The sequence below is a fragment of the Veronia nyctiphanis genome, assembly GCF_004116385.1.
GTDB classification, from domain to species: Bacteria; Pseudomonadota; Gammaproteobacteria; order Enterobacterales; family Vibrionaceae; genus Veronia; species Veronia nyctiphanis.
Window position 1 is genome coordinate 346,029 of the sequence record NZ_PEIB01000001.1, and the last position, 57,671, is coordinate 403,699.

The following is a 57,671-nucleotide window of genomic DNA, read 5'->3' on the forward strand; positions in this document are numbered from 1 at the left end:
GTCAGGACAGTTGGCGGTATTTGGCAATGACACTGACTCTTTCGCACCCGAGCCTGTTGTCGAAGTAAACAATGCACAAACACAGCATATCGAAATTCAACTTGGGGGTTTTTGCGACCTTTCAACCCTGCTGCCTGCCAGTATTTGTGGCCAACACTCAGTTGAAGTGCTTCGAGACTATGTGCGACCGGAAATCACAGATACAGGGATCATTCTGCATGTCTCTTCTTCTGCAGGTGGTGAAACAATGAGTAACGTTGCGTTGGATAATATTACGCTGGCTGAGCTTGGGTTAGATGACACCGCAACGGGTGCGGATATTCTTCAAAGCCTGTTGGCGAGAAACGCATTGGTACTCGAACCGCAGGCGTGATTGCTCTTCTTGACCATGAGGCGTCAAGCAGGCAATCTGCATGCATTATGTGTCTTGGAAATGAATAAATGAAAACGCTTTTCGCACATCGCGGAATGTCAGCACTCGCCCCTGAAAATACGCTCTCCGCTTTTGCGGAAGTAAAAGAATACGGGCTTGGTTGGGTAGAGTGTGATGTGGATGTTCTTGCCGATGGTACTGTGGTCATTTCCCATGATGACACCTTAGATCGTTGCACCAACCGGACTGGCTCCCTCTATGCACTCACCAAAAACGATTTGCCCGGCATTGATGCTGGCAGTTGGTTCGGTGACAATTTTGAGGATGAACCTTTACCTACATTCAGCCAGTTTATTGATCTCGTCAATGAACATCAGCTCAACATAAATGTTGAAATAAAATCATGTGCCGCAGGCTGGCCGATGACTCTTACATTACTCGACGGAGTCATTGAGGGGCTGAATAAACTGTCACCCGACCTCAAGTTATTAGTCTCCAGTTTTAACCACCTGGCCCTGGCCGAGTTTAAGCGGCGATCACCCAAGACTGACGTTGCTTGTCTGTTTGAAGATGATTATACCGATGACGATTGGCGTTCAACCGCGGAAGCGTGTGAAGCAACTGCGATTCACCTGAGCAACCAAGCTTGAGCCAGCAAATGGTGGCTGATATCAAAGAAGCGGGTTATCAGCTGAATGTTTACACAGTGAATGATCTCGCCAGAGCAAACCAACTATTTAACTGGGGTGTGGACGGCATTTTTACCGACGTGGGACACTTGTTTCCTTCCCGTTATCGACAATTCTAAATATTGGGGTCTTTTGACCCCATTTATCTGTCCAAATTAGCTTTTCTTTCTGGCTGAAGATAAATCAACATCAAGTACGTGATGTGTTAAGTGCCTTGGTATTTAAGCTACCAATAAGGGAGTGCAGCTCAGGCACTATCCGTTCAATAAGATGAAGCTGCCGGAGGATAAACTCGGCAGAATCCGAGACATCATCCAATTCTCGCCATGTTGTTTTATTCTCCCTCCACGCAATGTCATCGGGCGCTACATCAGGAAAATCAATCTCGCAATCAGCCGATTCAAGCCGTCGATAACATGCTGATGGGCAATATCGATAGTGTCTAGTAGTGCCTCACTTTCTATCGATTGTCTATGCGCGCCAATCGCCGAAATGTAACCCAGCATCGCGTTGGTCAAACACAGGAAGCGGAAGCCTTCATCTGTTGCCGTCCGGTAGCGACCGGGTTCGGCCAACATGTTACTCATCGCCGTTGTCAGTTGAGCATCTTTGTTATGGGCATTGCGCCGGATAATGCGATATTCCATGCTGTCCTGCTTACCGCCCTGATACTGGCTGATCACTTTTCGTAGGTATTCACAGTTGGCGTTGAGGGTGTCCGACATAATGCCTCTGAGCCTGTGTGCCTGCCAATCAGGTAATATATAACGCACGGCAATGGCTGCGATAATGCAGCCAGCCAGTGTGTCTGTCATCCTTGGCAGCATCACCGCAAAGCCATGTCCGAGCTGATTAAATGACATCAGAACAAATAAGGTAATGCAGGTCGTCGACAAGGTGTAATGGGTGATCCTGAAGGCGAAAAATAGCATACCGAAAACCACCATCAGCACCAGTTGCCCTTCTGGGTCTGGAAACAACGCCATGAGCGGCAATCCGGCGGCGAGACCAGATACGGTGCCAAATATCCTGTCGGTCAGTTTGCTTCGCGTCGCAGCATAGTTAGGTTGGCAGACAAACAAGGTTGTGAGCATTAACCAATATCCTTGCTCAAGTTGAAAACCTTGGATAACGCCATATCCGACCGTTAATGCCAGCGCAAGCCGAACACCATGCCGGAATAAAAGTGCTTTGGGCGTCAGTTGTGCCCTGATGCGATAGAACTTTTCTTTCAGACCGTGTGCTTCAAAGTCAGCCAACTGTTTGTCATCGTTGTTCTCAGGAGAGACAAAGTGTGCATTGGTAACGTTGTTAAGTTGACTCTCTACGGTCTCAAGGTTCTTAAAAAGGTAATCAACTTGAGCAAGTAATGCTTTGTCTGTGTTTTTGTTATTGGCCTTAATATGTTCGATGGCAATCGCCAGCTCATTCAGCAAGCGCTGATTCGTTTTGGGGTGTTCATAAGGCACAGCCAGCTTAACCGACTCAGCAATGGCCAAGCAGGCTTTGGCTTGCTCTTGCATCAGTAAACGGACACGGAACAGTAGGTCACTGTGGAAAAACGCCTCATACAGGTCAGCATATAAATAATGCGATGAACTGATGCGTTCATGAATGTCCTGCGCAATAAAGTAGGCCTGAAGTAGCGTTGATGTGCTGTTGTTTGAGGCTGAACGGCGGGTGCGGCTCAGCAAGGCTGATTTTGCGAGATTGAGTGCCTTAACAACATTGCTGTTCTGGTTTGCCAGTTTCAAACGTGTGTGTTGAGGGTTGGGTTCACTGGTTGGCAGAAACAAATCAGATTTGTGGTTAAAGTATTTTCCGAGCTCAAGAAATATGCTCGATAGATGATGCTGTACCGGCTGGAGAGGCCAGATCGCCAGCCAGATTAATGAGATCAGCCCGTACCAGCTGGCGCCAGCCATCAAAAGCGTGGGTTGCAGCAGTGTTTCGCCATCTTCCACACTTAACATGGTGTAAACCGCGATCATCAATGATGCGAAAGCGATCGTTGCATAGCGGCTACCAATAGCGCCAAGCATAATGAACACAAAGGTCGAGCAAAATAAACCGACGGCAAAAATCAGCGGATAAGGGAAGAGCACTGACACTGATAGCGTTGCAACGGTAAAACACACAAGCGTCACGGCCAGAGACTTAAATCGGCCTGACAGGCTGTCATCCGTTTCTGCTAGTGCCGAAGCAATAACACCGAGCACCAGCGGGTTTATCGCTTCGATAGCGTCTTGCCACCAACAAGCAAGAACAATCGAGCTTAGAGCGATAAAAACACGGACACTGTAGTTAATTCTGCTGTTTGACCAATAATGACGAAATTTGTGCTGCTTCTGTTGCGGATTCATTAGGGTTCCGAACGATTTCTTTTATTGCCTTAAGTTACCAGAAACCGTTAATTTGTGTGCCACATATCAATAAAAAATCGATAATTCATTCAGATACCATGAGAAAAGCCTTAAATACTGCTATTCTCGCAGCAAACCAAGCAGTTGCAGTATTCCTATGAAACTAGCGGCCAGTCGGCTTGCGCAGTGGTTTGTGCAAGGTGAACATTTCAGTATCACCCTTGATAAACATTGCCTGAAACTCGAATCAAAAGACATGTTTGAGACTGTCCCGTTTGCTCTCTGGGATGGGCAGTGTCGCATTGAGCGCGGTATTTTCTGGGGAAGAATGACGTTGATGGTTGCTCCTATGGATGAGCCTGCAAGAGGCATAACCATCTATGGCTTAAGCTGGTGGAAGCTGAAAGGGTTTGCAGAAACACTGGCAGCTGCGCATCAGGCATGGCTTTCTAATCAGACAACTCTGCTCAAGCCTATCGAGCCTCTCTTAAACAACCTTGTTGATGAGTTGAATGACTTCTCGGGCTACATGCGAGCAGATGTTGTCCGTCAGTGGCAAGACAAATTCCATAAAACCCTTAACGACTATCAGGTCAGTCTCGCAGTGATCTCTGCAATCTTGCCTGCCGTGTATCAAAAAGTTCGGCCGTGGCTTGAAGTGCCGGATGATGCAAGAGAAGCCCGAAATCACCGCTGGATGGAAGGAACACTTCAGACATGGCAATCATTTTTTGACACTGTAGAGTCTTCGCCGCTTAACCCCTCCCAGCGACGCGCGGTATTGCAGGATGAGAGTCACAACCTTCTTCTGGCTGGGGCAGGTTCAGGAAAAACCAGTGTGTTAGTGGCACGCGCACGTTATCTCGTTGAGAGCCAACAATGTGAACCTTCTGAGATTCTCCTGTTGGCGTTTGGCAGAAAAGCGGCCGATGAGCTTAAAGAGAGACTCAATCAGCCAGAGATGGCCGGGGTTCGCGTGGCGACCTTTCATGGTTTTGCTATTGAAATTATCAAGACCTTGTCCGGTAACGCGCCATCTATTTCACCATTGGCGACAGAAGATGCCAGTCGCTCAGCCTTCCTAACACAAGCGCTGGCTGAAATGTGGGGAATTAAGGCCCAACTTAATCGATGGAATAAATATCTCGCCGAAAATCCAATATCTGGTGTGGTGACTGAAGGCGAGCTGGCAGAACAAGCGCACTCAGAGAAACTGCATCAGTGGGTATGGCGCAGAGCCAGCCTGATCTTACAGCAGTCCGAGAGTCTGACAAAGCTCAAACAGAAGATTTCTGACGACGATAAAAAAGCGCTCACAGAGCTGGCGATGGTCTCTCCGGTGGTGAAAGCGTATCACACAAGCCTCAAAGCCGACTCAGCGACGGATTTCGATATGTTGATCACCGAGGCCACCAAGATACTTCGTCGTAAACAGGGCGGAGACGCGTTAGGCCTTAGGTTTGTGATGGTGGATGAATATCAGGATATTTCTCCGGCGAGATTGTCGATGTTGGAAGCATTGTGTACCAGCAATAAATCGTCTCCACCTTCATTGTTTGCAGTGGGGGATGACTGGCAGGCTATTTATCGTTTCACAGGCGCAGACGTCAACCTGACCACAGGATTTGTAGAGCGGTTTTCAGATGGCAAGGTAACCAGCCTAGATACCACCTATCGCTTTAACAACATGATAGGTGAAGTGGCAAATCGCTTCATTCAGCAAAACCCTGCGCAACTGGAGAAGTCTTTACAGAGTGTAAAAATACAAAAGAAAAAGGCGGTGACGATTTCACCTTCAGGATCAGGGCAAACAATATTGGCGGATATTGCAGCAAAACATCAAGGTGCCAGCGTACTGGTCATCGGGCGTAATCATCATCACAAGCCGGACGATTTTGCGCAATGGCAGTCGGCGTTTCCGGCGATCTCGATCAGTTATCAGACTGTTCATGCCAGTAAAGGGCGTGAGGCAGATTTTGTCCTCATTTGTCAGGTAAATAATGGAAGTTTTCCCACTTCAGTGAGACAGGAGGCGCTTGTCGACGCATTACTCACCGACGAGTCTGGTATTGAGTATGCAGAAGAGCGGCGTCTTTTCTATGTTGCTCTGACTCGGTCTAAACAGTCTGTTTGGATACTTTCTGATAGCCAAAACCCATCTCCTTTTGTGCATGAACTGATAGAAGGGGAATATCCGGTGTTCAATAAACTCGGCAGGAAAGTCGCGCGTAACCCCGTCAACGAACCAGTGGTGATAGAGCAGGATAATGCAAAACACCAAGAGGATGGCTGAGGGTTGATACTTGCGAGTTCGCTTTTGGTGCGTCAAAAGCCAAATATTTCGTAAAGCCTTCTTCCTATCTATGTGGTGTCAGTGTATCCGGCTGACTTACGCAGGCTTAAAGCAAGATTTGTGGCACATATTTCAATGAGATTTCAATTTTAGTATCGACCTATGTAATGATAATAATTATCATTACAGTTTTGTTGCTGTTGGAATAGAAAATGCTTGTGCCAGACAGAGTAAAACGTAAAGACAACTACCTCGCTGCATTTCAAAAAGCGAATACAGCACTGACGTTAAAGTTGTCTGCTCTGAAAGATGGAAAACCCGGGATTTGTAAACTCAAAGAGCTGATTTCTGCTAGTGACGATCTGGCAGATGTGTGTAGTCATTTTGATGACGAATTGAAACACTATGAACTGCTCATTTGGTTACATCATCAGATTTCGCTGTATTATCGCAGCGAAGGAATTGGCCCTGGTTTGCAGTTAATCTGCCGCGTCGAAGCTCAGCAAATTGCGGAAAGAATTCGGATGCACGGTATCTACCTTTCTGGCGACATCATCCCATTCATTGAAGTGCTAAAACCGATACCTATCAAAAAAACCAAGCCGTAAAAGAGACGACGCATAAGGTTAATCGACGAGGTTTATCCCGAGGCTCGTTAGCATGTTCACGGCTTCAAATCGTGAGAATGTCGAGCCCTCTAATCGGTTATTTTTTACATCAATCGTAATGTTTTCTGAGTGCGAGAGGTCACAGCCTTCAAGGTTTGTTTGACTAAATATCGCGCCGCTTAAATCGCATCCTGTGAGTTTAGCCTCTGACAGACTGCACCCGGTTAAATCTACATGATGCATTCGGCAGTCAGTGAATGTTGCGCCGTCCATGTCAAGCTCGAAGAATGAACTGTCGTTAAGAACGCATGTATTGAATGTGATCTGAGAGCCCGAGTCGAAGAGGGTCCATTTGGGTCTTGTCCAGTCGACGCCAACTAATTTACAGTCAGCAAATACAACATTGTTCAGGCGCGTATGTGAAAATGCGGCAAGGCTGAGATTACAGCGTTCAAAGTGACAGTCTATAAATCTGCAATGATCGAAATCGCACTCAGAAAAATCGCACTCAGTGAAAGTACAAGCCTCAAACTCAACGTTGCGATAACAGCCATAAGCAACAGCTAATTGCCCGAATTGCTTCTCGACGTATTCCTTGTTGTTTTTGATTTTTGGCATCGTTTCCTCTCTCAACGGACCTAAACGTTACGGCGCGTATCTTCTTGATCTACAACGACACACTAAAACACCAATATGATGCAAATAAGTCACTGCCAGTATTAACAGTAAGCTCATTTGGCTATATTCGACGAACGTTAGTGGCGCGAATTCTTTGGATGTGGAGCATACAGCAATATGCTCACACGATGCAGCTAAGTGTGCTGGTGATGCGATTCAGGTGGGTAATCGGATGGAAAATGTTGCTGACCTTCTCTGAGTGAAAGAAGGCCAGCGAGGGCATTAATAGACGTCGCGAACGTATCGTTTTTGCTTTTTCAACGCGTTGACGTAGTCTTCAGCATCCTCTTTACTCATTTTCCCGTGTTGTTCAATGACAGCGTGCAGCGCTTTATCCACATCTTTTGCCATGCGATAGGCGTCTCCACAAATGAAGAAATACCCGCCGCGCTCAAGCCATGAAAATAATGCCTCTCCATGCTCCAGCATTCTGTCTTGAACATAGATTTTCTTCTTCTGATCGCGCGAAAATGCTAAATCGAGTCGGGTCAGTAACCCATCCTGTTGCATCTGTTCAATTTCATCACGATAGATGAAGTCGGTATCGCGATTCCTGTCGCCAAAAAACAGCCAGTTTTCTCCTGATGCACCCGACGCTTTGCGTTCTTCAAGGAATGCCCGAAAAGGCGCAATACCTGTTCCGGGGCCGACCATTATCATTGGGGCATCGTCAGACTCTGGTACCGAGAAGTGCTTATTCGGCGCGAAGTAACAGCGGACTTTGTCTCCTTCTTCGGCAACATCTGATAAAAAGGTCGAACAGACACCGTTGTGGTCGCGATCGTTGCTGTTGTAGCGCACGTTACCAATGGTGAGATGCACTTCTTCTGGGTGGAAGTTGACGCTGGATGATATTGAGTAAGCTCTTGGTGCAAGGGCCTTGCTCAATTCGATGAATTCATCGGCACTCAACGCGGTATCCGGGAACAGCTTGATCAAGTCGACAATATCTTTACCCCAAAGGAAATCGTTGAGTTTTTCAGTATCGTCGATGATGGCAGCGAGCGTTTTGTCGGCGCTGTGGCCAGCAAGGTGTGCGATAAACTCTTTGCTCGGCGTTCGTATTTCCAAGTGATCAGTCAAAACCGTTTGCAACGTCATGGATTGCCCGTTGTAGGTTACTTCCGTATCTGACTGGCTGTTAAGGCTATTGATGACTTCCTGGACTAAATCATCCCGATTAACGGGAATGACATTCAATGCATCACCTGCTTCGTAGGTTTCACCACTGCCTGCCAGAGAGAACTCATAGTGGAAGGTTTCTTTGCTTGAACCTTCCTCCGTCAGACGCTTTTTAGTGATGAGCTCGGCATGCAGCGGGTTTTGTTTGTTGAACTTGGGTTTGTTCTTTTTGGCTGCTGAAGGCGCTGATGACGTCGATGCGGCTGCTTCACCTGCACTGCCGCGTTGAGCAATTTCTGGCATGGTCGCTTCTATCCAGTCATTGGCTGGACCTTCAAAGTCGACATCACAGTCAACACGTGCTACGACGCGTTGGCCTCCAAGTTCTTGCAGCCTCTCATCCCAATGGATACCGGCTAAGCAGAAATCATCATAATTGGTATCGCCCAACGCCAGCACAGAGTAATGAGTATTGGCAAAGCTTGGCGCATCCTCTGCGCTTATTGCATCCCAAAGGCTTTGTGCATTATCAGGCATTTCACCTTCGCCGTAGGTGCTGGTAACGACCAGGAGACGCTCAGCCTGAGCTAACTGCGGCAGCTCCACATCATCCATGTCAACAACGCTTGGCAGAAGTCCTGCTGTTTTGGCCTGTTCTGCCGCATCTTCGGCAACAGCCTCGGCGTTACCTGTCTGTGAACCATAAATGATGGTAATCGGTCTTACGGCAGCCTGTTGTGCCTGTGCAGGGGCTTGGTTACTTTCCTGTACGAGTAATTTGGTATGCAGACCTGCTAAAAAACCACCAAGCCACTGAGTTTGTTCACTGTTAAAAGGGATATCCTCGGGCAAATATGGCACTTTTTGTGTGTTGTCTAATTTCATGTAATCCATTCTCCTGATAATTAGGCAGCGTCACGCATGACCTGACTGAGGACTTGGCAATAATGGCTTGCCAACAGTTGTTCAAATGACGGGTATTGATCGAGTTGATGACGAATTTCCCTGTCTCTCTCAATAATCCATACGCTAGTTCCCCATGCCCTTGAATCCCAGACTTCGCGTTTGGCCATTGCGGCTTTGTAATCATCAACCCGTTTTTTTGCCAGTAAACAGGCAAGGGCTTGTTCGTCATAGGTGCCGAGGGAGGCTTTCGCATCTTTTACCAGTACGTCTATTAATCGCTTGTCCTCGGTATCAAACAAGTAACGACACGTCTGACTCTCTGTTGCACCACGTTTCAGCACTTCATCCGCTTGTTTTGCCACTTCCAACCCACGACGAAGCACGCCAGAGGCATTGACATATTGGTAGATCAAGTCTGTATCGCGATCACCGTATTCAGGGACTTTGCCGTCAAATAGTGGCTGACCTGATGATGCGTGACTATCGTAAGCTTCTTTGACCAACTGGATATTCTGGCGAGCAAAAAACTGGCTAAGTTCCTCTACCATATCTTTCTTGTTCATCGCTGCTGCGATGGCGTCGCTAGTGTGGTAGTTGAAAAGAGAAAGCGGAATCAAGACAAAAAAGTCAGCGCTGGCTAGTGCCAGTTGTGTAAAATCGCGCGAGTCTTTTCAGAGCCAGTTGCCTGATAGTGGGCGGTAAGGTGATAGTGAAGGGCCTGTCGTTGGCCTTCAACCAGAGTATCGCCACCGCTGAGGCGAATAGCTCTTACAGAATCATTGCTGCATGAGGTTACAATGTCTCCGGTCGGGTCGTACTGGAAAGCAGTACCACCGCTCATGCCATTACCGAAGCCTTTACCATAGCCACCAAGATTCACGATGGTACCATTGGTCATGTATTCGCAGCAGAAGTCACCGACACCTTCAACAACAGCGACGGCACCGGAATTTCTGACACCAAAGCGGTCGCCAGCTTCACCTTCAACGAACAGCTCGCCGCCAGTGGCGCCGAAAAGAGCGAAGTTACCCACCAGTACATTGTCTCCGCAGCTCACTGACTTGCCACCTGGGTATTGCACTATGATGCTGCCGCCGCTGGCACCTTTTCCGACACCATCGTTACAGGTTCCGATGTGACGCAGTGTTATGCCTGAGTTGTTAAACGCAGCAAAACTTTGACCTGCTGAGTTTCTTGAGGTGATTTCGATACTGCCTGCAGACAACACTTTTCGTCCATTGGAAAGCGTGTTGACTGCTGGGTGGGCGGAGATATCGGCATCGCTCAGGCGATAGTTAAGTATTCTTTCGATATCGATAGCAAGCTGACCGCCGACTGTTTTGTTGCAGTTACACAATGTTTCCCCTTCAAAGGATAACGATGCACGTTTGGCCTCGATAAATTCACGTTCGACCGTTTCGATATACTTGTCGTCAGGTGCAAAACAGGCTTCAAGACAGATGGGGTCTTCGATATGTTTTTTCTGAACCTTGCCGAGAAGTCCTGTCATATCCAGCTCTCCGATCATCTCGGGGTGTCGGATAAGATGAAGCAGGTGTGTCTCGCCACAGATTGCTTTGAGCGATGGATAGCCGAGCTCAGCAAGAATTTCGCGCACGTCATGGGCGACGTTCATGAAATATTGCGCCAAGGCCTTGGATCGCCTTTATACAGCTCGGGGTTGGTGGTGAGACCTGCTGGGCACTTGAGGTTACAGTTTTTCGCCATCACACATTTCAGCATCATCAACGCTGTTGTGCCGAACTCAAAAGAATCACCGCCCAATATCGCTGATTTAACCACATCAACACCCGTTTGGTGGGCATTTGAGCAACGGAGAACAACTTTGTCTCTGAGGCCGTTTTCAGACAGAGCCTGATGAACCTCAGCAATGCCGATATCTGCTGCGCGTCCGGTGTTCTTGAGGCTGGTAACCTGTGCCGCGCCCGTGCCGCCAGTGTTACCCGCGACATTAATCACATCAGCGCCTGCTTTCGCAACGCCGACAGCGATTGTGCCAATCCCTTCAGATGACACCAGCTTGACGATAACCCGCACTCTGGCCGCTTTCGCATCGTGGATCAGCTGGCCCAAGTCTTCAATCGAATAGGTGTCATGATGAGGTGGGGGAGACACTAGTTCAACACCAGGTGTACCGCCCCTCGCTGCAGCAATTTCGACGTTAACTTTCGGTGAGGGTAATTGACCACCTTCACCGGGTTTCGCACCCTGCGCAATTTTGATTTCGATTTCTTCCAGCGATGGGTCGGCAAGATAGCCCGCCCACACACCAAATCGGCCAGATGCAAACTGTTTAATTTTGCTCGCTTTTACTGAGTTGTAGCGTCGTGAGTTTTCGCCGCCTTCACCAGAGTTACTCATCGCACCCGCGATATTTGTACCTTGTGCAACTGCCTCGTGCGCCTTGGCGACCAGTGCGCCGTGACTCATCGCACCAGAGGCGAATGCCGCAGTAATTTCATTGGCGGGTTGCACATCTTTCAGCGATATCGCTGTTGGCGGAGATAGGGTGTTGGAGAGAAATTTCTTTGCCAACCCATGCGCGTTCAGTTGGATTCCGCGGGTTCCTACATCAACGCCGACAAGATCATCGCCAAATACTGTCTCCAGCGCTTCGGCGAACATTGGATGGCGTTTTAGAGGTTGTTGGTCTAGCTTGAGAAGCCACTTGTTGCCACCTGTCGATTCGATAGATAGCCCACTTACCGAGGTATTTGGCGACCCTCGAAACGATATATGAGAGAGTACGTCGATGAAATCATCTGTACTCTCACAGCTTGATAGGCCGACGGGCAGAGACAGAACATCACGCAGTGTTGCTGGTCGATTTTTTCTTTCTTCGGCAATTCGCTCGGTAAACTCGCGATAAACCTGTGTCATCTCGAACGAGTTAATCTGCTCCGGGGTGCGGGCCTCAAAACCTAAATCTTTATATCCATCGTCCTCCGGCAGTAAGAACCGGCTTTCGTCCCATTCAGATGCATCTTCGGCGGCATACTGAATAGACTCTTCTGTCAGCGCAATGAATTCTCTCGTGGCTAAATTTCCGTAGCCATGAGCGCCGCCCTCGATTCTTTCTTTGAAGAGGCCAAGAACCGGGATCTGATTTTCAGATTGAATCTCGAAGACTTTGCGATGCCATTCAATAGCATTATCGACCAAATCAACAAACTGCGCGCCACCGACGGGCGAGTGGATATTAGGGAAAAGCGCAGCGAGCGGCGGATCATTGGTATCAATGAAGTTAGCTTCAAAAAACTCCCCGCCAATATAGCTTTCCGCCGTACACAAGCCGAACTTACCCATGGTTTTCATCAAGGCTTTTTCGACTGCTTTTTGGTAAGCCTTCAAGCCCTTCTTAACGCCCTCAATATTACCGAATAACTCCCATGCTCGGTTGAACACAGAGAGCGGACAAACCGCAGATGCGCCAAAGCCCAATAAGCTGGCGATATCGTGCGTACTGGCGGCCTGCCCTGTGAGGTAGATGATACTGGTCGAAAAGCGCAGACCTTTTTTGATTAGACGCTGATTGACTGCTGCGATAACCAACATAGCTGGGGCAGCAGCTTGGTCATGCGTGACGTTCTGATCAGACATTATGATAATGTCATGCTGGGTACTGGCGAGCTTTTCTGCTTGATCAGCGATGCTGTCGAGGGCTTGCTGCAGGCAAGCCACATTCGATTTGTCGCCCTTTTGTTTTTCAAGGTTAGGAGTGAAAAGCGTATCAATCACACCGATTTTCAACTGATCTTGCTTTTGAATTTTAAGAACGTCTTGCGGTTGCAAAATAGGTGATGGGATCACCAACTGGATGTTTGTCGTCGGGCTGATGTTGGGTTTGGCACCCAAGGCAACCCGCAATGTCATGCCATCCGCCTCGCGGATACTGTCGAGTGGCGGGTTTGTCACTTGCGCGAAGCGTTGGCTGAAGTATTTTGATACGCCGCCTTCAATCCCAGACATTGCATTCGGTGCTAAGCCGTAACCCATTGCCGAAATCTTCTCCATGCCCGTTTGTAGCATGGGGTCTAGCATGAATTTAAAACTTTCCTGATTCATGCTGTATGCAACATGCCTTGCCGTTGGTACCAGCGGTGAGCTGTTATCAAACTCCGAGATATCAGCCTCAGGCAAGTCTGAAAGCTGCATGCGCGCTTCACTGAGAATGGCAGAGTAATCATGCTCGGCGGCTAATCGCTCAAGAATCTGGTTTGTATATAAAGTCTCTTTGGTCGCGTGATCGAAAACAACCATCCCGCCAGCTTCGATCCGCCCTCTTCGAATGACGTCATCGTGCGGAAAGTCGATTTGTCCCGCCTCACTCATCACTGCCAAGTAATCATCGGTTTCAACCGTTCTGAGGGGTCTGAGCCCGAGTCTGTCGAGCCTTGCGCCTACTTTTACACCGTCGCCAAAAATAAATGCTGCGGGGCCGTCATTCTTTTCTTCATACAGAGAAAAATACTCCAGCATATCTCTGACGTTGTCAGGCAGTGACTGATCGTTCTCCCATGCTGGTGGCATCATCGCAAGAGCGGCGACATCGATATCCATTTCATCTTCGGTGACGCGTCGGGCAAGCGTCTGGTCGAGCCGTGCTGAATCTGACTGGCCTTTCGGGAAGATGACTTCTTTTCGATGGAGTCGAGCAATGGCGTCTTCACTGAGCCTATTTTTTCTGTCTGTGTTTAGCTCGCCATTGTGCGCCATTCGTCTAAAGGGTTGCGCGAATATGGGGTTTGGCGCTGTGTTGGTCGAAAAACGGGTGTGAAAAAACAGCGTGTGTATTTTGTGTGTCGGGTCCGTCAGGTCACAAAAGTAGGGCACAACTTCCCAGCTGTTTAGCCGGTTTTTCAATACTTGCGTCCGGCTACTCATTGATAGCGGGTAGAATCCCTCCAGCTCGGGTTGGGTGAATGCCGGATATTCAATTTCTAATAAGGCCTGATTGATGATGTGTTCAAAAACGGCCTGATTAGCCACATGCTTGGGTTTGCTGAATACACATTGTTTGATGGGCAGTTGGGCGTCACAGCTCTGCTTATTGAGTGCATCGTTGTTAACGGGCACATCGCGCCATAACAAAATTTGCAGTTGATACTTCTTGAAAGTATCGACAATTATTTGGTGTGCATGCTCGTGTTGGGTTGTGTCAACAGGGTAAAAAAAGTTAGCTACCCCAAAACTCCCTAGTTTTAAACTTGGTTTTTTGGTCAGTTTTCGAAAGAAATTGAGTGAAATATCAATATTAACCCCTGCACCGTCACCTGTGCCTTCTGCACTAATGCCGCCCCTATGTGGGATCATACAAAAAGCCTGATGGGCATGTTGCAGCAAGTCGTGGGTCTGTTGGCTTTTTTTGTGTGTAATGAAGCCGACACCACAGCTGGAATGCTCAAGATCTCTGTCGAATAAATAACGTTTCATGATGTTCTTAGTCCATATTTGTAAGCCGAATAACCACCTTGTTATCAAATAACCTTGAATTTCGTCACTTCACTGGCCGGCGTCCAGAATAGCCATATAGTAATACTTATGCAAATAGTAATTATTATCATTAGCAAATAGGTTTTTTGTTTCGATATAAGCGGATTGATGAAGAAGATAATGCTAAATCTGAATTAAAGTTCCATTTTTCGGGCTGGGTAGTGCTTATTTATAAGCGCGAGTTGCTAGTGGTGAAAGGTGATTTACAATGAATTAGCGGAAGGTAAGTAACGCATTTTTGAATTTTTATTCTTTAATTTAGCCTAGATATTCTTAATTGCACTGCTTTCATGTTGTTTTATCGGGAAACTACTGAGTGGCTGACTCAACATAAACCACTTTGCATTCAATACCGAGATGGTCGAAATAATTGAGCCATCTGATTTGATGATATTGCAGACTATCACCGGGACCCTTGACCTCGATGAAGCAAGGTTTACCCTCCTTCACCATGAAAAGGTCTGGATGTCCTTTTCTATTCGCCCTCAGATCGAATAGCAGTCTTCGAAAACAACCAACCCATTGAGCCGAAGACAGCGAATTGATGGCCGCTGATAAAAGCTCTTCCGTTACATAATGCCAGTTGACCCAGTCATTACTGGTACCGTGTTTTTCCTTGTACACACCAAAAATATAATCGAGGCCATGCTGGGTTATTTGTCTAAAACGGCTCTCAAGCATGTCTTTGCGGGTCGAGGAAAAACTCTCGTGGTACATGTCACGGGGAGAGCGTTGGAAAGGGTTTAGAAATGCGCCCTCAACGGGGCTGAAGATGATATCCCAAAAGGTCAAACCAAATACCGCATTAAGCAGTAAGTTTTCACTATACCAAGCCTGCCAGCCCTGCGATTGATAATATTCAGCAACAGTCAGTTCAACCGAGCGACCAATTGAGAGACTGACAGTTTCTGATTCAAACGCTGCTTTGATTTTCTCTGGGGCATTGATTTCAGTTTTTTTAGCCAACTGTCGTGCTATGCGGCCTGCTGTTTCTTGCTCGTCTTCATCAACGGGTGACTCAAGCATGTCTTTAACAATGTCGGCGGCCAATGCCAGTCTGTTTTGCTTTGTATAAATTCGGGCTAAACGCTCACGAGCGGGTGGCAAGGCCGACTGTTGATAAAAAAGAACCGCATCATCTAATTGGCTCTGTCTCTCCAATTCGCGCCCAATCCGTGTTAACAGCCTTTGTCTCTTTCTTTCCATCGGCTGCCACTCAATTGTTTCGAAGGCAGTACTTGCCTGAACCGAAGAGGCTATACCTAAAATACACGGGATATCTTTGGCGGTTGTGGCGAGCCATAGTTGTTCAGAAAGTTCTGAAAGTGATAACCAATCCGTGATGTGTTTGCGTTGTCTGAAAAGACGGTAAGCCTTTGATATCTCGACGTCTTCGTATTGATGGATACCGAGATCGCTAAGAACAAACTGACTCAGATCCTGATGAGCATTGCCGAAAAACAACAATAAAAAGACAGGCATGATTTCCTGATGGTGAAGCGCAATACACTGAAATGGCAAAGTCAACGTTGGTTTTGTTTCAAGTGCATAGTCTACGAATACTTGCTTCTTTTCTTGCTTTTTTAGTGGGCAATCGCTGAGTAAGTTGACCAATTCGGGTTTGGTAAGAAGGTCACACGCCACTTCTGTAGCGGGTTGATTGGATAGACTAACAAAACCGACTCGCTCCAGTTCAGCCAGTGTTGCTGATAGATCTTTGATTTCAGAATATTTCAGTTTGTCTTCTCGAAACCAGATGCCACGACGAGAAAGTAAGCGAACTGTCAGTGCCTTTCCGTCTCGAGGCAGCATTTGAAAGCAATCAATCCATGCTTTTTCGTTTTCGTTCAAGAGATCGGTATACTGTTGCGCAACATACTCAATAAGGGTCAAAAAATTATTGAGATAATAAAAGTCCGGTAGTACTGGCGGCGGTGTTTTTTCTGTCGGCATGAGATGTTGAATACCGGGAAAATAAAAAGATAATGCAGTTTAACTGATAATTTACCGGGGTGAACCGCTTTCTAAGCAATCTTTGCTGGGGTAAAGTGAGAGAAACCTAAAAAATAATACGTTGTCAGTGGCCGTGGTAACCCGCGGTCAGGTATCTGGCGCAGGAAGAGCAATGTTACCAGCACTTACGCATCAACAAAGTATTGAACCCGTCGTTTTAGACTATCTTGCAGCACTCAAGGATGAAGGCTTCGCAGGAGATGTTGAAACGCATTATGCCAGCCGACTTGCCGTCGCAACTGATAACAGCGTTTATCAAATGTTGCCTCAGGCGGTGCTGTTACCTAAATCGATTGACGATTTGCAATTGCTGACGAGTGTCAGCCAGCGGCAAGCGTTCGGAGCGATCCGCTTCTCTCCACGCGGTGGCGGTACCGGCACAAACGGACAGTCTCTTACCAAACACATTGTGGTTGATATGTCCCGTCACATGAACAAGGTACTTGAAGTTAATCCTGATGAGGGTTGGGTGAGAGTACAGGCGGGCGTAGTGAAAGATGCATTGAATGATGCACTTCGGCCGCATGGTTTCTTCTTTTCACCAGACCTGTCGACAAGTAACCGAGCGACAGTAGGTGGGATGATCAATACCGATGCCTCGGGGCAGGGTTCACTCCGATACGGAAAAACCTCAGACCATGTGTTGTCGCTCAGCGCCGTTCTTGCTGATGGTTCGCGGCTAAATACCCAATCTTTATCCCCCGAAGAGCTGGAGCAATCTGCTCAAAAAGACGACTTTGCTGGCAACGCGCTGCGCAAAGTGGCTCAGATATGCCGTGAAAAAAGGCAGCAAATTGAGCAAAAATTCCCGCCGCTAAACCGTTTCTTGACTGGATATGATCTTAAGAACGCCTTTATCCCTGAAAAAGACACCTTCGATATAGGCCGTGTCTTGTGTGGTGCAGAGGGCTCCCTCGGCTTTATTGCTGAAGCGAAACTGAACATTACTCCAATCCCGAAAGTGCGGACGCTGGTTAATGTAAAGTATGACAGTTTTGATTCTGCGCTCCGCAATGCGCCCGTGATGGTGCAGGCTAATGCGCTGTCGGTGGAAACCATTGACTCGAGAGTGTTTAATCTTGCCCGTCAGGACATTGTTTGGAATACGGTTAAAGACTTGCTGACAGATGTGCCCGGCAAAGAAATGCAAGGTATCAACATCGTTGAGTTTGCAGGCGATAACCCTGATGAAATTGAAAGCCAGATTAGCTCTTTGTGCCGACGTCTTGATGCTCTGATTGAAAACCAGCAGGGTGGCGTGATCGGCTATCAGGTGTGTGAAGACCTGGCGTCCATTAACCGTATTTACAATATGCGTAAAAAAGCGGTTGGCTTGTTGGGCGCGACAAAAGGTGCAGCCAAGCCTGTTGCATTTGCGGAAGACACCTGCGTACCGCCTGAAAACCTTGCTGATTTCATTCAAGAGTTTCGTTCGCTTTTGGATGGGCACAAACTCAACTACGGCATGTTTGGTCACGTCGATGCGGGTGTACTTCATGTTCGCCCTGCTCTGGATCTCTGTGATCCCAAACAAGAAGCTTAATGAGCACTATCTCTGATCAGGTGGTTGCGCTGGTGGCAAAATACGGCGGACTGATGTGGGGTGAACACGGTAAGGGCTTCCGCTCAGAATACGGGCCTGCTTTTTTCGGTGAAGAGCTGTTTGAAGAGCTACGTAAAGTCAAAGCTGCTTTTGACCCCGAAAACCGAATGAATCCGGGAAAGATTTGTACACCGTCTGACAGCAACGAAGAGCTGGTCAAGGTTAGTGCGGTGAAACGCGGTACGTATGACCGCCAGATCCCGGTTGTTGTCCGTGACAGTTTCAGGCAAGCCATGGAGTGTAACGGCAACGGGTTATGCTTTAACTACGACACCAGTTCACCCATGTGTCCGTCAATGAAAATTACTTATGATAGACGTCACTCCCCGAAAGGGCGGGCAGGAATCGTCCGTGAGTGGTTACGTTTGTTGGCCGAGCAGGGCATTGACCCTGTTGTTATGGAACAGACGCTCCGTGATAAATCGCCAAGTGTTCGAACCATCATGGCGAGATTTAAAAATACTTGGTTAGTAGGCAAGCAGGAATACGATTTCTCGCACGAGGTGATGGATGCAATGAACGGCTGCCTTGCCTGTAAAGCCTGTGCCAGCCAGTGTCCTATCAAAGTTGACGTACCCAGTTTCCGTTCGCGTTTCATCAACCTTTATTACAGCCGCTATCAGCGTCCAGCGAAAGACTATCTGGTCGGGAATATTGAAAACCTGTTACCGCTGATGTCTAAGGCGCCGACTCTGGTCAACACAGTGACCCAAAGTGGGCTTGGCAAATCGCTGATTAAAAAAGCCATTGGGTATATTGACTCGCCAGCGTTGTCGAAACCGACGTTAAATAAGTCTCTCAGCGCGCTACCTGTCTCGCTTTTTGACCTTGATACACTCAGTTCTCTCTCAGACGACGAAAGAACAGAGTATGTGCTAATTGTGCAGGATCCCTTCACCAGTTTTTATGATGCCGAGTTAGTGGCTGATTTTATCCGTCTTGCTGACAAGTTGGGTAAAAAGCCTGTGCTCCTGCCATTTAAACCCAATGGTAAGGCGCAACATGTTAAAGGTTTCCTGAGAGAGTTTGCTAAAACAGCTGGCTCAACCGCGGCTTTTCTCAGTCAAGTGGCGAAATTGGGTATTCCTATGGTGGGTGTCGATTCCGCCTTGGTGCTCTGTTATCGCGATGAATACCGTGAGGTATTGGGCGAAACTGCAACGCCATTTGATGTGCTCACTGTTCAGGAATGGCTATCGCCATTGCTACCCGCGCTCCCACTCAGAGAAACTCGCGATGCGGATGCATGGCATTTACTTGCTCACTGCACCGAAAAGACCAAATTGCCTGGAACGGAAGCTGACTGGAAAGCCATTTTTGCCCGCTTCGGTGTCAATATGAACGTGGTGTCTGTCGGTTGCTGTGGTATGGCGGGCACCTATGGTCATGAGGCCGACAAGCTTGAAAACTCTCAAGGTATCTATGGTCTCAGTTGGCAACCCCAGTTGGAGAAACTGCCCGCTTCACGATGTATGGCAACGGGCTATTCGTGTCGCAGTCAGGTAAAACGTTTCGATGATACACATCTTCTCCACCCTCTTCAGGTGCTGCTCAAGCTACACAGCTAGTTCTGCGACACACCTGTAGTAACAAAGGGATCTTCGGATCCCTTTGTTAATTTGGCGCTATTAATTCTGCAAAAGACTGATGCGTTGTCGCAACTATTAGGCGTTTGCTGACATCTCGATTGATACACTAGCGACAAGCTGGACATGACTGAGATGACGGGGGCAACCATGGCTGCAATGAAACCACACATCACCTTTCATGGGCTTTGTCACGAAGCACTTTCCTTTTATCAAAAGGTCTGGGAGGGGGACATCAATAACCTCTCGACGTTTGATGAATCGCCCGTTGAATTCCCTAGTCACCTACTAGGAAAGGTGATGTATGCAGAATTTGATGCCGAAGAGATTAGCTTTCTCGCGTCTGATGGCGTGGAAGAAACGCTGTCTCATGGCTCCGGAGATATTGCTATTCACGTATCGTTTTCCGAGCAGAAACGCCAGACGGCAATTTTTGCCGCACTGTCTGATGCGGGTGATGTATACATGCCTTTGGATAATACCTTTTGGAATGTCAGATACGGTATTGTGACAGATAAATTTGGCATTCGCTGGATGTTGAGTTGCCCGCTCTAAGCCGAGATGTACGCCTAATGTCTGCATACTTGATGTGAAGCATGATATTTTGTCTGTGTAATCACAAGACTGCTAATATTTGCCTGTATTGCGGGAGTAATGCGTTGTACTCTATTGATGTCTCTTTGAATATTGTCTGAGGTGTCAGTTGCTTAAAGTTGCCGTCATTGTACTGCTTGTCATTATCGGATTCTTTGCTGTTAGAGAGATGTCTGAAAAAGGGCAATCACGATTTGCTGTTGGCGTTGTTGCCGTTCTCGCTGCAGGTTTCATTTATGCTATCGTCTCCGAACTCGCAAGATAGCACATTCATCCTTTACCTCTTGTCGCCAGTTAATTGACTCAGAGTCTTAATCTGGATTCAAAATAAAACAACGTTCCATTATTAGCGTGATAGGATAGTCCTCAAAATTTAGTGACTCTTTTATCGAAGTGGAACAAAAATGAAGATAACGCGGTTATGCCCCTGCGTAATTTTGATAACAAGCTTGTCGGCTTCTGCAGATGATTTTTCTGGTTGGCATGTCAACGCAGGCGCTGGGTTGGTCTATTCAACCGTCAACAACAAAAGTTTTGAATCTCAAAGCACACCCGATGCTTTCAGCATCAGTGGCGGTTACCAGCTAAACCGCTTCATTGGTGTAGAAGCCACTTTAATACACTATGGAAAAATGCAGGTCGACGGGTTCGAGGCAAGGCCACGTAGTCTTTCAATTTCAGCAAATCTAGGTTACGAACTTGAAAACGGTATCAGGCCATTTATCTTGTTTGGTTACGGTGCATTCAAGCTGGGTCAGTCGGATTCACTGCTCCGTTATATAGCGGTTAACGATGAGGCTCGCACTCTCCATACTGGCTTCGGTGTGGAATATCAGCTGGAAAATGTGTATTTCCGTGTGAGCCAAGTCTTCGATAAAACCCGTTTGACAGCAGGTATTGGTTTTTTTGAAGACAGTTTAAATGACAAGTTTTCCGATATCACCTTGGCGACCACTCAGTTAACAGTCGGATACCAGTTTTAGACTACAAGCCACCGCTCACATCTAGGAAGCTGCCAGTGATAAAGCTTGCCTCTTTGGACGAGAGGTAGACAATGGCCGATGCCACCTCCTCAACGGTGCCGCCACGTTGAAGCGGAATATTGCTGGCTAACCGAGACACTCTGCCTGGCTCGCCGCCGTCGGCATGGATATCGGTATAGATTAATCCAGGACGAACAGCATTGACCCTTATTCCCAACGATGCGGCTTCTTTTGCAAGACCTACAGTCAGCGTATCAACCGCGCCTTTACTTGCTGCGTAATCAATATACTCGTTGGGTGATCCTGTTCGAGAGGCTCCAGATGATACATTGATAATCACACCTCCCTGACCACCATTTTTCGTCGACATTCGCTTGATAGCCTCACGACAACAGAGGAATGTCCCTGCCACGTTTACCGTCATGACCTTGTTAAACCGATCGAGAGTCATGTCTGCGAGGGGAGACTGGGCAAAGAGAATACCAGCATTGTTTACCAGTAAATCCAGTGGCTCTGGCCGTGCATCGAGCTTAGCGAAAAGCTGTTGGACTTCCTTTTCCGATGAAATATCGGCTGACAGACTGAACGCATTCCCGCCTCGGCGCTGAATCTCCTCGACAACGTTCTCAGCAGCTTCCCGTTGACGAAGATAATTAACACAGACAAGGTACCCCTTCGATGCCAGCTGTAATGCGGTTTCGGCACCTATTCCTCTACTGGCACCTGTGACTAAGGCTAATAACTGGGTCATATCCGCCCCTAAATTCAGATAGTAGGGGCGACGCTAGCTTAGATGATGATGCTTCACCACCAAGATTGACGTTTTATGTAGGGTTTATCGGGAGATTTTGTTGCTCTTGCGACGGCAATCTTCTGATTCTTACTGGCAAACATCGCGAGCTGATAAATAGTCTCCCTCGCAAGCAATGATCTTGTACTAGCGCTCCAGCTTTTGTGCGTCGTATATTTGATCGCCGCCGCCGCATCTGGTGAGATGTTTTTCACCTTGTCGACCAATGCCATCGCCTCTTCCATCGGGTCATCACATGCTTGCGTAACAAGGCCATACTTCTCTGCTTTATCAGCAGAAATAACCTCTGAAGTCAGTGTCAGTTCGTGAGCCCTATCCCGGCTTACAATGTTGCGAAGCATTTCTAGGCCGGCCATATCTGGTATCAATCCCCACTTGGATTCCATGATAGCGAACTTGGCGTTTTTACTGCAAAAGCGCATATCTGTGCCGAGAGCTATATTCATGCCTCCGCCGTAACATACCCCTTCAATGACAGCAATGACTGGGACGGGCAGGCGTTGCCAGCCAATGGAGACTTTTTGTGCGAGGTTCGCGTCTCCCGGCAGCCATTTGAAAAGAAGCTTTAAAACATTGGCGGGTTTGCTTGCTACACCTTGCACGTCAAGACCTGAGCAAAAGTTGCCGCCTTCACCACTTAGTATCACTGCTCGGACATTTTTTTCCTTTTTCAGGAGCTTTTGAACCTTAACGATTTCGGTGAAGGACTCGAAAGACAGTGCATTATATTTTTCCGGGCGATTAAATGTCACAAAGGCGACGTCGTCTTCGATGTGCCATTTTAGGTAATTCCATTCCACGCGTTTTCTCCCTTAAATGTATTGATATGCATCTTATGATGCTGGGCTTACCACCATCTCTGTCTGGGAACGTATTTTTTACTGGGATCTTTTCGGTTTCTTTCAATCGCAATGCGCCAGTTCTTACTAATTATCATAGCGATCTGGTAGAAAGTCTCGCGCGTGAGCAGCAGTGCCGTTGAGCTGCTCCAGCTTTTGTGCGTACTGAATTTGATTGCTGCTGTTGCATCGGGCGAACGCTCAATAATTTTGTTTGCCATTTTTTGAGCTTCGGCCATCGGGTCGACACTGATACGCGTTATCAAGCCGATTTCTTTGGCTTTCTGCGCCGGGATTTCTTGTCCTGTATGGATAAGCTCCAGCGCCACGTCTTTAGATACAAGACCACGCAGTGTATCCAGCCCCGCCATATCGGGCAGCATACCCCAGCGAACTTCCATAATCCCTAGTTTGGCGTCGGGTGTGGTATAGCGCATGTCACAGCCCAGCGCCACGTTCATTGCCGCACCGAAGCAGACTCCCTCAATCACTGCGATGACGGGGACAGGCATTCTCTGCCAGCCAATACAGACGCGCTGCGCCATATTTGCCCGCCATGGAAACCATTTGAAGCCAACTTTAAAAAAGTTGATCGATTTTCCCATCATGCTGTAGATATCAATGCCAGAGCTAAAATTGCCACCTGCGCCTTTCAAAATGACGACACGGAGCGAACGCTGTTTGTTTAGATATTTTTGAACCTTATCGATTTCACAGAAAAGTTCGTAATTCATTGCGTTGAACTTTTCAGGTCGATTTAAGGTAACAACTGCAACACCATTATGGTCGATATTTAGAGTCAGATATTGCCAATACATGGTTTATTTCCCAAACTGGTCTGTCCAGATAAGGACGTTATCACATCTCAGAGAGGGCAGTAAAACACCTGTTTGAATTATCTGCATGAAATGGGTTTTGAAGAGGCAAGTAGCAAGAAATTACGCTGTTATGTGACGAAAGTTCATTTCTATGAAGGAAGTCTACATTTCAGTTTTATGTTTAATAAATGATTCAATAAGACTGTGTTCTGCATAATAAACATGATCAATATCTCATTAATTTTTTGATATAGGTATCATTTAGGCCATGCTTAATATTCTCATTGTCTCTAGTGTCGGGGGATGTTTAGCTACCTATGAAAACTATCAAGTTACCAATATTTCTCGCTTTTTTTAGCTTCAGCCTGTCGGCCTATGAGATAAATTCAACGGGTGATACAGCGCTATCTCCGTCAAAGTTTGTTTCCGATAATGGTTCGCCCGAAGTCATCTTTGAACATGCCAATGCCGAGTGTTTGTCTAACTGCCGTAAATCCTTGACCATAGGTAATCACAAATATACCTACAGCACTGATTCTTCATTAGTGTCACAGTCTCGCTATCGGCGTGACAGCTGGGCATTGGTCCAGGAGTCTTACCAAGGTGCTGATAACCATGTCGTTAATTTCTGGATGGTCAATGCTGTTTCTCAATCTCGTTGGGCGAGTATTGGGGAATGCGCGAGTGCGAAAACGATAGCCATAGATAAAAGTGGCAGACTGATTTGTGTCGATGGCAGTAAACTTCATATCGTCAGCAAAGACGATGCGGAAGAAATTGAACTCCCTGTTGAACCCATTATCGCTAGTCTCAATAACAACCTTGACGGCGAGTTAGCAATAGCACTGATTGATAAGCAAACTATGGAGCTTCAGGTCTCGACCTTGTCGCGTCTAGTCAGAGACCCTGATACTGCATGGCAGTCAGTGCAAACTAAACTTCACCTGCGCAGTGACTTTGATGACACATTGGTCGTCTTTCCCGAGAACGATGAGACAATTGCTGTCGCCAGCTATGAATACGTCAATGTTTTCAATAAAGGGCTTGCGACGTATTTATTTACTTATGGTAAAGCGCCGACACGGCGTGTGGTCGCCAACAGCTTTAAGCGAAACTATGGCTTTAACCCGGACTTGTACCTAGAAGATGGCGACTTAATTGTATCGGCATTTGATAGCACCCAAGGGGAGCGATATGGCTATCAGATAGCGGTTGACGAGCTTTATGAGCCGGAGCCTTTTCAGTCGTTTTTCAGCTCGCCAGCAAGGGTTGATCTACTGGCGGGCTATGGCGTGATGAGTGCCAATTGGTTGGTTAACCAAGAAGTCGACATTAGCATGGAATAACTGCTTCAACGGACTATCAGATAAATGATGATGTGCTTCATAGCAGTTACTTTCAGGGCAGGGTCGATAACCTTCAGATAACCCTTCAATACCTCACAAGCAAGGGAACAGAAAGTGCGTCAAAAGCCGAGAGAATCGGGACAGACTACATTTCTGGCATCATTGATTTTAACGGCTTCTTTGACGGCGCAGATACCCTTCGTTTCCGAATAGACAGAATGGAGGCCGAGGGCACTGCAATTTACCGTGACTCTCAGGGGCAGTCTCTGGTGACAGATTTTGAAACGGCTTATCAGAACACAGATTTACTGTTGATGAGTGAGAGAGGTTTCTACTTTGGGCTTGGATATAGCCATTACAAAATGCCCAGCGCTGTGGGTTTTAAATCAACACGTGGCGGACAATCGGGAACGTCTTTTGACAAGCAGTTTGAAATCGACCGATTTATGTTGTTCGCGGGGAAAGATGAAATTAGCTACGGTGCTAGATACGAAACCTCTTATAGCCGCGTATTTATTGCCCCGCAGTTCGGTATCGGTATCAATAAATTATCGGTCAGCGATCAGGCGTTGTTTGATGCTGTAGGAACCTATGGCGATATTTCAGGAAAGTACGCGGTTGCACTCAGCGGCCAACTTGATCTTGGCTATACGTTTCAACAGCGTTCTGTCGCAGCCTATGGTCTGGGGTATTCAATTCAGCTGGGCTACCGAGCCAAAGCAGATTACACCATTCAAGATTGGTTTCCCGAAAATGATGACGGAAGTTGGATGTTGAATTATTCCCGCAGTGATATTTGGCATGGGCCATACCTGCAATTCAACGTGATGTTTTAAGGCAAGCTCCCTTTGGCTTTCTCGCTGAGAAAGTCAATTAACCTTCTTGTGTTGGCATTTTCCGGAGCCTGTCCGGGCCACACCAGATGGTAAGGGATTGGCTCGACTTGCCAGTCTTTCAATAGCTCAACTACGTCACCTTTGTTGATATGTGGCACTACCAAAAAAGACGGCGGCGTGGCAATACCCACTCCCAGCAACGCAAGTTCGCTCATCGCATCGACATTATTCACGCTTATTGCGCTCTCGTAACTTACCTCTGCTTTCTGCTTATTTTTATGAGTAAACTGGCGTTTATCTCTCATCATTGTAAGACCTATCCAAGGCCAGCCAGAGAGGTCTTCAAGCTCAGTAGGATTGCCATATTTCTTTATCAATTCACGATGAGCGATGAGTTTTCTATGAATCACACCAAGTTGTTTGTATTTCAGCGTACTATCAGGCAGCTCGCCAATTCTGACGGCTAAATCTATGTTGTTATCAATTAATGCCTCTCGCTCATCACTGAAAACCAGAGAAAGGTGAAGCCTTGGAAAGCGCTGGCGAAAGGTGCCCAAATCAGTCAGTAGTTCAGAACGTGAAAATAAGGCGGGAAGTGAGATCGTGAGTTTCCCTTCAGGGTCGGTATTTTTCGACACAAAATGGTTGATACCTGCATGAGCGCTATTGAGCATTGCTACTGTGTGTTCAAGTAACGTTCGACCTTCGTGAGTCAAAGACAATTTTCGTGTGGAACGATAAACCAGTGTGGTTCCCAAGCGATTCTCCAGTTGCGAGACATGATAGCTCACAACGGAAGGGGAGAGGTTGAGAGATACAGATGCGGCGCGGAATGAGCCTTTCTTCGCTACTTCTGCGAATATTGCCATCGACTTGAGGTCTTCTATCATTATTAAACTTTTTCGAATAAATAAAATGATTTGTTCTATCTATTAAAGCTTACTGTTCCAAAGTAAACTCGACAAATTAAATGACCTACCTTAATCAGGAATAAACAGTGACTCTCATTTTTGCTATGTGTTTGTTCGCATTTACCATGTCAATTACTCCCGGACCAGTAAACATGGTGATCCTAACAAGCGGATTGAAGCATGGCGTTAGAAGAACGATCCCTTTTGTCGCAGGTTCAACGATAGGATTTATCGCATTACTCGGGATGATAGGTCTGGGGCTTGGTGCGATTCTATCGGGCCTTCCTGTTTTTGAAGACGTTCTTGCTGTTGCTGGCAGTGTGTTTATTGCTTACTTGGGTTGGCAAATCATGCATTCCGATAGTGAGATGAAAGCGGACGATCAACAGTGCCCCGGCTTTTGGCAAGGGGCATTACTGCAGTGGCTTAACCCTAAAGCATGGATTGCCTGTATGTCTGGTATATCCGCGTTTGCACTCCACGATGAATATGGAAAGCTTGGCGTCTTTTTACTGCTCTACTTTACGATTTGTCTCTTAACGCAATTGAGTTGGGCTATCGTAGGAAGCAAAATCTCCATATTTCTGTCTGATGATCATTGGCGAAAGTTCATTAACCGAGTAATGGGGGGGAGCCTCATCGCAATTGCAGCTTATTTAGTGTTTACCCACTTCCTGTAACATTTTCGATTTGGAAAAAAGAAAAGCCGACGTAATCGTCGGCTTTCTCATATATCCCTCGTCGGTAACTCACTGTCTGTTAGCGAGTCGTCTGTTAACGAGCTGACTGTTAGCGAACAGTTTGACGCTGACGGTTACCGGCAGGTTTTTTTCCTTTCTTTCCGATAGCAGGCGATGAGCGACCGGTTGTCGGTTTTCCGCGACCACCACCGTTGCTCTGTGGTTGACCACTATTGCTCGCTTGATCACCAGAATGACGGCTCTTAGGTTTGCCGGACTTCGGATTCGATCCCGCAGTCGATTGGCTGTTTCCGCCTTTGCCTTTTGCCGGTCGACGGTTTTGTTGGCCGTCTTTTCGGATATCTGGCTGGTTTGGATGTTTAGTCGCGAAACGCTTAGCACCATGGCGGCTAGAGCCACGTCGTTGCGCTGGCGTTAACTCAGCTTCCGAGCTTCATGAGGCACCAAACAACCGGGCTTATCACCGATCAGATGTTTCTTACCCATTCTCTGTAGAGCGTCACGAATCATTGGCCAGTTGGCTGGATCATGATAGCGGAGCAAAGCTTTGTGCAGACGGCGCTGCCGGTCGCCTTTTGCGACAGTTAAATCCTCGCGCTTTTTGTATTTCACACGCTTCAGAGGGTTAGTCTCTGAATGGTACATCGCCGTCGCATTACACATTGGCGATGGATAAAAGTTCTGTACCTGGTCACACTCGAACTCGTTCTCTTTCAGCCACAATGCCAAATGCAACATATCGTCGTCAGTACAGCCAGGGTGTGCTGCGATGAAGTAAGGGATGAGGTACTGTTTCTTACCTGCTTCTTTACTGTATTTCTCGAACAGTTCTTTAAATCTGTCATAGGTGCCCATACCGGGCTTCATCATCAGATCCAGCGTACCTTTCTCTGTATGCTCAGGCGCGATTTTAAGGTAGCCGCCGACATGATGGGTGACCAGCTCTTTGACATACTCAGGAGATTCAATCGCCAAGTCGTAACGCACGCCCGATGCGATCATCACTTTCTTAACGCCTTTAACGTTGCGTGACTCGCGATACAGGTCGATGGTGTGCTGGTGGTCCGTATCCAGTTTCTCACAGATTTTCGGGAACACGCAGGAAGGGCGTCGACAGTTACGCTCGGCACGAGGGTCTGAACATCCCAGACGATACATATTTGCCGTCGGACCGCCCAAATCAGAAATCGTCCCCGTAAAGCCAGGTACTTTGTCACGAATAGCTTCAATCTCACCGATGATCGACTCTTTTGAACGGTTTTGGATGATTCGACCTTCATGCTCGGTAATCGAACAGAAAGAGCAACCACCAAAGCAACCCCGCATGATATTGACCGAGGTTTTGATCATGTCATAAGCAGGTATTTTTGCTTTGCCGTACATAGGGTGAGGCACCCTCGCGTAGGGCAAATCAAAGACAAAATCCATCTCTTCGGTGGTTAACGGAATCGGCGGCGTATTTATCCAAAGCTCTCTGTCGCCGTGTTTTTGAATCAATGCGCGGGCAGAGTAGGGGTTTGTCTCCAAGTGCATCACACGACTGGCGTGGGCATACAGGATCCGATCGTTAACCAGTTTTTCAAAAGAGGGCAAACGGACATAGCTGTTCTCAGCATCATGACGAGCCGGACGAACAGTGATCGGTTTCGCTGCGCTCTTTTCTTTGTCTTCTGACGTCTTACACGCTGTTTCTGTTGCGTAAGGGTTAGGCATCACCATCGACTTGCCCGGCTTATCGATACGCGAGCTATCAATCTCACGCATGTTTTCCGGTGCTTCTTTCATGATGACAGCGGTGCCAGGAACCCGAGTCATTGCACTGACATCCTCACCATTGGCAATACGATGGGATACTTCAACCAATGCACGTTCGGCGTTACCGAAAAGGAGAATATCTGCTTTCGCATCCATCAATACTGAGCGGCGGACTTTATCTGACCAGTAATCGTAATGAGCCAGACGACGAAGGCTGGCTTCAATACCACCAAGTACAATAGGCACATCTTTATAGGCTTCACGGCATCGCTGTGAGTAAACCAAAACCGCGCGGTCAGGGCGTTTTCCACCCTCATTATTCGGTGTATAGGCATCATCATGACGCAATTTACGATCAGCCGTGTAGCGGTTGATCATTGAGTCCATGTTGCCGGCGGTAATACCGAAATAAAGATTAGGTTTGCCCAGCGACATGAAGGCATCTTTGTTCTGCCATTCTGGCTGGGAGATGATACCAACACGAAACCCTTGTGCTTCCAGAACACGGCCGATGACAGCCATACCAAAACTTGGATGATCAACATACGCATCACCTGTCACTATGATAATGTCGCAACTGTCCCAGCCAAGCTGGTCCATTTCTTCACGGCTGGTCGGCAGGAAGGGTGCTGTGCCGTAACACTCGGCCCAGTATTTCGGATATTCGAAAATATTCTTTTCTTTCGCACGCATAGAGTTCGTTTCATTGCTGCGGAGTGTTTAAGTATCGTCGCGCTATCAGCTAAACAGCGTTCTAATTTTAATACTGATACTCTGTCAGTCCGCGTTGCTTCCAGTAATAAGTGGTATCGTTCGATGGCGGTTCAAAAGGAAACAGCCACCCTATTGGTCAAAATTTGAAACGCGACATATTAACATGATCACCTCTCCCGCACTAATGTCTATTTGTCTGTGATCCTGATAGATAAAGAGCCAATATCTCCTCGATATGTGAAGTGTCTAATTGAATAGAATTCCAGATAAAATGTTGAGCTCAACAAATCCATTTATAGATTTGAACGATCTAATTATGTATGCGTATTAACTCTTTCTGACTTGTATTTTATTGATAAATCAGTGAGCTAGGTCATGTTAATAGGGGGTGGTATTTGTGGTGTCGCAAACTCTCTATAGTCTATCGATGTCTCAAATATTAGATAATGGACTATCATGGCTAGACGCAGTTACACGCTTCAAATTCATATCGCGGGTATTTTCTTTATTGTTGTATCACTGCTTTCCCTTCTACTTATTGTCTTAAGCTATCAAAATTCAAAAGCGCTTAATCAGCAACTAGCATCAGAACGAACACAGCAAAATGCAGAACGTATCAAGTTGTCGTTTGAGAAGCTTACATCGCCAGTCATTACAGCAATGGATGCGTTAGCGTCCTCTGATTTTAGCCATAATCTTTATGCATCAAACGATACCCAATGGCTCTCTACGGTTAACGCTATCCTAGAGCGTAACCCAGACGTACTCGCGGTGTATGTTGGTTTTCCAAATGAGAGCTCGGCTTTTATTCGTTCTACAAAACCTGCGTTCATGAAGACACAATTTGATGCCCCAGAGAGCAGCCATATCATGGTTGACGTCAATAGCAGTGTTGGCCAACAAATTCGTACACACTACGATCAGAATCTGGATCGTATTCAGATGAGCTCAGACCTCATCAAATATAAGCCAACACTTCGTCCTTGGTATAAAGCAGCCCCCGATGACGGCAGTATCTATGTCACCGACCCGTATTTTTATCACTTCATTCAGCGGATGGGCATCACGCTCACACGTCAGCTCCCTGTCATTGATGGTGTGCTCGCAGCTGATATCACTCTAGATTCTCTCGAAAAGTTTCTTTATTCGCTGGTAGACACTGAGCAAACCCAGCTGATGTTAGTTGACGATAATAAGCGTGTTTTTGCCCACTCCGGCTTTTTGCCCGGTGCTTCAGCGGAGGTTAATCAGGCTACCTATCTTGAGGCGATGGCCGCGTCTCCCTTCAATCACCTAGTAAAAAACACTGACTGGACTGAGGCAAACAGCACTGTTGTTCATGATGGGGAAAGTTGGTCAATCAATCTTGTCCGGATTAACTTTGGCGGGGAGCGAGGTTTGTGGTTGGCTAAGGCTGTACCTGAGCGGCTTATGATCCAAAGCGCGATAGATGCCAGAAATAATCAAATCATTATCAGTGCGTTTGGGCTCCTGATCGGCACCGTTATGGTGCTATGGGCATCGAGACTCATCGCAACGCCACTGAAAGCATTGGTAGAAGAAACCAGAAAAATTCGTCGCTTTGACTTCTCAAGTGTGGATACACCCGAATCAAATATTGTTGAAATCAAGGCGCTTTCTGGCTCGATCAAAGTCATGTCTGAAACAATACAGAACTTCTTGAGAACACTTCATCGCGTCTCGAATAGCTCTAATTTCGATTCATTGATGGGTGATATCACCTCTCACTGCCAACAGGTTTCTGAAGCTAATGTTGTGATGCTGTGGACGCACTCTGAAGAGAAAGATCAGAAGCTTAGAGTCACGGCGAGATATCCGCAGGATGACACCAGCTTCGATATCGATTTACAGCGCTTACTCGATGCGTCGCCAGAAAGAGCAGAGACGCTTCATCAACATAAATTCTTGAGCTTCTCGCCTTCACTCAACGACCATGAAAGTCAATTATTGCCCGAGAGTATTAAACATGTATGGTTAGTGCCTCTTTACAGTAGGACTCAAGCCTGTATTGGTTATGTGTTTATGGGCTTTGATCACTGCAAAGGCAATGAACAGGCTGAGAAGCTGGAATTTATTCGACAGTTCCTGGGCTTTGCATCACTGATAAAAGAAAGCTGGGGGCTCGTGGCTGCGCAGAAACATCTGTTCAAATCCTTTGTCGAGTTAATGGCGTCGGCGATCGATACCAAATCCCCTTATACTGGCGGTCATTGCCAGCGTGTGCCGGAGCTCACATTTATGCTGGCTGATGCGGTTAGTCAGGACAAAGAGCGTTTCCCTGACTTTACGCTTGATGATCAATCTCGTGAAGCGCTCTATTTCGCAGCTTGGCTTCATGACTGTGGCAAAGTGACAACGCCGGAATATGTGGTTGATAAAGCCACAAAACTAGAAACTATCTACAACCGGATACATGAAATTCGTACCCGTTTTGAGGTGCTAAAAAGGGATGTTGAAATTTCTTATTGGAAAAAGCGTCTTGCGGGTGAAAACACCTCTGAACTTGACGCTTGGTTGGCTGCAGAGCAAAAGGCCCTCGATGAGGAGTTTTCGTTTGTTGCCATGTGTAATCAAGGTGGCGAGTTTATGGATGCCAGCAATATCGAACGACTTCAAAAAATTGCCTCGCGCACCTGGATGCGAACCATTGACGATAGCACGGGCTATCTTGGGAAGAAGAAGCGCGTTGCCAAGGTAAAGCCAGCGCATTGCCGATGGAAGAGCAAGTGCTGAGTGATAAGCCAGAACAGCGAATTCCCTGGTTACCTCAGCAGTCAGAAACGTTTGAAAATTGGGAGTTCAACCTGAAAGTCCCCGAGTTGCAATACAACAGGGGAGAGCTCCACAACCTCTCAATTCAACGGGGTACGCTGACAGCAGAGGAACGTTTCATTATTAACGACCATATTATTCAGACGATCAAAATGCTGCGAAAGTTGCCTTATCAGAAACACCTTGATCGAGTGCCTGAAATTGCTGGTGGTCATCATGAAAAAATGGATGGTAAAGGTTACCCGTACGGCCTTGATGAGAGCACGCTATCTGTAGACGCCCGTATCATGGCTGTCGCGGATATTTTTGAAGCCCTGACCGCCAGTGACAGGCCATATAAAAAGGCCAAAACACTGAGTGAAGCGCTAAAAATACTCGCATTCATGGCAAAGGATAAACACATTGATGGACAGTTATTCAGGCTGTTTATTGAACAGAAAATTTATCTGCGTTACGCAGAAGAATTTTTGCCTCCAGAGCAGCATGATGATGTTGATGAGGCAGCCCTGTTGAAGATCGTTTCTGTCACTCCTGCAGAGGGAAAAGATAAGCAGCCAGCATGAATTTTAATATTGCTTATGAATAATAAAAGAATTTATATTTTTTATACTATAAATTCTTTTATTTATTACTTTAGTGGATTTAACCTTTATCAAAGGAAATTAACTGTAGCCAATACGCTAATCATTTAATGAAAATATCTAATAAATATTCATTTCCAGTAAAAGATTTCTATTCTTTGGGATTATTTTAAAGTGAGCTTTTCTGCACAATATTTAAAGTGATCTGGGATAAGAGTTAAGAAAGGTTGTTAGGATGCACGCCCAATGTATAAAGAGGTTACATTATGAAAAAGTGTTCAATAGCCCCCTTTCTTCTTGTGCTGGTAGCCGCACCTACTTATGCGGATTGGAATACCGGAGTGAAAGTTTCTGGGATGTCAAAAACGTTTGAAACTGACACGAATAGCCAAGATAGCACCAGTCTTGCAACCTTAGTCGGTTCCGTGGGGTATTCGATGCCTGCTGGAGTAAACGGGTTGACTGTATCACCGGAATTACATTTTGGTGTCGGAGCTTTGAGTGGGGCGGTGGATAACAACGGTGCTCAGATTGCTGAAGTGGCTATTGACAGCTTCCAAAGTTTTTCATTGAAAGCGCAGTACGCTGTTAACGATGCTGTTTATATTTATGTAGCGCCAGCATATACAAAGGTATCTTACAAACTATTTGACGAGAATGTATCTGTGATTAAATCAGAAACTGATTACTCGATAGGTGCGGGTTTCGGTTATCGAGTAAATGAAAATTTATCTGCAGAGTTTGCATATGATAACCTGAATGATACGAACATTTTCTCATTCGGTGTGAATTATAAGCGTTAAATAATTTTGGGCATGGACGTTATATTATTGTGGTTTGGTGCCTACCTGTTTAGTACGCTTCGTTTTCACTAAATACATTAACGATGATACCTCCGTCCATGTCTTCATAGATTTTGAAGACAATAGGTCGACAACAGACCTGACAGTCTTCGATGTATTGTTGATCGACGTCGGTACTATCAATCAGAACATCAATCAATTCACCGCAATAGGGGCAGCCAATCGTTTGTTCGTTCAACTCTTCCATGCTTTTTCCTTACAGAGGTTAGTTTTTAACTCGACCTTTTACTCGTACATCTTAACGTAGCCGAAATAAGAAACGTTAGAAACCTCACTTAGGATCTATCAGGAACCTGTCACTGAAAACTCAAGTGTTTCGCCAAGCTGCCCGTCGATAAAAAGGCGTGTACCGTCATCAAACTCAAGGCATATCTCATTTGATCGTGGTCTGAAAACCCTAAGCACTTTTTTGCTTGTAATCATCCGTTCGATAGCCAGTGCTTCTTGGTTTAGTGCCTCCTCATTATTTTGCTTATCTCTGTCTTTCAGCATGAATGGCACCGCAATAACTCCCAAGATGATTAGATGGCTGACATTTTTGAACACGTTTCTTCAAACCAGTAAATTAATTGAACATTGTTTTATAATTTGGTTGGATATTAATTGATGAGATGCATTTACGTCAATGGAACAGTAACGATCAGTTTGTGTTTGCGGTTTTTGATTAGCCAGAGCTGAGCGACATTCTGAGCAAAGGCCAATCCTCATTATTGAAGCTTCTTACACTCGTTTCTCGGCCTGTTACCCTAAAACCGAGGGACTCATAGCAGCGGATCGCAGGTGTGTTTTTCTCAAAAACGGCAAGAGAGAGTGAATGAGCACTCAGATTTTCAGTCGCGTAATCTATGGCCATTTGAACCAATTGTTTCCCATAGCCTTTGCCACGCCCAGCTTCCTCATTGATCAGCACACGGCATAGTCGGAATTCACCTTCCGAAAGTCTGAACAGTTCAATGAACCCTATTTTTTGCTCGTCGCTGACTAACCAAAATGAGGAGACCTCTTCTTTCTGCTGATGTTCGGCGATTTGTTCAACCGTGATAGGCCAGCGATAGAGCGGGCCACCCCATAAGAGGTTAGATTCGGGCGTTGGGATCCAGCGACAAGCAATGAATAATCAGCAGGTAGGAATGGAGTTAGCTTCATATTGTTTAACTTTCTGACTCAAGACAATTAGCCCCACCCATCAGGTTGTTCTAATGGAAGGGGCCTAGTTTGATCAATAACTAATAGTGACTTTGGCCGCCACAGATTTAGCAATGTTTACGGCTTCATCCACATTGCTGCCTCGGGTAAGTGCCACGCCTAATCGGCGGCTGCCATCAATATCAGGCTTGCCGAACAACCTCAGTTGAGTATCTGGATTCGTCAGTGCTGTATGGAGACCAGCAAACCTCAGATCTTGAGATGTGCCGTTACCCAAAATAACCGCTGATGCTGATGGGCCATACTGGCGAATGCCTCCAACAGGCAAACCGAGAAATGCCCGAACATGCAAAGCAAACTCAGATAAATCCTGTGAAATCAGCGTGACCATGCCAGTGTCGTGTGGACGTGGAGATACCTCGCTGAAGATCACATGGTCGCCTTTTACAAACAACTCAACACCAAACAGACCATGACCGCCAAGCGCGGTGACGACTTTCTGCGCGATGGCTTGCGCATTTTCCAGGCTTTGTCCGTCATAATCTGTGGCTGCCAAGATTCGCGATAATCGCCATCTTCCTGACGATGGCCAATCGGATCACAGAAGTGAATGCCATCAACGGCGCTGACCGTGAGAAGGGTAATTTCATAGTCGAAGTCGACAAAGCCTTCGATGATCACTTTGCCTTTTCCGGCGCGGCCACCTTCTTGCGCATAGTCCCAAGCCGATTTAACGTCTTCTTCTGATTTCAGCAGGCTTTGACCTTTGCCCGAAGAGCTCATGACCGGTTTAACAAGGCATGGAAAACCGATGGCCGATACATGATTGGTAAATTTTTCGTAGGTATCGGCAAATTGGTAAGAAGAGGTGGGCAGCTCAAGCTCTTCTGCCGCCAAGCGGCGAATACCTTCACGGTTCATCGTCAAGCGTGCTGCTGTCGCTGTGGGAACGACATGTAAGCCTTGCTGCTCCAATTTAACGAGCTTTGGTGTAGCAATAGCCTCTATTTCAGGGACGACAAAATCCGGTTTTTCTTCAGCAATCACTTTTGCTAAGCGTCGCCATCAAGCATATTAAGCACATGACTTCGGTGAGCAACCTGCATGGCAGGTGCATCGGCGTAACGGTCACAGGCTATCACCTCGATGCCCAGCCGTTGGCACTCTATCGCGACTTCTTTGCCGAGTTCGCCTGCACCTAATAATAGTACCCGTATTGCACTTGTCCGGGTTGCCGTTCCAAACGTCATTGTTTCAGCCATAGTGGTTCCCTGTTGAGAAGTATTCGCTGATTCTAACGAAATACCATTTAGGCGCAAACGTTTGCGGTCAGGCTTTCCAGTTGATGCGTCGTTTGATCGCTTTCAGTGAGCAAACTGCACCTATTGAGACACGGGTTTTGGTAAATATCACTTAGGTATCAATTTAGCTAGGTTTGACGGGATAACAGCTCAGAAACAGTGACAAAAGTGTAGCCTTTGGCTTTGAGCCCACGGATGATGCCGGGGAGCGCTGCGCGAGATTGGTTTCTGGCTCCATTTAGTACATGCAGGAGAACAATTGAGCCGGGGCGGGTTTATGTCAGCACTGAATTGACGATATCGTCCGATGTGGCGAACAGGTCATTGTCTGCTTCAACATCGCCAGTCACTGTCACTATATCGTGTTTATTGAGGTAATAAGGAAGGACAAATAGCTTCTTAAAGTAAGGAGGCCGGAAGGTCATTTTGCCCCGATAACCCGTTTCACGGATGAGGTGAGAGGTTTCAGTGATCTCCCGTTCTATGGTGTTAATACTTTTAAACACCAACCGCTTGTGAGTGAATCCGTGGTTACCAATTTCGTGGCCTTTAGCAACGATCTTCTGTGTCGTTCTCATATTGTCCCGGATACCTCTTCCATTGAGATAAAACGTGCCTTTGACGTTGTGTTTGTCGAGAATCGCTAAGACGTCGTCAGGGAGTTGTTTATTCCAAGGGCCATCATCGAACGTTAAAGCCACGACTTTATCGTTTGTCTCCACGCGATGAACAATGTCACCGAAAAGCTGAAAGGTTCTCGAATTACTCAGTGAGTAAAGCCCAAAAGCGATGACGAATATGATTGTTAAGAGTATTAATGTCCTTTTCATGACGCATTCCTTGTATTAAAAGCGTGTGGCACATCGGAGCCAGAAAAGCACATACTGAGGGATAAAAAAGATAACTAAGTGACTGAAAAGTGGTAGATAGTGGTCTAATTATGACAAAAAAGGGCATCGTATTTAAAGGCGCGCTTTACACCGGATACAGCTGAGATATTCAGCGTAAAATACTGGCTGGGATAGTGTCATTCATCAATGACATCTCCCAGACAGTTGATACAAAAAATACACTTAAAACCCTTTATGCTTCTTTCTGTACGCTAGAGGACTGACGCCTTTTATCCGCCTGAACTGTCGGCTAAAGTTAGCGAGGTTTTGAAATCCGACAGTTTGACTGATCGTGGCCACGGCTTCCGCTGTCTCGGCGAGCATCACACAAGCACGCTGCACTCTCACCCGATTGACGAAATCCGTAAAGCGATGGCCCGTTGATTGGTGAAAGAAGCGTGAAAAGTAAGAGTCTGTCATATTCAACAAACTGGCGACATCTTTGAGTCTGATGGGTTGTTGATGCTTTGTCATCACATAATCGATGACCACACTGACCCGGTTTTGTAACGTGCTTGCATCCCTCACCTCAGACGCTGGTATCGTTGACAGCACCCGATTTTCAGCTTTGTTAATGTAATTAATCAGGCTGAGAAAATGCATCAGGCGTTCAACCCCCTGGCTATCGCGTATCTGTGCAAAGCGCCTCTCTGACTCGATGAGTGGCACATTGAGAAACTCAAGGCCCATTTTTGCTCTCTCAAGCATCTCAGCGAATTTTTCCAGCTCTGGAAAAATGCGTGCTGCCATCGGAAAAAGGTCAGGCTTAAACTGGATGACCATATCTCTCTTTGCACGGTGCTCGTCAGGTTCTAGCTGACTGATCCAGTTGTGGGGCAGCCATGGACCGACGAGGCTGAGGTGTCCAGGGGCAAAGGGAGCAAGATAATTACCAATGGTCACTTTTCCCTGAGTGTCGGTGATGAGATGTAATTCATAGTGTTCGTGCACGTGCCAGTGAATTCTTCGGTCAGGTAAACCATGCTCGTAGTAGCAGATTGACTCTTCCTCTATTTGGATAAACTCCCAAACAGGTTCTTTATCAATCTCGTGTGTCACTAATTCCATTTTCCCTCACTCATTAATTAGCTCTTATTTTATTGGCCTACTTTAGATAGCTCTTATGTAATTAATTGAACTATCGTTTAGCAATAATGAACGATGTAAAGTCTCACTTTAGTCTCAGCAATGATAAAATATGCTACATTTTATGGTCTTATATGCATATTGTTGTTATCAACGACCAGAAAAGTTAGCAGGCTGTTAACCCCCATGTCTACTAAGCTGGATCGTTCCACTAATCGGTCCTGATTGGTTATTGTCGTTTTGTAAAAGTCGCGGTAAAAATAGCCATCAAGCATTCGGTTGAAGTGTCACGTCTCTTCTTTGGTGAATAATGTTTCATGTCATTAACCTCAGTGAACGGTTCTGCTGTTTTGGCGTGTAAAGACAGAATAACCGCCATCGACTGTTGTTAAGGAATGAAGGACGGCATATCCGCATACCCACCCAGTTCTATTAGCAAACACAAAGGTAAGATTGGCCCATATCTCTCCACTGTGGAAAAGAATATGAATATAAAACCAAGCGCGTATCAATTCGGAGAAAATTCGGAGATTAGTGTCTCAATTGTTGTCTCACTTTTGCTGTGACGCAAAAAAAGTGAGACGTGCTACCAAGCTTTAGTTCGTTTTTCGGGCGTTTCTACCAGTGTTTGCCAGACTTTTTTATGACAAGAGCAGACACTTCTGCTGTTTATGGGTACGGAGAGTATTTTTGACTCTTCAAACGCTGCGCTTATGAGCGAGGTCGTATGAGCATGAGAATTGATTTGTTGCTCCGCAAGTTTGGCTTCAAAGGTGACCAAGAAGACAGTTCGCCGATTGAAGACACAATGCAGACTATTTTTGAGCAACTGAATGAACTAGAGATTGTGTGGGAAGATTCTTCTATTGGCTGGTTGTTGTTACTGACGGAACAACTGCATGACACCGAGGCCTTCAACAGGCTTGTCGCCGTTGTTAAGGCCGAAGTGGCCGCTGATCCAGATTTTTCCTGTTTCAGAGATGATGAAGCGTTATCCGCGATCATCATTACGGCGATCAATGAGGCGACAAACCTGAAAGGTCAAATGTGCATGGAATGTTGTGGCTCCGGTGAAATTGATCATGGAGACAACACCGAAACATGCCCCAAATGTAAAGACGGTTATTTGCCTTGGACAGACGAAAGAAGGTATGAACTCTTTGTTCAGCTTTACTCTTCGCCTTACAGCAATTTACCCGATACAAGCCGATGATTGGTCAGCTTGTTGACCAGCTTTCAATGGAGAAATTAGCAGCATTGCTGGCAATAAAAGGGCGAATTGAAAAAGAGAATAAAGTGGATCAAAAAGTCGCTTAATTTTCGTGGTTTGAACATACTCCGCTGGCAATTCGTGGCGTTTACGCCACGCTGCCTCGCATTTCGTTTTCGCTTCCATTAACACACTTCAGCTAAGGCTATATTGTTACTTCAGATCAGGTAACAAGCCGTGCAATGGCATGTTTACTAACGCCGAGCGTTTTGCGCACAAACAGCTATCCATTTCTGCTTTGTAGATTCCTTAACGCCATACCCACTCAGTGAGGCTACATTCAAAATACTCACCTGTTTTGGGTGTTTGATTAAGCAACAACCCAGTCTCCCTAAGCGTTTTTAATTGCAGTGGTACAGAATGTGAAGATTCAATCAATCAAACAAGATCGCGCGATATTATTGCTGCCGATATTCATCGAGATGGAAAAATACTATTTTGGTGCGTGCGATGTGACTGACGAGGAGATGTTGGCATACATAGAAGAGTCGGTCTTGTCTGACCACTCCAGCATCAAGATTTCTGCCATATTCGATGACAATTCCCTCCTTGGGTTCGCAAGCTATGCCATTTTATATCCCGGCCCAAAGCAGGGTGGGCAGATGTACATTAAAGACCTCTTCATCTCAGAAAGTGCAAGAGGGAAAGGGCTTGGCCTTGAAATGATGCGCCACCTTGCGGGCATTGCTGTGCAACATCGTTGTTCCCGTTTGGATTGGACGGCCGAAAGCACAAACCCAACGGCCGGGCAGTTTTATCAGTCGATAGGTGCGGAGTTAGTGACAGAAAAAGAGTATTACCGCTTTTCAGATAAAGACTTAGAGGCGTTGGCAAATGGATGTAACTGAAAGTGAAGTAAAAAACTTCAACGGGGCTAAGTTGGCGACCTTTTATGGTAGCGAGTTGATCGTATACAAACGGGACAATATTGAAGGTATTCCATACCCTGACTGCTGGGACTTTCCGGGCGGCGGCAGAGAAAATAACGAAAGCCCCGAAGTTTGTGCGCTGAGAGAGTTTGAAGAAGAGTTTAGCGTCAAGGTACCTGAAAGCCGTATTCACTTTAAAAAGTACGTAAAGAGCCACACAGGTAAAGGCGGCGCATACTTTCTCGCACTCACTTTGCAGCAAGAGGAATTTGAACAAATTCAGTTCGGTGATGAAGGCCAATACTGGCAATTAATGACAATTGAACAATACCTTGCGCACCCAAAGGCGATTCCAGCTTTAAAAGAAAGGCTCACTGCCTATTTGTCGGAAAGAACCAACACAAAATGAGCTCAGAAGGTCACTTGCCTGAATAACAACTAGCCGAGCAGCTTCACCAGTTGCTCAATCTTAATGTTTGATAGCTGTCGGTAATCAAAATACGGGCAAATAAACACAGGTAAATCAGGGTGAACGGCAAAAGATTCACTCAGCCAAACACACTCACCGGCAATCTCCAACTGCTTTGCATGCGTTCGCCCCGCGATAATATGCAGCCCACCAAACCGGGCATTTTCTTTGATATCCGCGTTTCCAAAATACAAAGCCGTACCGCTGTTTTCTTGCAGCAATGAAGCGTCTCTGAATGACTGCCAACTATCAAAGGCGTCAGGAAAAGAACGATGGGTTGTTGGAAGTGCAAAAAGCAACTTTGCATACACATTGAACACCTTCCGCCAACCATTGCCGCCAGTTTGGTTTATCGCAAAGATATCGCCCGTTGCGAGAGGATAGTGCGTCTCTAGAGGGAGCGGGGAGCCTATCGCTTTTTCAAAGGGAGGGGATTTTTCTATATAAACAGAAAATATTGCCTTGCTATCTCCAAGTGCAGTGAACGACATCAATGGGATTTCCGAAATCTCAACATATTGGCGCGACAAGATACCATGCAGCCTGCCAAAAGCAGGTGCCACGGGCGAATCATCATGTATCACTGAGAGAGATGATAAACGTATTTAACGGCATTGTTCTCTTTCAGAAAATCACCGATAGTTGAAAACGTCGCAGTAACGGGGCGTGAGGGATGGTCTGATGTGGTTATCGACTTAACAAACATCGAGCCCAGTGCTAGTTTGGTGCTGCTGATATGTACCCGTTGTGGTTTGAAGTGGGCCTTTTGGTAGGCTTTAATCTGCTTAATGTTATCGGTCCGGTAAATGGCCGACGTAATCACATCCAGAGTATGCTCAGTGCAGTTTTGATACCCAAGCGTAAACGGGTTGGCAATCAGCGAATACCTTGGATTATGAAGCTTTTGGTAGGTGTGTGAATTAATCACGGACAACAGCCTCTGCTGAAGCGTTGACGAGGGGATAATGATGCCGGCCTTGAGGTCATAAACACCGGCAAAAAAATCGACAGGAAAATCCCGCACCAACTCGCTGCGGTCATCCTTGCCGGGCGTCTGATAGAGGTTGTAAATCATATAACCCCGCGTTTTCTTTCCCTCGGTGCTTTCTATTTGTGAGTAAACGGCCAGTGCTGTATGCGTATAACGAATCCCTTTTGGTAAATCACTCCTTGGCTCGCCGACTCTGGCTAAAATAGCGACGCGCGCCCCACGTTGTGCCAGTGATTTTTCAACATCCTTAGCAAATTGAATGATTTTCTCCGGTGCATGATTGGGCGGAGCGTTAGCCTGACTTCCCGCTTGGGAGGTCAGGCTAACAAGAGAGAGTATGAGGGCAGAAAACATTGACCTGATTTGCAGTGCCATAGTCACTTCTCCTTGTTAGCCATCGAGTTTACTGACCTGACAGCGCTTCGGCAGGTGATGGGTAAGCGGTGAAGCTTTCTTCACACACATCCAACGGCTTATCGAAATTGATATCCGCGAAGTCGAGAGCGGCCTTACCTGCACTTTCACTCAGCGCGCCAAGCCCGCCAACAATCAAAAACGGTGCGGCGGAAGCGGCGAGAGCAACCTGACCGGACGCTGCCATGCTGTGAACGGTGGAAGCCGCACTGGCAGAGCCTGCGGTGGATGCATTATCAACTGCCTTCTTGCTGTGATTAGTTGATGCAACGGCCTGGCCAGAAAATGCCAGCGATAATGTCATTCCTATAATTGTTGCTTTAATTGCATTCATCGTAATGTCCTTCTCTTGATGTTTTGTTAATCGAAATCATTAATTATAAAACGATGTTCGATTGAGACTCAGATTAGAGTTGGAGTGCTTAAAAAACAATGTTCAATTGTGATTAATGAGAGTTAGATCGTTGGATGGTCCGTAAGCTAATGAAAGTATTGGGACGACTAAAACAAACCCTGCACGGTGCAGGGTTTGTTTTACCAGAGTCACGTCAACGTCATGCCAACGTTATGATGAGTATTCGAGCCAGGGGCGTTTGCTCTCTTCTGCGGAGCTGGAAAGGGTTTCTTCGAAGCGTTGAATTTGGTCTCGCCCTTTTGCTTTGGCCTGATACAAAGACGCATCGGCTTTTTCTAATGCTGAATACAAATCATCAGCCTTGTTTGTGGTGTGAAGGCCAATAGAGACAGTCACCTGAATCGGTTCTTTGTCTTCACCAATATCCACAACCATGGTTCTTACTGCATTCAAAATACGCGTGGCAATTTTGTTGGCGTTTTCTTGGCTGCAATCCGAAAGAAACAGAATAAACTCCTCGCCACCAAAACGACCAAAGATGTCCTCTTCTCTGATCCGCGATTGCACTGCTTTTGCAAACGCCTCTAGCACCCGATCGCCAGCGAAATGGCCATAACGGTCATTCACACGTTTGAACTTATCCAAATCAAAGAGAATAACGGTGAACGGCGACTTTTTGTTTTTGCGTTTATCAAATCGTTGCTGCGCCTGAGTCATTAACATGCGGCGATTGTAAACACCCGTTAATGGGTCGAGCGTGGCATGTCGATAAAGCTTCATGATCATATGCAGCTGCGACAGCTGTGACCAAGCCACCATAACCGCGGTGATCCCCTCAAATGAGAACAACATCTTTCTGACATTATCGACCTCATGACCACCAAGAACCGTCACCGAGTATTGCGTCATAAAGGTAATACCAATCAGCAGCAAGCACTCAGAAGCAGTGAGAGGAAATATTGCCAGCACAACAATATGTATCAGCGGCAACATAGCGTAGCTAAACGAATAATGCGTATGGTCAAAAGGGAAATCTAACACCAGGCTGGCACTGAAATAGAACAGGTTGGCAGCAATAACCAGCAGCGTGAGCGCAAATTTGATACGAAGCAGGCTGGTGCTGCTGTGCACAGTTGAAGCGATATAAAGGGCCGACGTGGCAAAGAGCAATCGCAATGCAGAAAGCTGAAGGGTCTGGCTGTTAGAAATTTCATCCAGCGCTGACAGTTGCGCGAAATCAATCGCGATCCAGACAAGGTTAGCGGCCGCCCAAATAACGCACAGAGCTTGAAGCCTGCCTTTGAGGTACGCATGTCTGGTCGTATTGAAAGACTGCGCATGATTTCTACGGGACCAGAGTTCGTACAGCGACAGCTTCCAACGAAGCAGCCTAGGTTCTTTGCGAAGAGATATGGCCATGTGACATGCCTGCTAACTATTGTTTTATTTAATATTTATTATTTAACGAACATTATGCTACTGCATGAATAATGAGCAATATATAAAAATTAAGCGTTTCAACAAGGCGTCTTTCATTAGTGTGATGTAATACATATGTTGCAGGTCAATTACGCATTTTGCGTGATGACGAGCAGCACGTATAATTCGCCCATATTTCAACGTGAGAGTGTGTTACATGTTATTGAGTTTTTGTCTGGCATTGGCTGCTGGTGTGATTGGCGCGCAATTGGTGCTGACACTGGTGTTGCTGAAAGGGGATATCTGTCCGGGCCAAAGAGGCCGCATTCACGGCGTGTTCTGGTATTTGGTCGCAGGGTGGGGCTGGTTATCCCCGTTTCATTTTGGGCGGTACTACCTTTTCTCTCTCTGGGGATTTTTTCATTCAGGGCAAAAACAGGCAAAACCCGGCAGGTAGGCCCAGTCCCTTTGCTTCATTTGGCGAATGGATTTGGCGTGCTGACATTGGGCATGTTTGTGCTTGAAGGTGATTTACTCAGTAACCTCATTCTGTTGCTTCAAGCTGTGATTTTGGGTGCCGCCAGTTCCCACTGTTTATTGGTGAAAGCCCGCTCTCGCTTGCAGGCATTCAACCAGATCCTCCCCATCGTTGGCGTAGTATCAGTAATGCTGATGTCGCTGGCCGTTGCTGGTGTGGCGTACCAGCTTCAGTTAGATGTTGAGTCTATTACGCCGTTTTTGATGACCCTCGGCCTGCTGCTGTTGGGTGTGGCATTTTGGCTTGTTCACCTTTTCAAGCAAGACAAGCCCCAACTCATGATGCTTGTGCCCGCGTTGAGCGCAGTGACCTTATCTTCTTACCTGCTTAATTCGCTGATTCGGTAAACTGATAAAGGGATATCGTGGGTACGCGAGTACCCACTTTGTTGATGTTAATTTCAATAGTGAACGTTTAGAACAAGCCGAGAGTCATATCAAATTATAGTTATATCAATATGCAGGTAGCTAAGCCTAAAGGCGGTGATAGTCTAACTAAGTTCTCTCTCGGTGAGATAATTTATAGTGGAAGATTAGAAATAAAGAAATTCTGATAAACCCCGTATAGTGGGGTTTACCTTTAGTAATTATATCTGTGTGAAGACGTTTAATTTTATAAAGAGTTACTCTTCCATCTCTCTTGCTTTCGATAAGGCTGACGCTACTAATCCGGCAGGTATAGAAACAATACCAAGCCCAACTATTAGTACGAAAAATGTAAACACTTTTCCTCCTATAGTAATAGGATAAATATCGCCATACCCAACTGTTGTTAACGTTGCTACTGCCCACCAAAGGCTATGAAAAATAGAACCAAATGTATCTGGCTGTGCTGGGCTTTCAAAATAATAAATACCAACACTGGCAAGGTATAGAATTATTAGGGAAGCTGATAAAAATAAAATTAATTCTTCTTTGGCAATGCTAAAAGCTTTATTGAATCTCCGAATCGCAGCATTATAACGAGCTAATTTTAGCACCCTTACCAATCGAAGAAATCTAAATGCTCTCACAGATCTAAGATCTAGCCCAGTTGAGAGATAGAAAGGTAAAATTGCTAGTAAGTCGACAACTCCAAAAAATGAAAAAATAAACTTTAATTTTTTTATCACTGCAATAGACTCTAAGAATATACTCGATAGTGAAAACAATGACAGTTATTACTTCAATAATACTTAAATAATTACTTTGTTTTGAACTTAAGTCTGGCAATGTCTCTAAAGAAAAGCTTATCAGTGAAACTACTATTAATATCTGAGTAAACAGAGAAAAAACCTACCTAACTTTGTCGACTGGTCATCAACTATTTTTCTTAAAAATTCTTTCATATTTACCTGATCCGAAAAAGGAATTCTCCGAGTGGCGGAGGAAAATAATTTTTTCTAGCTCACCGATAATCGATGAAAATCGGTTTCATGAAAAAACACCAAACTGGGATATAATTTTGAGAACAACTCAGGATTTCCTTTTGTTGTATAACGCCTTGTTAAAGTGTGAGCAACGCAATACTCAAGCCGCCGCATACCACCTTAAACACAAAGCGCAACACATATTGAAAGTGCCACGCCTTGCGAGTCACTCTTGAGCAGATTGTTGTAAGGTTTAGGAGGCGTTATACCCAAAATTTACAGTCTGTAGTTTTGATTTCCATAAACTCTCACGCTTAATGACTTGTTCAGGATTCAGTGATGAAGACAGGACTTCAAGAATTGTAAACTTAAAGTGTTTTTCAAAGTAGTCGCGGGTATTTATAGCATAAAGTTCTTTCAGCTCTTTATTATTTCCGTGGTAGCCATAAATATAGTCAGACCAACGTCCCCAAATGCCATTAGCTCCGTAAGCTGAACCAATATAGTGCTTTCCTGTTTTAGTATCGGTTAATAAGTAAATACCAAAAACACTACTTAACGCCACTTTCCAGTCATTTAATTCATTTTTTATAACTATGCTCATCACTTCAAAGCTATGGTTCACGTCATCATAAGATTCAAAGCACTCACCTTGATATGAATATTGTAAAATTGATGATACTTTTGAGTGCGAGAAAATATAATCTGGCTTGAAGACAGTACCCCTCGTATTATCTCCTTTATAATCAATTATTAGGCGACCAATAAGTTCAGAAAATTGACTGTTTAACTTTACCTCATAGCTATCTGAATCACGGCTGGTAATGTCAAAAATACCACCAAACAAAAACTCTGATCCAGAAACTTGGGCGAAGCTTACTATTTTGTCTTTAACAAAACGTTCCTTTTTCGTCCCTCTGTACACTTGCCAACCAGCCCACTCTTTATGACTTCGAGCCAATACATCAATAGGACGAGTTCCGCCTGGCTCTTGTTTTGCCAGGTGGAAGCGGTATTCAGAGTTATTATTTAACTCTGAAAAAATTAAACCCAAATCCATAAATACCTCTGAACTTGAAAAACCATAAAACCCCAGATTTTCCTATGTGATGCAAGGACTAAACTTGCAACTGCTGGCAGGCCACTAATTTTCGGGCTTGCCAATAATCGGCGTAAATCGATTTGGCGAAAAATAAAACTTTAGGGGTGATTAATTACATTGAGCGGAGCATATCAAACTGGACATGTGGAGAGAACACTAAATAAGAGTTTATACTCTAAATCGTACTGAATTTGAGACATTATTTACTAAGTGTAGCGAAGTGATTTCTATTCTCTTTTATTGGTTGCGAGCATGTAAAGGGTTTGAGTGAAAAAGGCTAAATCAAGTTAGCGCCCGTAGGTGCGGGGTGTATGACTCTCAGTGATAGGTACTGATGATGCACGAAAAAATTGCAGGACGTGGTGAAACCATCATCGCGCGTTGGTCGTTCCGTTGGTTAGATCGTTACGTGTAAACTACGCCAGCTTTTTATACAAAGGGTAATATAAAATACCACTTAATATCATTGGATATACAACACTCAAAAGAGCCAGTGCTAATGCATAGCCTAAAACAGATAGATCTTCTATATTGTTAGCAATAGCAACTAAGCTAATTAAGAAAGAAATACCAACTGCCCAGAATGAAAATTTAATTTTTGCTTTATAAACTAAACCAAGTTCTGGTTTCTTGGTCGATGGATGAGTAAACATATACTTAAAGCCAACTATTGATTTTAGTGTTTTATCCCAACCAAATACTGCAAGAGGAATACCATAAACAAAACCCAGAATAACAATGAACGTTTGGGTATCTAGAAATATTCGCCAATCAGCCGATAATGTGACCGACAAAAAGATAGCCGCCACAGAAATTAACCAACCTATAAAATGACTCATAAACACTTCCTAAGTTACCCACCCAAAGTAGACACTCTCTATAGGTATAATCAACCAATACGGAGGTGTCTCAAAGACATGCAAAATACAAACTGGGGTATATCAAATTGTAGTGGATAGAGCATATCAAACAGGAGATAAGGCAAGAATCTTTTTTAAGTGCTTTTGCTCTAAAAGTAAGCGGGTTTAGATCAGAAATTTGCTGGGTGCAGCGAAGTGATTTCTGTTCTCTTTTATCGGTTGCGAGAGTGCGAAAGGTTTGGGTACAAAAGGCTAAAAGCAGATTGCCCCCGCAGGGGCTGTACTTGATGACATTATTGGTCTTTATTCGTCTTATGGATACTTAGCGACAATGTCTTTCACCATTTTCGAGGGGGTATTTACGCCATTGCTACCTTGAGTATTGATAAACTCTGGATGCACCCGTATTGCAACAGCCGCCAAGGAAGAGCTTGAAATAGGCACGTAACCATCAGGAAAGAGTTCTCTGTTATCGGTTAAGAATTTCGCAGCGTCATTGACCGCTTTTTGTAGTTTTTTACTCTCGGGTTTCTCGTAACTGAATTCCCACTCAGCCACTTTTTTTAGAAATACTCGGCCCTTCGTCCCTTGTATCAGCGTCAGATGCCTTTAACACTCGACAATCATACTGCCGACAGGTTTCTGGCCGATATTGATAAATGGTACATGCGCCATTTTTAAACATTGGGCAATGGCCTTTTTTGTCGTAGCCCATCAGGTAGTGGTTTGGCGGCAGTGACGGTGCGGAAAAAAGAAGCTGCTCAGGAATAACCTCAAGTGCGCCTGTATCACTCGGGCGGATCAGTATAAATTTTGAAGAGGTACAACATCCAACACAGCCATTACAAGGTACATTACCCTCACTTTGGCCTTTCATTGTTAATGTAAAATCACTGATCCACTCTGAGAATTCGCCAGCTTCAGCGCGCTTACTCATAAACTTCCTTTTATTATTGTTAGCCTGATTAATGGCTAACCGTGTTATCAACCCCAAAGTATCCAATGTCATTCAAGGGATATATTTTCAACTGTTGGTAAGCCGCTCGTTTTCTGGCTTGCAGACAATCAGCGAAAATCGGCTTCGTGAAAAAACACCAAACTTGGGGGGATTAATTAGATTGGGCGCAGCATACCAAACTGGGCATGGGGCGAGAATGTTGCCTAAGTGCGTTCGCTCGAAAAGCCACCACTTTTTGAGAGGAAATTTACGGAATACAGCGAAGTGATTTCTATTCTCTTTTATAGGTTGAGAGTTTGCGAAAGGCTTAGGTATAAAAGTTGTAAGGCAGATAGCCCCCGAAGGGGCGAGATTTATTAATCTTGTTCAAAAAAACGATAGATAAAGTACGAGTCGTAAACCCCGGCTTTTTTATAGCCGAGTTTCTGCGCGAGTTTCACCGAGCTTTCATTTGCAGCATCCCAATACGGGAAAAGCCCTTGTTCAAGGCAGTGAAGGATTAAGGTTGCGCAGACTGCTGTTGCCAGCCCTTTCTGCCGATGGGCTCCGTCGATACATATGTCGACTTCTATACCATCATCGTAATTATTGTGTGAGGCTGCTGCGCCTACCATCTGCGCTTGAGTTGGCTCACAATTGGCTGCCTCGCCCTCGTTCTTGTCGTCTTTACCGTCAAAGAGAACACAATACCCCAAACCACGCGCCAAAAAGTCCTGCGCATTTTTATATTGAGGCCCCGTGACGGGAATGAGGGAGTGAAGTTCAGCGTTTTCGAGAAAGCTGAGATCGATTGGCTTAATGCTGTATCCAACTGGCAGATCGTTGGCTAACTTGGATAATTTAGCGATGTCAAAATGGGCTGGATCATGCTCAAACACAGTTCGGGTATCTATGCTAAAACGGTTTTTGAAGCGTTCTTCAAGAATCGCTTTCCATTGATCGTCAAAAACAGTCGCACACATGTATTCGTTAAAGTTACTCAGCAGTTCAACGGCATATTGACAGTCACCGACAAAATAATGTGTGGCTCCAACCTGAATTTGCGCTGCTGTAGGGTTATTTAGGTCATTCGTCCACACTGTGCCATTGTGTCCTTGCAAGCAAGCCTTAGTTGCATGCATTTCAGTTGGGGCAAACAAGGCCTCTAATTTCTCAGTTAATTCAGGCTGCAGTCGTAACTCTCTGGCTCTTAATCTATGTAACATTGTATTTTCCTGATATGCCTTTTCTATTTTTCGTGATCACTACATCCAAAGGAAACCGAAAAATTCAAGTATTGGTAATCGGTTTTAAATGCTTTGTTATGAGCGGGGTTAAGAATGTGCTTTTACGTACTTTTTGACCTTTTTCATCGCCATTTGACGCTTTAGTGGTGAGAGGTAGTCGATAAACAAGTTACCCGACAAATGATCTATTTCGTGTTGCATGACGATGGCGAGAAAATCATCACTTTCGATAGTTATTGGCTTACCTTCGCGATCTAATGCAGAGACTACCACTGAAGTAAAACGCTCTACCTCTGCATAGTAATCCGGAACGGATAAACATCCCTCTTCACCCAATGTTTTATCTGAGCCACTAATTACTTCAGGGTTAACCAAAATTAACGGTTCATCTCGACTTTCTGAGACGTCGACAATGACAACGGCCTCTTTACGGCCAACTTGAGTCGACGCCAAACCGACACCATTGTCAGTCGAATATAAGGTTTCCAACATATCGTCAATTAATGTTTGTATCGACGAAATATCTTGCACCTTTTCCGCTTTAACTTTAAGCCTTGGGTCTGGTGCAGTCAGAATGTCTAAAACTGCCATATTTTCCTTCTCATTCCTGGAAGCTTATAACGGTGTTATAAACCCCAAGGTGTTCAAGATAATTCAAGGACGATAATTTCAACTATTGGTAAGGCTCTGGTTTTCGGGCTTGCAGACAATCAGCGAAAATCGGTTTCTTGAATAAAACACCTAATAGGGGAGTATTTATCGTATTGCGCTTAGCATACCAAAATGGGCATGGGGCGAGGATCCTGCCCCAGTGCGCTCGCTCGAAAAACCATGACCTTTTGGGCGGAAATTTACCGGATTCAGCGAAGTGATTTCTCTTCTCTTTTATAGGTTGAGAGAGTGCGGAAGGATTGGGTGCAGAAGGCTCAAAGCAGATGGCGCCCGCAGGGACCTTGGCCTCGGTTTTAGTTGGCATTAAAACTCATGGGTCATGAGTAGATTTTCTTCATGTCCGTGGTAACCATATTTAAGGTAGAAATCTTTTGCGAATGTTGTTTTGTCTGTCAGAAGATAGAAACACGTTATGTTGTCTCTCTTCGCGTGTGATTTTAGCTCGTCCATTAGCGTTACTCCCACGCCTTTACGTTGCTCTTTACTACTCACAAACAGCTCAACTATCTCAAGCTCAAGTTCGCCTTTAAAGCTTCCAACTCTGGACAATACCGCACCAATGAGTCCATTTTCATTTTCAGCGGCATACCCATAAAATCGATATGATTTAAATATTATTTCTAAGCGTTCGTAAGCCCACGCTTTCGTCCAGTTATCATTCCATGGTTCTGCATTAAAGACGGACACGTATAAATCGGCCAGACAGTCCAAATCTTTCTCTTCAATTTTTCTAATGTTCATTATTTATTTCCAATTATCTTCTCACTCTGATGCCAAGGTGAGTACATCTAAAGGAGTTTAACCACCGACGTTTTTCAGCTACCAGACACACCACTTATAGCGACTTTGATTTCAGGTATCGTAATTTTGAATATCGAACTATTGTGCAAACTAACGCTCTCAACATGGAAAAACTGAAAAGCAGTAGATAGTTGTCCTGATACTGGCTTGTTATATATGCGTCAGGCTGCCGCCTCAACTTGTAGGTCTTTCTTTAGCAACAAAATGATCAAATAGATGAAGTTAAGTGGTGGAACGAAACACAAGGCGACGCCAATCAAAGCAGCCACTTTTGGTGTAGACGTTTTTCTTTTACCCAAGTAGTAGCTCAAGCCTCCGACAAACAACATCGAGATAAAAACCAACTGACTTAGTAAAACAATGTTGAAACTCATTAAATTCCCTTTTATTTACAACAGTCTAATTCACATCAATGTGCCCAATATAATCTCTGCGATTTGCCCGTTTTCATTTAAGCGTATATTTTGCGACCCTCTGCACGCCTTTAATTTTGTGGCTTACAGTCAATAGACTTGCACCTTCCCGGTGAAAATCGTGGTCACACACATCTTCAAGGGCCTGTGTGTTTTCTCAATTTCTTTACTCAGTCAATCGGTGGTTTTGCTAAACTTTTTAGTAAGTCATATCCAGCTTTGAATGCAGAAGATTTTCACTGTGATGAATACTTTATTGCTGGTGGGGAGGATGTAGTGGAAATACACAATGCCATGAATCTTGATGGTGCCATCTTGTACGGGATCATTAATGAAAAGCTTCGCTTGGAATGCGACAGCCTCGAAAAGCTGATGACCAGGATGGAATTGGACGAAACAAAGCTCCAAGAAAAGCTCGATGAGATGGGGTGTTATTACGACCCTGTGGTCAATCAGTTGAGGCAAAAGTAGCCGTCAAATCTGATATCTCATCAAGCTGCCATCACAAGCGCGGATCTCAAGCGGCTATCACTGGTGCTAACCATAAGGGCAGTTCGATTCGCTGCCCTCTTATTGGTTCATTGATCTGTTTTAGACCTTTTTTATTCCTTCCAAATGAAGCTGACACTGTTGACGTGCTGTCGCAAAAAATGCCTGAAGGTAAGGGCGACTTTTATCTCCCGCTCTCACTGCCGCATATAGACGACGCCATAAGCCATCCTCTAGTGGTTTATCGACGATAAGACCTTGGCGTGAGAATTCACTGACTGCCCAGTTTGGCAGAGCAGCAACGCCTAGCCCTGCTGAAACCATTTGGATCAGCATCAGTGTGTTATCTGCTTTTTTGTATTTTTCAGGTTCAATGCCTGCTGGCTGCAGAAAGTGTTTCACCACGTCGAGGCGCTGCTTTTGAACGGGGTAGGTTAATAATGTTTGGTCTTTAAAATCTTGAGGAGAGATTTTGTCTTCCGCCGCTAAATCATGTGTTAAAGACGTCACTAGTCTGACTTCGAAATCAAACAGTGCTTCATAATGAATGTCGCTTCGTGCTGACACATCTGAAGTAATCACTAAATCCAATTCACCGGCAGCCAACGCTGGCAGAGGCTCAAAGCCGAGGCCAGACGAAAAGTCCAGGGACACATTTGGCCAGGTAACCTGATAATCCTTAAGCGCAGGCATTAGCCATTGAAAACAAGAGTGACACTCAATGGCCATGTGCAATCGTCCCTGAGTGTCTTCTTTGAGATTGGCTAACTCCGCGTCTGTTTGTGCAAAGCGGGGCAACACATCGTCTGCGAGACGCAACAGAATTTCCCCTTCTGCTGTGAACTTCACCGGACGTGTTTTACGCAAAAAAAGCTTACTGCCAAGTCTCTTTTCTACATCTTTCAATTGATGCGACAGTGCCGATTGTGTCAGGCACAGTTGGGTTGCCGTTGATGTCAACGAACCTGTATCTCTCAGTACAGAGAGTGTCTTCAAATGCTTTAACTCTATCATTATGAAATTATTTCACGTTTCCCATGAGTATGTTGAGCGATATTTATGAACCATAAAATATCGATGAAGGCATGTAAACATCTAGATGGCTAAAATTAGTCAGAGATGATGCGTAACATATTCCCGCGTACTCATATTGACGGCGGTGAGTGAGGCTCACAGATAAGAAATCGGGCAAACACAGCGGGATATTTCACTGTGATTTAGCCTTTGACGAAATAACGAATGGAAAAAAAGGTATATTGACGCACGCAATATTCCTTCATTGCATTTCATGGCTACTGTGAGTTTGGTGGCAGGATCCAAAAATATGTTCGACACTTAGTAAACATTGATTTAGGGATCGGGATTGAATGGCAAAACGTGTAATGATGACAACGATGGTGACAGTCCTCATTGGGCTGTTTTTCTCTTTTTTGGCTGCCATGTCATTACATCATTCTGAAAGTTTATCTATCAGACACGAAGTTGAAAAAGACGTCGAAAATGCTGCTCTTTCTCTTGGAAGAGAGGTCAACAGTGGCATAGAGCTTCTCCATATGATGCGTAACCATTTTGAGGGTAAGTCTACTGTTGAGGTTGACGATTTCAAATTGGTGGCGCGTGATATTTCGTCGAGGCACCCTGATATTGTGTTAATTGACTGGGTTGAGTTCGGTATCGAGGATGACAGGCTGCTGCCGTCATTTAACCCTCAGTTTTCACTCCCCCAAACGGCAAAAGCTGCATTTCTTATCGAAGGTATCTCTGAAAATAAGGAGCTTTTAATGTCGCTCCAAACCAGTGGCGAAAAAGGCGTGCCGATCGCGTTGGCCTCGGTCCCGTTGCAAGAAGAGTACAGAGATAGCACTGGCTTGTTGATAACCATGCCTGTATACCGAGGTAGACCGGAAACCGATGCAGAACGCATGTCTTCATTGAAGGGCGTGCTGAGTGTGACCTTTGATATGGGTGACATGTTTAAGCAGGCGATCAGTAATACTGTGGGGGAGGCGATTAACCTCGAACTTATCGGCCACCAAATTGGCGGAGACACTGAGGTCATCCACCAAAATCTCGTTGCGCTCTTCGACGAAGGCATCAGAGAGATGACTTACACATCATCGTCGATCAAATTTGCTGGGTTGGAGTGGTCATTGCGGGGCCTTCCTACGCGAGATTATGTCAGTGAAAGACGCAGCCTGTATCCGCAGATAATTTTTGTTGTTGGCATGGTGATTTTTAGCCTGCTCTCATACATCCTTTATATTCTTCAGTTCAGAGCAATGAACATTCAAAAAAGGGTCGACGAGAAGACAAGGGCGCTGCGCGAAGCGAATCTTAAGCTTGAGCAAATCTCCCGCAGTGACAGCCTGACTGGTCATTATAACCGTCGCTATTTTGATGAGTGTCTGGACAGTGAAGTAGGGCGCTCGCAGCGCGATGGTATACCGATCAGTATGATGGTTATCGAGGTTGATAACCTTTCTGAATATAACGAGACCTGCGGCCGCGTTGCCGGTGATAAGGCGATTCGTCTTATCTCACAGGAGATGAAAGAGTCTTTGTGTCGACCTGGTGATCTGTTTGCGCGCTACGGCGGCCAGCAATTTGCCATACTGCTGCCGAATACAAATGACGGTGAACCTGTGGCTTCGCGTATTTCTAAAGTGGTGAAGTCATTAGGGTTCTTTTTCGATAATGATCGGGGGAACCTCGGGCTCACGATCAGTATTGGTGGTGTCACTGTGGTTGACCCCAGAGCCCTTTCTTCGTCGAAGCTTTCAGCGTATGCCGAAATTGCATTGAATAAAGCCATTGCGGCGGGAAGAGACACGGTTCATTGGATTGATGAGCCGGAAAAGAATTAGCCTCCTGAATGGAGGCTATCGTGGTGCTACCTGGTATTTATCTTTGTATTAATAAACCCAATCCTGCAGCTTAAATTCTAGGTTGTTGGCGTTGCCATTCAGCATAATGGCATTTTCTGTCAGCGTCACTTTGCTCCAGCCTGACAATACGTCTGTCACCAGTTGTTCAAGCTCCATTGACGGCTCAGGGCATGCCATCATCGTTGAGCCCATACCTTGAACTCGAAATTGGTCTCCTTCAAGCTCAGCCTGTCCGAAGTATCGGTTACAACCGCTATGTCCGTTGGCTGTAAATTCCTCACCAATTTCAAGGGTAGGGGGAAGAAACCCTTCAACGACTTTTACTGGCTCTCCATTTACTTTTGTGAGGATCCAGTGGTGATGTTGAAGGTTGGTTTTTGTCACATCCATAGTGGCTTGTTGGCTTTCCTGTGCAGCATTCTCTGAAACGTTTACTGATTGTGTATTTGTGCAGGCGGATAGAAACAGTGCCATAACAGAGGCAAATACAGATTTGTTCATTACTTACTCCAAGGGGAATGAATACATCAAATGCAATCAGTCAGCTCTGAAGAAACATCAGGCTTTGACTATTGTTCAATCAAAGGTGTCTTTGCAAATAGATAGCATTTACAAAAGCCTGAAGAGTCTACCACTTTGGAGGAGGGTGTCGCGTCTTAAATTCAGGTATAAAGCGGCTATCCGTCTAGCTGAAGTCAAGGCACTGATGGGTCAGGAAAATGTGATGCTTGAATTGCCAGCACCAGTCGGGCGTCCATCGCTCATCAATGAGTATTACGATGACCGCACTGTCGTGCAGAGTAAGTAAGCGCCACAGGCTGTTGTAATTTGGCTTATCACAAACCACGACGTTTTGCAGACGGGTGAGTTTAGATTTCGCTTTGTGAAGTGATTGCGGCAAATCCTCAAATCGTATGCTTTGTGCATTGCAGCGGTCAGCCAATAACAATTTCTTATTATCAGATTGGATGAGCAGTTGAATTGCGCCTTTATTTTCGCCCACATCCTGAATGAGCTTACCCCATTCCATTGCTTCCTGTTTATCAAATGATTCGAGTAATTGTTCCATCATTATCGACCCCGGCGAAATAAACTGCTTTGTAATAAATCTAGCTGTATTTTTTTTAATACAGAGAGAATATCTGACAATGATTGTTAAATATATGACTCTGGTCAAATTTACCTTGTGTTAAAGATTGATGCTTAATTTTTGTAATTAAGTAAGTGAATGATTATTGTGGCTTATATCACATGGAATTTCTGGCTTGTTAAAATTAGACAGTTATTTGACAGGTTATTTTCTACCTTAAATTAAAGATCTAGTGGTCTAATGTTTTACGTGAGGATAATGAATGACGGGTAGGTATTTCTGGATATAAGTGAGTAGGGTTTTGAACTTATATATATTGGATGTTATTCGGTAACTCAATTTTGGTTGACAGCTCTTGGATATACATCAATGTCACGTAGCCATTGGTCCGTTTTGGCTAAATTCATGGGTCTTCCGTACCAGTAGCCTTGTAATTTATCGCAGCCAATTGACATCAGGTATTGACCCAACGCTTCAGTTTCTACCCCTTCAGCAACGACTTCACAACCAAGGCTGTGCGCGAGATAAACGGTGGAGCGGACTATTGCTTCATGATTTCGGCTTGTCAGCAGGTCTGTCACAAAGCTGCGGTCAATTTTAAGTTCATCTATTGGCATGTTGCTCAGAATGGAGAGTGATGAGAAGCCAGCGCCGAAGTCATCAACACTCAGTGTGATACCTAGATGGCTGATTTTTTCTAACATTAACCGACACTTATCTGGGTCCTGCATGAGGCTTGTTTCGGTGATTTCCAAAATTAAGGCACTGGGTGAAACTTGATATCGC

At 45.6% G+C, this 57,671-nt stretch carries 51 protein-coding genes and 4 pseudogenes (2 of these 55 cut by a window edge); 20 read left to right on the forward strand and 35 right to left on the reverse strand.

Going from position 1 to position 57,671, the window contains the following annotated elements; translation table 11 throughout:
• Nucleotides 1-373: the 3' end of a hypothetical protein gene (locus CS022_RS01600; RefSeq protein ID WP_145964499.1), read on the forward strand. The gene continues 4,604 nt to the left of window position 1, outside the view; the window shows 373 of its 4,977 coding nt (coding positions 4,605-4,977); the start codon falls outside the window, past its left edge; it ends in the stop codon at nt 371-373.
• A gap of 68 nt (nt 374-441) precedes the next feature.
• Nucleotides 442-1,181, forward strand: a pseudogene (locus tag CS022_RS01605) (glycerophosphoryl diester phosphodiesterase).
• A 246-nt stretch (nt 1,182-1,427) separates the two neighbouring features.
• Here the strand turns inward: CS022_RS01605 and yccS are convergent.
• Complete coding sequence (gene yccS / locus CS022_RS01610; RefSeq protein WP_235869181.1) at nt 1,428-3,425, reverse strand: YccS family putative transporter; 1,998 nt, start codon at nt 3,423-3,425, stop codon at nt 1,428-1,430.
• Between the two features lie 157 nt (nt 3,426-3,582).
• Here yccS and helD point away from each other — a divergent pair, with 157 nt between their 5' ends.
• Together helD and CS022_RS01620 are read left to right on the forward strand one after the other, a co-directional pair.
• A complete protein-coding gene (helD, locus tag CS022_RS01615; protein ID WP_129120805.1) occupies nt 3,583-5,718 on the forward strand; it encodes a DNA helicase IV in 2,136 nt (711 codons plus the stop codon).
• 212 nt (nt 5,719-5,930) lie between these two features.
• The gene (locus CS022_RS01620; RefSeq protein WP_129120806.1) at nt 5,931-6,326 is read left to right on the forward strand and encodes a hypothetical protein; all 396 of its coding nucleotides are present in this window, start codon (nt 5,931-5,933) and stop codon (nt 6,324-6,326) included.
• 18 nt (nt 6,327-6,344) lie between these two features.
• On the opposite strand, the gene CS022_RS01625 is transcribed toward CS022_RS01620, so the two are convergent.
• The 6 genes from CS022_RS01625 to CS022_RS01640 all read right to left on the reverse strand — a co-directional run bounded on the left by CS022_RS01625 (nt 6,345) and on the right by CS022_RS01640 (nt 16,499).
• Nucleotides 6,345-6,944, reverse strand: a complete 600-nt coding sequence (locus CS022_RS01625) for a pentapeptide repeat-containing protein (RefSeq protein WP_129120807.1) — start codon at nt 6,942-6,944, stop codon at nt 6,345-6,347.
• Nucleotides 6,945-7,226: 282 nt separating this feature from the next.
• Nucleotides 7,227-9,011 carry a sulfite reductase subunit alpha gene (locus CS022_RS01630; protein ID WP_129120808.1) on the reverse strand — a complete coding sequence of 595 codons (1,785 nt, stop codon included), beginning with the start codon at nt 9,009-9,011 and terminating at the stop codon, nt 7,227-7,229.
• Between the two features lie 20 nt (nt 9,012-9,031).
• A complete protein-coding gene (locus CS022_RS25185) occupies nt 9,032-9,595 on the reverse strand; it encodes a hypothetical protein (protein ID WP_201746177.1) in 564 nt (187 codons plus the stop codon).
• 74 nt (nt 9,596-9,669) lie between these two features.
• Complete coding sequence (locus CS022_RS25190; protein WP_201746178.1) at nt 9,670-10,668, reverse strand: GltB/FmdC/FwdC-like GXGXG domain-containing protein; 999 nt, start codon at nt 10,666-10,668, stop codon at nt 9,670-9,672.
• Complete coding sequence (locus tag CS022_RS01635) at nt 10,665-14,486, reverse strand: glutamate synthase-related protein (protein ID WP_201746179.1); 3,822 nt, start codon at nt 14,484-14,486, stop codon at nt 10,665-10,667. The genes CS022_RS25190 and CS022_RS01635 overlap by 4 nt, the downstream gene beginning before the upstream one ends.
• A gap of 369 nt (nt 14,487-14,855) precedes the next feature.
• Nucleotides 14,856-16,499, reverse strand: coding sequence for a VRR-NUC domain-containing protein (locus tag CS022_RS01640; protein WP_129120809.1), 1,644 nt, complete (start codon nt 16,497-16,499; stop codon nt 14,856-14,858).
• 172 nt (nt 16,500-16,671) lie between these two features.
• On the opposite strand from CS022_RS01640, the pseudogene ydiJ reads away from it, so the two are divergent.
• The 4 genes and pseudogenes from ydiJ to CS022_RS01655 all read left to right on the forward strand — a co-directional run bounded on the left by ydiJ (nt 16,672) and on the right by CS022_RS01655 (nt 21,325).
• A pseudogene (gene ydiJ, locus CS022_RS01645) lies at nt 16,672-19,730 on the forward strand (D-2-hydroxyglutarate dehydrogenase YdiJ).
• Between the two features lie 168 nt (nt 19,731-19,898).
• On the forward strand, nt 19,899-20,303 hold the full coding sequence (locus tag CS022_RS01650) for a VOC family protein (RefSeq protein ID WP_129120810.1): 405 nt from the start codon (nt 19,899-19,901) through the stop codon (nt 20,301-20,303).
• Between the two features lie 148 nt (nt 20,304-20,451).
• A complete protein-coding gene (locus CS022_RS24760) occupies nt 20,452-20,607 on the forward strand; it encodes a hypothetical protein (RefSeq protein ID WP_161569523.1) in 156 nt (51 codons plus the stop codon).
• 139 nt (nt 20,608-20,746) lie between these two features.
• Complete coding sequence (locus CS022_RS01655; protein ID WP_129120811.1) at nt 20,747-21,325, forward strand: outer membrane beta-barrel protein; 579 nt, start codon at nt 20,747-20,749, stop codon at nt 21,323-21,325.
• Between the two features lies 1 nt (nt 21,326).
• Here the strand turns inward: CS022_RS01655 and CS022_RS01660 are convergent, their stop codons facing one another.
• Genes CS022_RS01660 through CS022_RS01670 form a run of 3 tightly spaced genes read right to left on the reverse strand, consistent with a single transcriptional unit; the run spans nt 21,327 to nt 23,793 of the window.
• Complete coding sequence (locus CS022_RS01660; RefSeq protein WP_129120812.1) at nt 21,327-22,076, reverse strand: SDR family oxidoreductase; 750 nt, start codon at nt 22,074-22,076, stop codon at nt 21,327-21,329.
• Between the two features lie 53 nt (nt 22,077-22,129).
• A complete protein-coding gene (locus CS022_RS01665) occupies nt 22,130-22,936 on the reverse strand; it encodes a crotonase/enoyl-CoA hydratase family protein (protein ID WP_129120813.1) in 807 nt (268 codons plus the stop codon).
• A gap of 47 nt (nt 22,937-22,983) precedes the next feature.
• Complete coding sequence (locus tag CS022_RS01670; RefSeq protein WP_129120814.1) at nt 22,984-23,793, reverse strand: crotonase/enoyl-CoA hydratase family protein; 810 nt, start codon at nt 23,791-23,793, stop codon at nt 22,984-22,986.
• A 317-nt stretch (nt 23,794-24,110) separates the two neighbouring features.
• Between CS022_RS01670 and CS022_RS01675 the strand changes: the two genes are divergently transcribed.
• Nucleotides 24,111-25,139, forward strand: a complete 1,029-nt coding sequence (locus CS022_RS01675) for a hypothetical protein (protein ID WP_129120815.1) — start codon at nt 24,111-24,113, stop codon at nt 25,137-25,139.
• Nucleotides 25,140-25,171: 32 nt separating this feature from the next.
• Nucleotides 25,172-25,975: a hypothetical protein gene (locus CS022_RS01680; protein ID WP_129120816.1), complete on the forward strand. Its 804-nt coding sequence runs from the start codon at nt 25,172-25,174 to the stop codon at nt 25,973-25,975.
• Here the strand turns inward: CS022_RS01680 and CS022_RS01685 are convergent.
• Nucleotides 25,972-26,865 carry a LysR family transcriptional regulator gene (locus CS022_RS01685; RefSeq protein ID WP_129120817.1) on the reverse strand — a complete coding sequence of 298 codons (894 nt, stop codon included), beginning with the start codon at nt 26,863-26,865 and terminating at the stop codon, nt 25,972-25,974. The two genes, CS022_RS01680 and CS022_RS01685, sit on opposite strands and share 4 nt — an antisense overlap.
• A gap of 107 nt (nt 26,866-26,972) precedes the next feature.
• On the opposite strand from CS022_RS01685, the gene CS022_RS01690 reads away from it, so the two are divergent.
• Nucleotides 26,973-27,566, forward strand: a complete 594-nt coding sequence (locus CS022_RS01690; RefSeq protein WP_129120818.1) for a LysE family translocator — start codon at nt 26,973-26,975, stop codon at nt 27,564-27,566.
• Between the two features lie 109 nt (nt 27,567-27,675).
• On the opposite strand, the pseudogene CS022_RS01695 reads toward CS022_RS01690, so the two are convergent.
• Nucleotides 27,676-30,035: pseudogene (locus CS022_RS01695) on the reverse strand (YgiQ family radical SAM protein).
• Nucleotides 30,036-30,512: 477 nt separating this feature from the next.
• Here CS022_RS01695 and CS022_RS01700 point away from each other — a divergent pair.
• From CS022_RS01700 to CS022_RS01705, 3 genes are all read left to right on the forward strand, one after another.
• The gene (locus CS022_RS01700; protein WP_235869182.1) at nt 30,513-32,810 is read left to right on the forward strand and encodes a cache domain-containing protein; all 2,298 of its coding nucleotides are present in this window, start codon (nt 30,513-30,515) and stop codon (nt 32,808-32,810) included.
• The gene (locus CS022_RS25760; RefSeq protein ID WP_235869183.1) at nt 32,792-33,412 is read left to right on the forward strand and encodes an HD-GYP domain-containing protein; all 621 of its coding nucleotides are present in this window, start codon (nt 32,792-32,794) and stop codon (nt 33,410-33,412) included. The genes CS022_RS01700 and CS022_RS25760 overlap by 19 nt, the downstream gene beginning before the upstream one ends.
• A gap of 284 nt (nt 33,413-33,696) precedes the next feature.
• Nucleotides 33,697-34,233: an outer membrane beta-barrel protein gene (locus tag CS022_RS01705; RefSeq protein WP_129120819.1), complete on the forward strand. Its 537-nt coding sequence runs from the start codon at nt 33,697-33,699 to the stop codon at nt 34,231-34,233.
• Nucleotides 34,234-34,282: 49 nt separating this feature from the next.
• Here the strand turns inward: CS022_RS01705 and CS022_RS01710 are convergent, their stop codons facing one another.
• The 6 genes and pseudogenes from CS022_RS01710 to CS022_RS01735 all read right to left on the reverse strand — a co-directional run bounded on the left by CS022_RS01710 (nt 34,283) and on the right by CS022_RS01735 (nt 38,698).
• Nucleotides 34,283-34,480, reverse strand: a complete 198-nt coding sequence (locus tag CS022_RS01710; RefSeq protein WP_129120820.1) for a CPXCG motif-containing cysteine-rich protein — start codon at nt 34,478-34,480, stop codon at nt 34,283-34,285.
• Nucleotides 34,481-34,578: 98 nt separating this feature from the next.
• Nucleotides 34,579-34,785, reverse strand: a complete 207-nt coding sequence (locus CS022_RS01715; protein WP_129120821.1) for a hypothetical protein — start codon at nt 34,783-34,785, stop codon at nt 34,579-34,581.
• A 172-nt stretch (nt 34,786-34,957) separates the two neighbouring features.
• On the reverse strand, nt 34,958-35,404 hold the full coding sequence (locus tag CS022_RS27905) for a GNAT family N-acetyltransferase (RefSeq protein WP_129120861.1): 447 nt from the start codon (nt 35,402-35,404) through the stop codon (nt 34,958-34,960).
• A 108-nt stretch (nt 35,405-35,512) separates the two neighbouring features.
• Nucleotides 35,513-36,689, reverse strand: a pseudogene (gene purT / locus CS022_RS01725) (formate-dependent phosphoribosylglycinamide formyltransferase).
• Nucleotides 36,690-37,015: 326 nt separating this feature from the next.
• Complete coding sequence (locus CS022_RS01730; protein WP_201746180.1) at nt 37,016-37,570, reverse strand: polysaccharide deacetylase family protein; 555 nt, start codon at nt 37,568-37,570, stop codon at nt 37,016-37,018.
• Nucleotides 37,571-37,813: 243 nt separating this feature from the next.
• Nucleotides 37,814-38,698 (reverse strand): AraC family transcriptional regulator, encoded by an 885-nt coding sequence (locus CS022_RS01735; RefSeq protein ID WP_129120822.1) that lies wholly within the window; start codon nt 38,696-38,698, stop codon nt 37,814-37,816.
• 751 nt (nt 38,699-39,449) lie between these two features.
• Here CS022_RS01735 and CS022_RS01740 point away from each other — a divergent pair.
• The 3 genes from CS022_RS01740 to CS022_RS01750 all read left to right on the forward strand — a co-directional run bounded on the left by CS022_RS01740 (nt 39,450) and on the right by CS022_RS01750 (nt 41,264).
• Nucleotides 39,450-39,929 (forward strand): hypothetical protein, encoded by a 480-nt coding sequence (locus CS022_RS01740; RefSeq protein ID WP_129120823.1) that lies wholly within the window; start codon nt 39,450-39,452, stop codon nt 39,927-39,929.
• A gap of 419 nt (nt 39,930-40,348) precedes the next feature.
• Nucleotides 40,349-40,834, forward strand: coding sequence for a GNAT family N-acetyltransferase (locus CS022_RS01745; RefSeq protein WP_129120824.1), 486 nt, complete (start codon nt 40,349-40,351; stop codon nt 40,832-40,834).
• Nucleotides 40,821-41,264: an NUDIX hydrolase gene (locus CS022_RS01750; RefSeq protein ID WP_129120825.1), complete on the forward strand. Its 444-nt coding sequence runs from the start codon at nt 40,821-40,823 to the stop codon at nt 41,262-41,264. Before CS022_RS01745 ends, CS022_RS01750 begins: the two co-directional genes overlap by 14 nt.
• A 29-nt stretch (nt 41,265-41,293) precedes the next feature.
• Here the strand turns inward: CS022_RS01750 and CS022_RS01755 are convergent, their stop codons facing one another.
• The 4 genes from CS022_RS01755 to CS022_RS01770 form a co-directional block, all read right to left on the reverse strand.
• Complete coding sequence (locus CS022_RS01755; protein ID WP_235869184.1) at nt 41,294-41,887, reverse strand: DUF6942 family protein; 594 nt, start codon at nt 41,885-41,887, stop codon at nt 41,294-41,296.
• A 17-nt stretch (nt 41,888-41,904) separates the two neighbouring features.
• A complete protein-coding gene (locus CS022_RS01760; RefSeq protein ID WP_129120826.1) occupies nt 41,905-42,690 on the reverse strand; it encodes a DUF2145 domain-containing protein in 786 nt (261 codons plus the stop codon).
• Between the two features lie 28 nt (nt 42,691-42,718).
• Nucleotides 42,719-43,063 carry a hypothetical protein gene (locus CS022_RS01765; protein WP_129120827.1) on the reverse strand — a complete coding sequence of 115 codons (345 nt, stop codon included), beginning with the start codon at nt 43,061-43,063 and terminating at the stop codon, nt 42,719-42,721.
• A 231-nt stretch (nt 43,064-43,294) separates the two neighbouring features.
• A complete protein-coding gene (locus tag CS022_RS01770; protein WP_129120828.1) occupies nt 43,295-44,503 on the reverse strand; it encodes a GGDEF domain-containing protein in 1,209 nt (402 codons plus the stop codon).
• A 210-nt stretch (nt 44,504-44,713) separates the two neighbouring features.
• On the opposite strand from CS022_RS01770, the gene CS022_RS01775 reads away from it, so the two are divergent.
• On the forward strand, nt 44,714-45,388 hold the full coding sequence (locus CS022_RS01775; protein WP_235869185.1) for a hypothetical protein: 675 nt from the start codon (nt 44,714-44,716) through the stop codon (nt 45,386-45,388).
• Between the two features lie 275 nt (nt 45,389-45,663).
• Here the strand turns inward: CS022_RS01775 and CS022_RS01780 are convergent, their stop codons facing one another.
• The 9 genes from CS022_RS01780 to CS022_RS01825 all read right to left on the reverse strand — a co-directional run bounded on the left by CS022_RS01780 (nt 45,664) and on the right by CS022_RS01825 (nt 52,382).
• Nucleotides 45,664-46,152, reverse strand: coding sequence for an ion transporter (locus CS022_RS01780; RefSeq protein WP_201746181.1), 489 nt, complete (start codon nt 46,150-46,152; stop codon nt 45,664-45,666).
• A 490-nt stretch (nt 46,153-46,642) separates the two neighbouring features.
• Complete coding sequence (locus tag CS022_RS01790) at nt 46,643-47,449, reverse strand: GIY-YIG nuclease family protein (protein ID WP_129120829.1); 807 nt, start codon at nt 47,447-47,449, stop codon at nt 46,643-46,645.
• Between the two features lie 458 nt (nt 47,450-47,907).
• Nucleotides 47,908-48,330, reverse strand: coding sequence for a hypothetical protein (locus tag CS022_RS01795; protein WP_129120830.1), 423 nt, complete (start codon nt 48,328-48,330; stop codon nt 47,908-47,910).
• A 333-nt stretch (nt 48,331-48,663) separates the two neighbouring features.
• Entirely contained in the window at nt 48,664-48,909 is a 246-nt protein-coding gene (locus CS022_RS01800; RefSeq protein WP_129120831.1) for a hypothetical protein, read from the reverse strand.
• Nucleotides 48,902-49,288, reverse strand: a complete 387-nt coding sequence (locus CS022_RS01805; RefSeq protein ID WP_161569525.1) for a YkgJ family cysteine cluster protein — start codon at nt 49,286-49,288, stop codon at nt 48,902-48,904. Before CS022_RS01805 ends, CS022_RS01800 begins: the two co-directional genes overlap by 8 nt.
• A gap of 377 nt (nt 49,289-49,665) precedes the next feature.
• Nucleotides 49,666-50,514, reverse strand: a complete 849-nt coding sequence (locus tag CS022_RS01810) for a GNAT family N-acetyltransferase (RefSeq protein ID WP_129120833.1) — start codon at nt 50,512-50,514, stop codon at nt 49,666-49,668.
• A gap of 108 nt (nt 50,515-50,622) precedes the next feature.
• Nucleotides 50,623-51,126, reverse strand: coding sequence for a peptide deformylase (def, locus tag CS022_RS01815; RefSeq protein ID WP_129120834.1), 504 nt, complete (start codon nt 51,124-51,126; stop codon nt 50,623-50,625).
• A 384-nt stretch (nt 51,127-51,510) separates the two neighbouring features.
• Nucleotides 51,511-51,948 carry a GNAT family N-acetyltransferase gene (locus CS022_RS01820; RefSeq protein ID WP_129120835.1) on the reverse strand — a complete coding sequence of 146 codons (438 nt, stop codon included), beginning with the start codon at nt 51,946-51,948 and terminating at the stop codon, nt 51,511-51,513.
• Nucleotides 51,949-52,169: 221 nt separating this feature from the next.
• Nucleotides 52,170-52,382, reverse strand: a complete 213-nt coding sequence (locus CS022_RS01825; RefSeq protein ID WP_129120836.1) for a hypothetical protein — start codon at nt 52,380-52,382, stop codon at nt 52,170-52,172.
• 315 nt (nt 52,383-52,697) lie between these two features.
• On the opposite strand from CS022_RS01825, the gene CS022_RS01830 reads away from it, so the two are divergent.
• Nucleotides 52,698-52,892, forward strand: coding sequence for a DUF4250 domain-containing protein (locus CS022_RS01830; RefSeq protein ID WP_129120837.1), 195 nt, complete (start codon nt 52,698-52,700; stop codon nt 52,890-52,892).
• Between the two features lie 120 nt (nt 52,893-53,012).
• On the opposite strand, the gene metR is transcribed toward CS022_RS01830, so the two are convergent.
• Nucleotides 53,013-53,924: an HTH-type transcriptional regulator MetR gene (gene metR, locus CS022_RS01835; RefSeq protein WP_129120838.1), complete on the reverse strand. Its 912-nt coding sequence runs from the start codon at nt 53,922-53,924 to the stop codon at nt 53,013-53,015.
• Between the two features lie 353 nt (nt 53,925-54,277).
• Here metR and CS022_RS01840 point away from each other — a divergent pair, with 353 nt between their 5' ends.
• Nucleotides 54,278-55,774, forward strand: coding sequence for a sensor domain-containing diguanylate cyclase (locus CS022_RS01840; protein WP_129120839.1), 1,497 nt, complete (start codon nt 54,278-54,280; stop codon nt 55,772-55,774).
• A gap of 48 nt (nt 55,775-55,822) precedes the next feature.
• Here CS022_RS01840 and CS022_RS01845 read toward each other — a convergent pair whose 3' ends face one another.
• The 3 genes from CS022_RS01845 to CS022_RS01855 all read right to left on the reverse strand — a co-directional run.
• Nucleotides 55,823-56,296: an META domain-containing protein gene (locus tag CS022_RS01845; protein WP_129120840.1), complete on the reverse strand. Its 474-nt coding sequence runs from the start codon at nt 56,294-56,296 to the stop codon at nt 55,823-55,825.
• A 184-nt stretch (nt 56,297-56,480) separates the two neighbouring features.
• Complete coding sequence (locus tag CS022_RS01850; protein ID WP_129120841.1) at nt 56,481-56,867, reverse strand: hypothetical protein; 387 nt, start codon at nt 56,865-56,867, stop codon at nt 56,481-56,483.
• A gap of 353 nt (nt 56,868-57,220) precedes the next feature.
• Nucleotides 57,221-57,671, reverse strand: the final stretch of a protein-coding gene (locus CS022_RS01855) for a putative bifunctional diguanylate cyclase/phosphodiesterase (protein ID WP_129120842.1). It continues 1,166 nt past the right edge of the window; only the last 451 of its 1,617 coding nucleotides appear in the window; the start codon falls outside the window, past its right edge; the stop codon is at nt 57,221-57,223.

Excerpts from the sequence above, each read along its gene's own strand:
- yccS (WP_235869181.1), bottom strand. The coding sequence starts at position 3,425 with ATGAATCCGCAACAGAAGCAGCACAAATTTCGTCATTATTGGTCAAAC.
- helD (WP_129120805.1), top strand. The coding sequence starts at position 3,583 with ATGAAACTAGCGGCCAGTCGGCTTGCGCAGTGGTTTGTGCAAGGTGAA.
- CS022_RS01620 (WP_129120806.1), top strand. The coding sequence starts at position 5,931 with ATGCTTGTGCCAGACAGAGTAAAACGTAAAGACAACTACCTCGCTGCA.
- CS022_RS01625 (WP_129120807.1), bottom strand. The coding sequence starts at position 6,944 with ATGCCAAAAATCAAAAACAACAAGGAATACGTCGAGAAGCAATTCGGG.
- CS022_RS01630 (WP_129120808.1), bottom strand. The coding sequence starts at position 9,011 with ATGAAATTAGACAACACACAAAAAGTGCCATATTTGCCCGAGGATATC.
- CS022_RS25185 (WP_201746177.1), bottom strand. The coding sequence starts at position 9,595 with ATGAACAAGAAAGATATGGTAGAGGAACTTAGCCAGTTTTTTGCTCGC.
- CS022_RS25190 (WP_201746178.1), bottom strand. The coding sequence starts at position 10,668 with ATGAACGTCGCCCATGACGTGCGCGAAATTCTTGCTGAGCTCGGCTAT.
- CS022_RS01635 (WP_201746179.1), bottom strand. The coding sequence starts at position 14,486 with ATGAAACGTTATTTATTCGACAGAGATCTTGAGCATTCCAGCTGTGGT.
- CS022_RS01640 (WP_129120809.1), bottom strand. The coding sequence starts at position 16,499 with ATGCCGACAGAAAAAACACCGCCGCCAGTACTACCGGACTTTTATTAT.
- CS022_RS01650 (WP_129120810.1), top strand. The coding sequence starts at position 19,899 with ATGGCTGCAATGAAACCACACATCACCTTTCATGGGCTTTGTCACGAA.
- CS022_RS01655 (WP_129120811.1), top strand. The coding sequence starts at position 20,747 with ATGAAGATAACGCGGTTATGCCCCTGCGTAATTTTGATAACAAGCTTG.
- CS022_RS01660 (WP_129120812.1), bottom strand. The coding sequence starts at position 22,076 with ATGACCCAGTTATTAGCCTTAGTCACAGGTGCCAGTAGAGGAATAGGT.
- CS022_RS01670 (WP_129120814.1), bottom strand. The coding sequence starts at position 23,793 with ATGTATTGGCAATATCTGACTCTAAATATCGACCATAATGGTGTTGCA.
- CS022_RS01675 (WP_129120815.1), top strand. The coding sequence starts at position 24,111 with ATGAAAACTATCAAGTTACCAATATTTCTCGCTTTTTTTAGCTTCAGC.
- CS022_RS01685 (WP_129120817.1), bottom strand. The coding sequence starts at position 26,865 with ATGATAGAAGACCTCAAGTCGATGGCAATATTCGCAGAAGTAGCGAAG.
- CS022_RS01700 (WP_235869182.1), top strand. The coding sequence starts at position 30,513 with ATGGCTAGACGCAGTTACACGCTTCAAATTCATATCGCGGGTATTTTC.
- CS022_RS25760 (WP_235869183.1), top strand. The coding sequence starts at position 32,792 with ATGGAAGAGCAAGTGCTGAGTGATAAGCCAGAACAGCGAATTCCCTGG.
- CS022_RS01705 (WP_129120819.1), top strand. The coding sequence starts at position 33,697 with ATGAAAAAGTGTTCAATAGCCCCCTTTCTTCTTGTGCTGGTAGCCGCA.
- CS022_RS01710 (WP_129120820.1), bottom strand. The coding sequence starts at position 34,480 with ATGGAAGAGTTGAACGAACAAACGATTGGCTGCCCCTATTGCGGTGAA.
- CS022_RS01715 (WP_129120821.1), bottom strand. The coding sequence starts at position 34,785 with ATGCTGAAAGACAGAGATAAGCAAAATAATGAGGAGGCACTAAACCAA.
- CS022_RS01730 (WP_201746180.1), bottom strand. The coding sequence starts at position 37,570 with ATGAAAAGGACATTAATACTCTTAACAATCATATTCGTCATCGCTTTT.
- CS022_RS01735 (WP_129120822.1), bottom strand. The coding sequence starts at position 38,698 with ATGGAATTAGTGACACACGAGATTGATAAAGAACCTGTTTGGGAGTTT.
- CS022_RS01740 (WP_129120823.1), top strand. The coding sequence starts at position 39,450 with ATGAGAATTGATTTGTTGCTCCGCAAGTTTGGCTTCAAAGGTGACCAA.
- CS022_RS01750 (WP_129120825.1), top strand. The coding sequence starts at position 40,821 with ATGGATGTAACTGAAAGTGAAGTAAAAAACTTCAACGGGGCTAAGTTG.
- CS022_RS01760 (WP_129120826.1), bottom strand. The coding sequence starts at position 42,690 with ATGGCACTGCAAATCAGGTCAATGTTTTCTGCCCTCATACTCTCTCTT.
- CS022_RS01765 (WP_129120827.1), bottom strand. The coding sequence starts at position 43,063 with ATGAATGCAATTAAAGCAACAATTATAGGAATGACATTATCGCTGGCA.
- CS022_RS01770 (WP_129120828.1), bottom strand. The coding sequence starts at position 44,503 with ATGGCCATATCTCTTCGCAAAGAACCTAGGCTGCTTCGTTGGAAGCTG.
- CS022_RS01790 (WP_129120829.1), bottom strand. The coding sequence starts at position 47,449 with ATGGATTTGGGTTTAATTTTTTCAGAGTTAAATAATAACTCTGAATAC.
- CS022_RS01795 (WP_129120830.1), bottom strand. The coding sequence starts at position 48,330 with ATGAGTCATTTTATAGGTTGGTTAATTTCTGTGGCGGCTATCTTTTTG.
- CS022_RS01805 (WP_161569525.1), bottom strand. The coding sequence starts at position 49,288 with ATGAGTAAGCGCGCTGAAGCTGGCGAATTCTCAGAGTGGATCAGTGAT.
- CS022_RS01810 (WP_129120833.1), bottom strand. The coding sequence starts at position 50,514 with ATGTTACATAGATTAAGAGCCAGAGAGTTACGACTGCAGCCTGAATTA.
- def (WP_129120834.1), bottom strand. The coding sequence starts at position 51,126 with ATGGCAGTTTTAGACATTCTGACTGCACCAGACCCAAGGCTTAAAGTT.
- CS022_RS01820 (WP_129120835.1), bottom strand. The coding sequence starts at position 51,948 with ATGAACATTAGAAAAATTGAAGAGAAAGATTTGGACTGTCTGGCCGAT.
- CS022_RS01825 (WP_129120836.1), bottom strand. The coding sequence starts at position 52,382 with ATGAGTTTCAACATTGTTTTACTAAGTCAGTTGGTTTTTATCTCGATG.
- metR (WP_129120838.1), bottom strand. The coding sequence starts at position 53,924 with ATGATAGAGTTAAAGCATTTGAAGACACTCTCTGTACTGAGAGATACA.
- CS022_RS01840 (WP_129120839.1), top strand. The coding sequence starts at position 54,278 with ATGGCAAAACGTGTAATGATGACAACGATGGTGACAGTCCTCATTGGG.
- CS022_RS01845 (WP_129120840.1), bottom strand. The coding sequence starts at position 56,296 with ATGAACAAATCTGTATTTGCCTCTGTTATGGCACTGTTTCTATCCGCC.
- CS022_RS01850 (WP_129120841.1), bottom strand. The coding sequence starts at position 56,867 with ATGATGGAACAATTACTCGAATCATTTGATAAACAGGAAGCAATGGAA.